The organism is Pseudoalteromonas sp. A757 (assembly GCF_004103285.1).
GTDB classification, from domain to species: domain Bacteria; phylum Pseudomonadota; class Gammaproteobacteria; order Enterobacterales; family Alteromonadaceae; genus Pseudoalteromonas; species Pseudoalteromonas galatheae.
In genome coordinates, this window is sequence record NZ_QNQN01000062.1 from 1 (window position 1) to 57671 (window position 57671).

A 57671-nucleotide genomic window follows, 5' to 3' on the forward strand; every position below is an offset into this window, starting at 1 on the left:
TTTTTTGAAACCTAAGTTTCGCGCTCATTGAATTCTGATTTTGATACCTTTCGGTATCGAATTGACTGTGCTGAATAAACTATGTTTATTCTGTTGGTCACTCAGTTCAATTGAGACTCTAAATTTGTTTGCGTCATCTAGCGAACTAGAATCTGCTGTTAGAACTCAATCTGTACGAGTGCCCACACAGATGATTGCTTCATATTTTTAAAGAACGTTTCGAAACACTTCGTTGTTTCGAGGGATGTGCATTCTAAGTACTCCCAATTTTTTGTCAACACTTAATTTTGAATTTCTTGAGAAGTTTTCAAAGCTAAGTTTTACTCGACTACCAACTCGTTGGCTTATTGCTTTTCAGCGCTGCTCCCCGTGTCGGTGGATGCGCATTATAGGGAGATCCGATTTAAGTGCAACCCTTTTTTTCGGTTTTTTCTATTTATTTTTCAAATGCTTTTTAGCCCACCGAATCCTAACAACTTATCCACATTTTCTGTGGATAACCCCCAGGAATTTCGGCTTTTGCTGTTCTTTGTGGTAGATTACCGCCCCATTATTTACTCGTTCTTAGAAAAAGGCTAAATACATGGCTGATATCTTAAACTCGATAAGTGGTCTTTTATGGGGCCATCTACTTATCTACCTCTTAATAGCTGCAGGTGTATTCTTCACCATTAGGCTTGGCTTTATTCAATTCACTCAATTCCCATATATGGTGAAGGTAATGATGCAAAGCCGCGAAGGTGCTGAAGATGGTATCTCCTCTTTTCAAGCATTCTGTACTTCACTCGCCGCACGAGTTGGTACCGGTAATATGGCAGGTGTTGGCGTTGCGCTCTATTTAGGCGGTCCTGGTGCTATATTATGGATGTGGCTCATTGCCTTGATTGGTATGGCGACCAGTTTTGCTGAAAGTTGCTTAGCGCAGCTATATAAGACAAAAGATGATGACGGAAACTTCCGTGGTGGCCCTGCTTATTATATGGAGCTAGGTTTAAAACGTAAGTGGATGGGGGTGTTGTTCTCACTTTGCCTTATCCTTGCATTTGGTTTCGTCTTTAATGCAGTACAAGCCAACTCCATTGCTGCAGCATTTAACGTTGCCTTTGATGTGCCTAAATATGTGATGGGTATTGCGTTAGTAGCAGCTTCTGGGATTATCATCTTCGGTGGTTTAAAAACCATTGCACGCTTTGCCGAGCTCGTCGTGCCTTTTATGGCCGTTGCTTATCTTATACTTGCACTTTACGTCTGTGCTGTGAACTTTGCGCAGCTGCCAGATATATTCATGTTAATAGTAAAAAGTGCAATGGGTATTGAACAAGCAGGTGCTGGTGCTATTGGCTACGCCGTAATGCAAGCGATGCTTCAAGGGATCAAGCGCGGCTTATTTTCAAATGAAGCCGGTATGGGTAGCGCTGCAAACGCCGCAGCAAGTGCAACACCAAACCCGAACCATCCTGCATCGCAGGGTTATGTGCAAATGCTAGGTGTATTTGTAGACACTATAGTGATCTGTACAGCGACAGCTTCGCTTATCCTTTTATCTGGTCAGCTTGAGCCAAATTCAGGCTTGACTGGCATTGAGTTAACACAATCTGCGTTGGTTCACCATGTAGGTGAATGGGGTGCAACTTTCGTTGCAGTCGCTATTTTATTTTTTGCTTTTACCTCTATTGTTGCCAACTATAGTTACGCAGAAACCAATCTTCTGTTTTTAGATCATCATTCAAAGAAAGGCATGATGGTATTCAGAGCTTGTGTATTAGGTATGGTAATGTTTGGTGCGGTAAGTGAACTTGGACTAGTTTGGACTCTCGCCGACATTTCAATGGGGCTAATGGCTGTAGTTAACGTGGTTGCACTCTTCATGCTTCGTAAAGTCGTGATGTGGCTTGCTACGGATTATAAAAAGCAGCTTAAAGCTGGCGTAACCCCAGAGTTTGATCCGAGTACCAACCCAGAAGTAGAAAAAACACTACCAAAGGGCATTTGGACTAAATAGACCAATACAGCGCACTAATGCTGATATTTAGTGCGCTTTTTCTTTATAAAACTCACCCGTATATGAAGAAGACCACAAAAACTTCCCCTTGAGTTCATTTAATGTCCAAACAAACCAACCACTTATTGCCTTTCAAAAAAAAATCCGTATAGTAAAGCACAAGTCGGCATATAGCGCAGCTTGGTAGCGCACTGTCATGGGGTGTCAGGGGTCGCAGGTTCAAATCCTGCTATGCCGACCAGTTTTTCCTTACCCTGTTCAATAAATCCTTTAAGTTACCTTTCTGACTTTCATATTTAGCTTACATCTTATTAGTATTTCACCTCAAACAATCCGCGCTGTTGATATTGATTGGATACGGATTGGAGGATATATAGAAAGCGCTGCTTTTCAAAAGTTTGTTATTAAGTCAATCGTCTTCTCAATATACATTAGCACCGTATATCTATTATATATGTCGTAGCCTCTCGTTTTACTCGCTACCAAACTCCTACATAGTAATTTTTAGCACTTAAGGCAATGCTAAAATCAAAGCAATTATCGAATTATATTGGCCATTGATTTCCAAGTTCGCTTTCTTAAACTAATATTAAGAGTACTGTTCAGAACAAGGAGTCACTTATGCCAGGTGCATTCGCCCATATCACGGCAGCTAATTTAGCAACTGAAAACAACGCTTTGATGGCGATGGATATACCTACTAAAGCTAAGCTTATTCTTAGCACTAAACAAAAGTACGTAGAACTTGGTTGTGTTTCGCCAGATTACCCTTATTTGGCTGTTGGCCAATCGGAGCAGAATAAGTGGGCTGACTTGATGCATTACGAGCGTACGGGAGAGATAATTAAAGCGGCTATAGCATATTGCCAAACACTGGATGGGGAAGCGCAAGAAAAATGCTTTGCTTGGCTTTGCGGTTATATGTCTCACGTTGCAGCTGACATTACTATCCACCCCGTTGTGGAATTAAAAGTTGGCCCCTATGAGCAAAACCAAACAGCCCATCGCGATTGTGAAATGCATCAAGACTCGTTTATCTGGGAGCGGCTAAATTTAGGTGAAATTGGCCATGCCGATAGAGTTAAACTCAACATCGGATCATGTACTAATGCCGACGGCACTTTTGATCGCGATATTCAAAGTATTTGGCAGCATATATTAGCACTCGTCCACACTGACTATTCAAATGATGTAGCACCAGACTTTGAAGCTTGGCATGATGGCTTTCAGTTAGTTGTCGATAGCGTCGAGGAAGGTTATCGACTTTTCCCTATCGCGCGACATGTAGCCGCAGGTAGAGGTCTTTTTTATCCACGCAAAGATGAAATAAATCAAGACTACATCGAACACCTAACTACCCCCGATACGCCAATGCATTACAATGAAATTTTCGGTAAAGCGGTTGATAATATTAGGTACTATATAACCATTATCGCTAACGCTGTGTTTGAGAGAAAAGCATACGGCGAAATCCGAAACTGGAACTTAGATACCGGTAAAGATGAGTCAGGTCATTTAACCGCATGGGAGCGATAACATGAAATATATAGCACTTGCCGCCGTTATTGTTTTGTCACTGGGATGCACCAAGACAGCATACAGCAATAACCCTGAAGATATGGCTGATCTTGCTTCTCAGCTCAAAGATATTGCTGCCGCTGTGGATGGTACTTTAAAGTTCAGCACCAAGAAATTTGACGACCCACAAGCGCTACTAATGGCAGCGATTAATAACGATGCCAGCAAAATTGCATCGTTTGAGGGTTATCAACTCAAGGTAGAAACGCAGGCAAACCACGCAGTCCTGTTGTTATGCAAAGATGAGGTGATACTGATTGAAGATGCCGGCTGCACCGCACAGTCTGACGTTCAACATTGGCAAGCGGAACAAAAGCAGGCATGCCAACTAACCATCAATACCACCGAGGTATGCAAGTCTTAACTTGGTTGTTGCTGAGCAGTAACCTGTAATTTAGCTGGTCACGCTCGGCACAGGGATCGTCTTAGGGTTCAGCACTGCGGCTCAGTCAAAAACCCAGTTTATTGCCATGTTTTTCACCAAGTACATACCACTTTCTTGTTTATCACAGCGGCTTTCGCTGGTTCGCGTTATATAAATTGTAGGCAAGTTTTGCTGAGATGCTTCCACTTTTTGGGTTTGATCTGCGCACATTTTCTGCACCACATCACGCAGTGCATTTTCCTCAAGCAGATGACTAATCAACAGCCGTTTATCTTTACCTTTTAGCGGTGGTTGGACGTTTTTTGCTACATTATACAATGCTGACATAAGGTGTTTACTGCTCGCTGGATAAAATGAGTAATAAAAACGCTGTGGAGTGAGCGCTTCAACCACAACCACACCTTTTTTACCTATTACAGAAAAGCGTCCGGTGGTCTTTTCAAGCTTTAGTGCCGTAGTTTCATCGACACCAAAGCCAAACTTTTGACCACTTTGCTGAGCAAGCACCGCAAGCCTAAAGCTTCTGCCTCGCTCGCTGAAGTGTGTATCTAAAATGCCATATGAAAAGGTCCCTAACCCACCCGCTGGATCATAAGTTAATGAGTCAGAAATTAACTTGCCACACCCTCCATGTATATCACAGTTTTGCGCAGGTGCAGCAGCATTTAGCGCCCCATTTTGCAACGCCTCAATGCTGCTACCATTGGTGATCATAGGCACATTGCCAAAGTTATTCTTTCCACCTGACTGCACCGCAGTGCCTGCGCTAGTTCCAATCACGATCGGAACTTGTTTTAATGCCACAGTCCAAGGATAGGGAGTTTGCGTATCACTGGAGTACATGACTTGTTTGGTCAGCGACTGATCACCGCCATTGAACATGATAGCATCGGCGCTCTTTATTTGTCGTGTTATTTGTTCTACACCACGCTGACACAATTTATACTCACTCAGTGTCCTATCTGGGTAAACGGCTTCTCGATTATAAACGCCATTAAGCGTATTTCGGTAAAAATCTAGATTTTTACAAGCGTTGTTGTTGATTGCAGCGGCTAGTGCAGGAGTTAATGGTAACCATTGTGCGTCGATATCGTAGTCTTGAAACAACCCTTGGTAAAAGTCTGCAGACTCGTAAGGGTCTCGAGATGACGCAGTCACAAGTAATAACTTTTTATGCTTGGTTTTAGTAATACTCGCGACGATATCTTCTAGAATTTCAGTGCTTGCGACTTCACTATTCCCTTCGGTATTGACCAACTCAGGGATCCGCTTTTGCCGATACAACAAAGGCAGCTCGAGCATATCAAAGAAAAAGTAAAACTCTTTATTGCTCCACTCTCGGTATAGTTCATCATCCAACTGTTTAACCCATTGGGTAAGATCAGTTTTAGACAGCGCCTTATTTAGCGGTAAATTTTCCAGCAGTTTTAAGGTGCGCTTAAGGTGCTTTTTATTTGCGGTAGGCCAACTACCGGCAAATCTTTTTGTTGCCATTTCATCAACAGAAAATAATAAATGTGTTTTCGCAGCAGCAGAAAACTCGACATTTTCTTCACAATTATTTGTCGCCATACTAGAGCAAGTTTTAAGTGCACCACCTATTAAATAAAGTGTTTGTGCAGAAGGGGTTAAGCTGAAAAAAAGCGTGCACACCGTGATAACTGAGCGGGTAAAAAACGCAACATTCATGATAAATTCCAAACAATTTTGTTAAAAACGACTTGTCAGCACAAAAACGCTTGTGCTATAAATTTTAATGAACATTGCAAAGAGCAAGCTAGCACAAGCCAGTTTGCATTGTCAAAAAACACGAGATGAAACTATGTTGAAGAAAGCGTTCAAATTTGTTTGCTACTTCTACTCACCTCACTACCTTTCAGAGTGGTTCGACGAGTAGACACACGGTGTAATACCGTGGTGTTGTCTATTGAATGCAACCCCACCTATTAATTTCTTATAAAAATTAAACGGCTGTGTATAGGCGCTTTATCGCGATTTTTCGCAGTGGCGTGATCCTTATTCGTGCAGCTGGTGCTGTAGGCGCTTTGCTATCACTTTAGCAAACATTCAAGTACCAGTGAGTTGATTAATCATCACAAAAAATAATACCAAATGTCTTAAGTAAATAATCAAATTGATTAAAGAGTTAATTCAATTGGTATAAATACAGAAATAACGCCACTTGCCTTTACTAAGCCCCTCATCAACAGAAAGTAGGTGAAGTAATGTACAACAGACTATTCATAGCAATTTCTGCAGCCTTGGCTGCTTCTAGTTTAACAATTCAGGCAGAAGAGCAAGATAATCAAAACACAACTTCGGTTGAGCGGATTGAAGTTACGGGCTCGCGGATCAAAGGAGTTGATCTTGAAGGGACACAGCCTATCACCATCCTGAGCGCAGAAGATATTGACCGCTCTGGCGCATCGTCCATTTACGAACTGCTGCAAGATATTCCACAATTAAAAGGAGGTTCAGGCACCTTCTCTACCAGCGAAAGCGGCAGCACATCCACCTCAACTCCGGCAGGCCAAGCCGCTGCAAGCCTAAGAGGGATGGGCCCTTCAGCCACACTAACCTTAATCAACGGTCGCCGTGTCGCCCCTAGTTCTTTTGCAGCTGGCACTCAGAACTTTGTTGATGTAAACGCCATTCCACTTGCTGCAATTGAACGTGTTGAGATTTTAGCCACTGGTGCCTCTGCAATTTACGGCGCCGATGCTGTGGCAGGCGTGATTAACTACATTCTCAAAGACAATTACGATGGTGCTGAGCTAGAAGTTAGCTATGGAAATAGCCTCGAAAGCTCCTATGAAGGGAAAATACAAGTTAACCTAATTTGGGGAACTGAGATTGGCGATGGTAACCTGATGCTATTTGCTGACTTTTATGACCGCAACCAATTCGACGCAACAGACAGGGATTATCTTACAACACCAAACCTCATAAATGGTTACTCTTACCTGCCCAAACTCGAGAATACACCAAATCTTTATTATTACAGCAGTCGTGATGGCAACGAGCTCCCAGCTCCCGGTTGTATGAGTGAGCTGGTAACCACTGAGTATGGTGAACAGATCTGCGCTTATTATGGTAATCAAGACGATGTGTTAAGAACACCATTTGAAAGCATGTCGGGTGGTGCAATGTTTAATCAACAGATTGGTGATTTAACATGGAAAACCGAGTTCTTCATCAGTAAAACCAAGTCCACCGCATACTCAACACCTGCCGCAATCAATCAGCTAGATGATGGCGAAGGCCCTTGGGTGAAAGAGGATGCCCTATTCATTTTTGACGACCAAAATGGTAATAACCCATTGCTAGAGTCACTCTATATCGACCCATTCGATACCTTACTTGGACAAGAGCAATGGGGTTTTCAGTTTGATGCCCGCTTTAATACGCCACGTACCATTGAGGTCGAAAGCCAGAATATGCGCTTGGTCTCAAGTTTAGAGGGCCAATTAGGCCAGTGGGATTGGATATCGGGGCTCATGTTTTCTGAGTCAACATCTGATCAGCTAGCCACCGAAGGCGTTTACAATCGCTATAAATTCCACGCGGCTTTGGCCGGCGAACTCTGTAACGATGGTAATATTGCAGATATCAGCAATGGCCAGTTAAGCTGTGGAAATGCTAGCATACTGGACTTTTATAACCCATTTCTAGTAGGTAATAGTGCTAACGATGCTACCTTAGCCCTGACTCAAGCACGCCCAACAAGGGAAGGAAGCAGTCAGATTTATAGCTGGGACTTTACTATCTCAGGCGAATTATTTACTTGGCAAGATATCACGGTACAGTCCTCCTTTGGTGTTGAGGCACGAAATGAAGAGCTCTCAGATACGCCTTCTCGCGATGCCGTTGCGGATGCCACCAATGATTACCTAGTCGATGTATTTGGTTATGGCTCAAGCATTGCAAATGCGCAGCGAACACAACTAGGTGCATTTGCCGAACTATATATTCCTCTTACCGACACCATAGAGATGCAACTGGCAGGCCGTTATGACCACTTTGATGACTTTGGCTCAACATTTAATCCCAAAATTGGTATTAGTTATCGTCCTACCGATGCATTAATGCTTCGTGCCGGCTGGTCAACTTCATTCAGGGCTCCATCTTTAACGCAAGCGGGAGTAAAACTAAGAACTACCACCTCGACTTTTGATTGTGGCGCTAATCAAGCCGTTGCCAATCTCTACTGTGAAGGTGATGGCACACAAGTCACCGTAAATTCTCTGGAGCTAGGTAATAGCCAGCTTAATGCCGAAGAGTCCGAGTCACTATCTTTGGGGGTTGCTTGGAGTCCAACTCGTGATACCACAGTTACCATCGACTATTGGCAGTTTGAATACACTGATGTCATCGATACTAACATGACTGCTGTACTCAACCGAGCTATCAGCGATGCTTCTTTACGCCACTGTGGACTTGTTCCTGAAGGCCAAATGGGAGTTTCATACGATGAGGATGTGTGTAGCGTTACCGACACCCAAGGTTTAAGCATCACGCAAAGTGGCGCTAATTTAGATGAAATTTTAACTGCTTATATCAATGAATTTGATCCACGCTCACAAAGCTTGCAACTGTATCGAGACCACGTTATTCAGCTAGAGAACACAGGAAGCCAAGACATTGCGGGTCTAGACATTAAATTTGACCATAGATTTAGACTCGAAAACGCAGATTTAATAGTCAAACTAGATGCCACTCATTACCTTGAATATGAGCGCAATAAACCCGGCTCAGATGAAGCTGAAGAACTCGTAGGCACATTCAGATATCCTGAAAATATTGGCAGAGTTTCATTAACTTATAACGCCGATGATTTTTATATCTCGCTAGGAGCAAACTATACTGACAGCTACGCTGATGATATTGAAGGGCTACGAGGAAGAGAAATCGAAGAACTTGCTGAGCTTGGCAAACTGGATAGTGAATCACAACGAGACGTTGACAGCTGGACAGTGGTAGATGTCAGCGCTGGTTATCAATTATCTGGCGGTCTAAGGGTGAGACTCAGCATTGATAACCTTTTCGATAAGAAACCACCTACAGTATATGGCTCTTCTCGAGGCTTCGATTCAATTAATCACAATGCGCTAGGGACTAACTATACGCTTGGATTAACTTACCAGTTCTAATGGAGAAATGGGGGCAACCCCATTTTCGTTATATTTATGCGAAAAACGATAAAAATGCCCGACGCATTTGTTATTTTGCTGGTGATTGCAGGACTCTGTTATGGGGTGTCCCACTTCATTTTGCCTGGCGCTTTTGAGCTTAAAGGCACACAAGAAGCGGTTGCGCTCTCGCAGTTTTTTCAAGCGCAAGCGCCCGCTCCTATACCTTTGTTTGCCACCCAAGGCGAAGCAGGTTTATTTAATGTGCTTTTTGAAGGGCTAGTGAGTGGTGATAGAAATAGCGCAGCGATTGGTGTGATTGCGTTCATCTTAATCACTGGCGGTGCGTTTGGTGTACTGATGCAAACTAAAGCCATCGACAATGGCATCATGGCATTGATCAACTCTACTCAACGTATAGATTGGTTATTTATCCCCTGCCTATTTATCACTTTTGCCTTGGGAGGAGCCATTTTTGGTATGGGGGAAGAGGCCATCGCGTTTTGTATTGTGCTCTATCCTATCATGCAACGCCTTGGTTATAACGCTCAGGTCACAGTTCTGGTCACTTATGTCGCAACACAAATTGGCTTTGCCACCTCCGCAATGAACCCATTTAGCATTGCCATCGCGCAAAGTATTGCACAATTACCGGTATTCTCTGGCGCCGAATTTAGGGTAGCACTTACAGCCTTATTTACGCTGGTTGGGTTGGTTTTTACCGTGCGCTACGCCGCAAAAATCAGAACAAACCATGATGCCGTTGCCGTAAGTACCGCTCCAGATAAATTAGCGCTGGTAGATAAAGCCTTATTACTAGCATTCTTACTGGTGATTGTTTGGGTGATCTATGGCGTCACGGCAAAAGGCTATTATATTCCTGAGCTAGCGACACAGTTTTTTATCCTCGGACTGGTTATTGCCGCCATCGCCAAACTTGGAGAGCGTCAATCCATCGGCCAATCCGTAGACGCATTTAAAACTGGGAGCGCAGAGCTGTTACCTGCAGCGCTGTTGGTGGGATTGGCAAAAGGGCTGGTATTATTGTTAGGTGGTACCGATCTACAAACTCCATCCACTTTAAATACCTTACTCTATTACGCTGCAACCCTAATAACCCAAGTACCCGATGCACTTGCCGCTTGGCTTATGTACGTATTTCAATCCTTATTTAACTTCTTTGTGTCATCAGGTTCCGGACAAGCTGCAATCACAATGCCCATCATGGCACCGCTTTCAGATTTAATTGGCGTGTCGCGACAAACCGCGGTACTGGCTTTTCAACTGGGAGACGGACTCACTAATATTATTATTCCCACATCAGCAAGTTTGATCGGCTGCTTAGGCGTGGTCAAGCTTTCTTGGAATGATTGGGTACAGTTTATCTGGCGCTTTATGTTACTTCTTTTCACCTTAGCAAGTGTGGTTACCCTATTTGCTCAGCTAACAAATTATCAATAAATTTATGCTAACACTTATTAAAAATGTTGAGCTTTTTACTCCAAAAAAGCTTGGAAAACGCGATGTGCTTTTTGCTGGAGGAAAAATTCTAGCAATCGAAGAAAAGATTGAATTAAACAGCAGTATAGAATTCTCTTTGATTGATGGCTCGTCATTTCTTTTAACTCCAGGGTTTGTTGATGCCTTAGTGCATTTTAGTGGCGGCGGCGGCGAGGCAGGTTTTGCAAGCCGTACTCCGCAGATGAACCTTACTGATGCCACCAAACACGGGATCACCACAGTAATAGGCGCACTTGGCACCGACGATGTAAGCAGAACCCATACTGACTTAGTTGCAAAAGCCAAAGGGCTTAAACAAGAAGGATTAAACGCATTTTGTCATACGGGCTCTTATCACTTACCTATCAAGACCTTGGGCCATAGTATTCGTCACGATATTATGTATATCGACGAAATAATCGGTGTCGGCGAAGTGGCTATTGCCGACCACCGTGGCACGCAGCCGTCAGCCAAGGCGCTAGCAAGCGTTGCCGCAGAAGCGAGAACTGCGGGGCTACTGAGTGGGAAGCGAGGCACAGTTTCCATTCACGTGGGTACGGGTGTTGAGCATTTGCAGCTACTGCACGAGGTGGCTCAGTCGACCGAAATACCACTCAATCAATTTTACCCCACGCATATGAACCGCAATGCTGAGCTGCTAACTGCAGGCATCGCATTTTGCAAAGCCGGTGGAACGATTGACTTTACTACAAGCACGACTGAGTATGATCTTGCTAATGGCGAGCTTGCCGCCGCTGAGGCACTAGCATACTGTTTAGACAAAGGCGTTAATCCGCAACAACTCACTATGAGCTCAGACGGACATGCCAGTCTACCTATATATAATGTGCAAAATGAGTTAGTTGGGTTTGAAGTCGGCTCGGAGTCGTCACTGCTTAGTTCATTTCAACAAGCGGTGCAACAGTTTGGTGTACCTATTGAGCTCGCGTTGCAATCCATCACTGCCAATCCTGCGCACATCTTGGGTTTGGACAAAGGTAAGCTTTACGTCGGAGGCGATGCCGACCTTGTACTACTTGATGCCGCAACACTCACGCCACATAGCGTCTGGTGTAACGGTAAAAAGATGCTAGAAGCGCATCAGCCACTGGAAACTGGTTTCTTCTCATAAAGTATAAGGCGGCGCGCTGCCGCCTTATACTTGGTTTATCACCTTGCCTGCAAAAAGTAATCTGAGATCGGAACAGCAACTTGTACTGGCATTAGTTACATTCAATAACATGAATATATTTTCAGTTTGTTGATTTAACACAATGAAGCTGAAGTCGGTGTTACGAAATTATGGAGTCGTGATCTTGGTCATTAAATGCGGTGTTAATATCCCGATTTTGTAAAAAATGCTTCTGAGTATAAAGTCTTAGATTTATATTTCTCCAGTCGTCAGCTACCGAGATAAATAACAATGCCAAACACAACAGGTAGGGAAATAAAGTTAAAAAAGCACAGTGTGCTGCTTTCAACCACGGATCTGGACAGTCGTATCACCTATGCTAATGAATCATTTTGCGACATTGCAGGATATAGTATGGATGAAATGTTGGGACAACCTCATAACTTGGTACGTAATCCAGATATGCCAAAGGCAGCATTCAAAAATATGTGGTCAACCATTCAACGTGGTCAGTCTTGGATGGGGCCAGTAAAAAATTCAGCTAAGAATGGCGATTACTACTGGGTTAATGCATTTGTGACACCCATCAAAGATCCTCAAGGTAAAGTCTCGGAATATCAGTCCGTTAGAACTTGCCCCTCTGCCGAGATAATCAAACGTGCAGAGAAAACCTATGCGACGCTTGACTCAGAAGCACCTATCCGTCGCTATAATAGTCATTCGCTCGCACTTGCTTTAATGTTATTGGCGACTGTATCTGTTGCAATTTTGCCTCTGTTTGATAGTTTTTGGATAATCCTCATCCCTCTAGCTTTGCTGCTTAGCGCCACAGGGCTAATGCTGCAATTTAACAAAAAATATACGCATTTATTAAACCAAGCAAAAACCATTTTTGATAACGATATCATGTCGATAATTTACGGTGGATCTCGCGATAGAATTACCGATATCAGCTTGGCATTTGAAATGCAAAAAGCCAAAATTGCGGCCGTTATTGGGCGAGTGAATGACGTTTCCTTACAAGTCAGCGAAAATGCAAAAATCACCACCCAAAGCGGTCGATCTGTCTCTGAATTACTTAAACAGCAAACCAGCGAAGCAAAAGAAATGGTTGTATACATGGAAGAGTTTTCACAAACCATTGATGAGCTGTCAGAAAATGTCAATCATGCCGCAGATACTGCCAATCACTCAGAGCAACAAACAGGGCTGGGGAAATCAGCAGTTAAAGATGTAATCGACTCTATTCATTATCTTGACGAGCACCTGATGGAGGTCAACAATGCCGTTAATCGCCTAGTCTCTGGCAATGACAAAATTCAAAATATGCTGAGTGTAATTAACTCCATTGCCGATCAAACCAACTTACTGGCACTGAACGCAGCGATTGAAGCAGCTCGTGCGGGCGATCATGGCCGCGGTTTCTCTGTGGTCGCAGATGAAGTCCGTACTTTAGCGCAACGAACGCAATCTTCAACAGAGGAAATCACCACGCTATTAAAAGAGCTCAACGACATATCTAGCTCAGCGGTCGAATCCGTCCAAAAGAGTAATAACCTGTCCAATCAGAGTGTTGACCTTGCAAAGAATAACGGTACTAGCTTAGATACCATTCAAAGCCATGTTATGCATTTGGCCGATCTAAACCGCAGCGTTGCCGCAGCGATTGAACAACAAAGCGGTGTGGTAAAGCAGATAAGCCTCAATGTGGAGAGCGTAACAAAGCTGGCAGAAAAAGGTACTGAACACGGCGAGCAATCGTTTGCTCTAAGTCAAGAGTTGCTTCATCAGATAGAGCAACAAACGCGTCTAATTCAGCAGTTTACTCATGCATAAACGAGATGATCACGCTAAGGCTAGAGCCGCAAAGCAAGCTGACGTAAATCAGAATTAAGCGCATTGTGGTGCTTATTTAGCATAAACCCACAATGCCTTAGTTGGTGATACGCATTACAGCTCAGCCTCTAATATAGCCAAAGCTTCCTTCTCGGCTTGCTTTACGTTGCCATCAGCTTCAATAACACGTACCGCTAGATCTTTCGCAAGTTTACGCATAGGCTCATCAACAATGTTATTCATACGGTGCTGCACATAAGCTTCAATATCATTATTTTTTATCGCAACAACCGACTTAGACAGGCTATCTTCGATATAATCGTCTAATGCAATTGCAGAGTTCCACTGTAAGCTCTTTGCCCACTTTCTAACCACATGTTTTTCACTTTCACTGATAACGCCATCAACACCAATGAACAATAACGCGACATCTATTAAGGCCTCTTTTTGCATCTGATCAACACAAATGCCCGTGTCAAAGTGGTTTAGTAGCTGCTCAAATTTCATAATTCTTCCTTAACCCTTTCCTGCAAATTAAGATTACAATATTTCAAGACGAAACATAAAACGCTAATATTTAAACATATGCTAACTTTTTCCGTTTGTCATATTAAAAAAGTGCAAGTTCAGTTACGCAACGGCTAGCAGACTGTATAAGACTGAAAATAAGCAAGCTTCACTTTCCACAATTAAAAAGTTTCCTTACATTTTCAAAGTTACTTTCGATATCGCCAAAGTAGATTATATCCAAAGGCCACCGGCTCTAATAAGTACGACTAAAGAAGCACCTTTAAAACAAAATATCAGTTATAAAGTTTGATTTGATAAGAAAAGATCATGACCTCCACAATTGATTCATTTTGTTGAAATAATTTGCACACTCTCAAAATCAATCGAAGAAAAATAGGAACAACAATGAAAGAGTTAAAACTAGGAATGAACTTATCATTTTTCATTTCCCTTTCTATTATTGCGCTGAGCTTGCTTATCCTAGATACCTTAATAGTGTCTGAAAAAATTAGCCTGATTTCTTTTGCCCAATTAACGCTTTCAGCTGCAATCATGTTTTACATTATTATGGGGGTATGGGCTATATTCAGTGGTCAAAGTCGAGTAATCATTTGCAATCAAGGCGTGGTTTATCACAGCCTGTTAGGTCAAAAGCACTATATTCCATCAGAAGAAGTGGAAAAGATCTCTGTGGAACGACTACTTTGGTTTAGTTATACAAAACTTTATTTGGCAACCGGAGTACTTAGGATTTGGTCTTTCAAGCCCAATCTTGCGCAGCAGCAGAGCCTTAAACTTTTAGGATATGTTTAATTCTATACATATCCGTGTGCAGTAGGTCTCATAAAGTTGCTTTTAAAAAGGGGCGTTGAGTAAGATAACCTAAATTTATAAAGAGGTTATTATGCAAAGACAATATGCAATAGGTACGCCGGGCGTACCTTGGACTTCCCAAGAAAAGACATTGTGGTTAGAAAATCAAACAATCAAACGCTCATACTCTGAAGAAGTCGTAACTCAAATAAAAGCGCTTAAGCAAGGCTTTGACGTAACCGAGTATGGTCAGCTTGACTACCCCAACCAAACTTATTCTTTATACGCACTAACGACAAAAAACTGGCAACAAAACAAACCAATCATATTAGTTACCGGAGGCGTGCATGGCTATGAAACAAGCGGTGTGCATGGTGCTCTTGCTTTTGCAAAATCAGAAGCACAACAATATGAACGGGCTTATAACTTCATTATCTTGCCTTGCTTGAGCCCTTGGGGTTATGAAACGATAAACCGCTGGAATCCAGAAGCAGTAGACCCTAACCGCTCTTTTTACGCAGATAGTCCTGCACCAGAATCTCGATTGGCAATGAACTTTGTCGACAAAAAAGCTGCGAAAACGCTATGCCATATTGATTTACACGAAACCACTGACTCTGACAATTCTGAATTCCGTCCAGCATTGGCAGCCAGAGATGGTAAAGAAAATCACAATTGGAATATACCTGATGGTTTCTATCTAGTAGGGCATACGCAGAAACCTGAAGCTGAATTTCAAAAACGTATTATCGAAGAAGTGGCTGAGGTAACCCAAATTGCAGATGCTGATGAAAATGGGCAATTAATCGGTGTTGATATAGAGCAGCACGGTGTAATTAATTACGATGGCACTGCGCTAGGTTTATGTATGGGTATGACCAATGCCGCTTTTGTAACAACAACAGAAGTTTACCCTGATGGTCAAAATGCAACTCCAGAAAACTGTATTGCGGGACAAGTAGCAGCTATTAGAGGAGCACTTAAGTACCTGCAAAAAGAAGGTCTTTGATGCTTGAGTAGATATGGTTTCGTAAACCATATCTACTGCAATAAATTACAAAACAGGTTTACGTTCTCTGACTGTTTATCAAACTTAGGCTGACGCTGAACGCCCTCTCAAATACTACTATGAGTAACATAGCTGGTCATCATAACACCTAATTCGCTAAATCTTCCTTGCCACTGACGACCCCAAAAATTTCTTTAAATGAAGTTGGCTTTTGCAAGATACTAACTGGAATATGCAATGCTCTTGCGATGTCACTCGCTGAGATCATCCCTCTCAATCCTTCAGAGTCAACCAATAAAACGTGCTGCAACCCTAAAGCCCGTAATGTTTCTAGCACATCTCCTATCGTACTTTTAGCAACTATTTCATATGGAACGGCATAAAGCTCCTCTTTACTCACCATTACATCTTCAACACATACATCCTCTCTCGACACCTGCTTCCGTTGTGCAACACTTAACGCTTTTCTACCGGTAAGATCGCGGCAGCTAACTACACCTAAAAAATTATCATCTTCGTCAACAACGAGTTTTGAGCGCACATGGCCATTTTTCATCATATATAAAGCATGATCAATATCGACATCCTTTGCTATCACCTGAGGCTGTCTGCGGGTAAAATCAGTTACCACCTTAATCGCACTGCTATCCATATTTAAAGGCTCAGAGTCGAAGTGATCACAGAGCTGAAATTTCCCTTCCAACTGAACGGTTTTTAATGCTCGATACTTGCCCATTGTGCACTCCTGCTTCTAAAGCCCTTAAACAGTATGGTTTTCATGTTGTTATAATCAATTCATAACAAAAGATAAGAAGAGCAACCAGTGTAAAGGCTGTAAACGTTTCATTAAGCTAACTGGAAAAGTAAGAGAGATTGCTAAAACGCAAAAATATGAGTTCTAGTTTCTTTTCTCTCTGATTAAAATATGGTTTATCCCGCGAATATATTCAAGTCTCACTCCCCAAAACTCCTGTAACCTCAGTGTAATGCCGTGTAATAGCTAAATTTATATAAACAACTTAGACTAAACATGTTTGCTAGGATTTATCACCCTAATATCAAACAATTGGTTTTAGCTTTGGGATTCTGCGTCAAACTAAAAAAACTGTAATTCCAAATTAAACCAAACCAGTGCCTTGGTACTGGTGAATTCTTCCCTCAACGAGACCCACATCGTGGGTCTTTATCGTTGAGCCGAAGGAAATAAAATTGTATGCTTCACCGCACTTATACATTGATATAGATGAAATTTACGCCTTGCTGAGTTGTGATATCTATTTTGTATAAGCATGTAATTTTCATCAAAGTTATACGGAACTAACTATGGCTTATTTAATCGACGAACAGAAACTCGAACGAGTTTATCTTAAAAGCTATCATACGGTAGGTCGCTACAAATATAGCGTAGACACCTTGATAGACAAGCCAGGAGTTTCAAGACATCACGCCATTATCGAACTCAATGAAAACAAATGGTTTATCCGAGATGTGAGCACAAATGGCATCTGGATAAACGACAAAAAGCTCGATAAGAATTTGCCTTATCAGCTATTCGAAAACGATAAGATTGATTTTGCAGCACCCGGGCAAAACTCGTTTGTGGCGGCGAATTTACAAACCGAGTGTCAATATTTAGTTTCTCAGTCAAACAGGCAAAAAGTAATTGAAGTAACCAACCAATTGCTTTTACCTGATGAAGACGATCCTAAACACATCATTTACTACGATAAGTTACTTAACTATTGGTTTTTAGAAGATCTTAATACTTCAGATCGTCAAGCCTTAATTGACGGTAGTATTATATCTTTGATGAATGACCAATGGATGTTTTTTTCTGCCACAACCATTGCTGTAACTAAGCACCTTGAATGCCAAAAAGCTGCCAAGCCAATAGCACTAGAGTTCAACGTAAGCCAAGACGAAGAAGATACTCAACTAACGTTAAGCGTGGACGATAAACACCTAGATTTAGGCGTCAGAAGTCATCACTACTTACTGTTACTGCTTGCAAGAACTCGGATCCAAGATAAAGATGCAGGTCTTGAATCGGATGTTCAAGGTTGGGTTTATCGCGATGACTTAGCAAAAGCACTCGGCGTACAAACAAACCATATGAATATTATGGTTCACCGCGCACGCAAGCAATTTGTTGATTCCGGTGGCGAAGATTACCCAGAAGCAACCTTTTTATTAGAAACTCGCTGTGGCCGAGTAAGATTAAACTGCCAAGATATCACCATAATAAAAGGCTCTAAATTAGAAACTCGCATGACAACTTAGACAGTCTTTATAGTTGGGCAGAAATAGCATTTCAGCCCAACTATTTGCCTATGCTTTATACTCTCCAGCATTATTCACTATTTTGTTTTCGAGCTCTTTGAATAGCCCAAATACAAATAAAAGCTCCGCAAGCACAAACAATGGTCCAATTGCTAAACCAATCAAATCATCGACGAACGCAGGTTTTTTCCCCTCGAAATAATGCCCTATAAACTGTAACATCCAGCCCACAAAGAAAACACCAGCCCAAAACAGTACGGTCATTATCCCAGCATTAGCGATAAGTGGATTTAACGTTTGAACAAGGAAATAAAAAGCCAGTATGACTGCGCTCATCATGAGTCCGAAAATGGGGGATAACATCAGGTAGTAGCAACATAAAACTGACCCTATCAGCGCGGCAAGCGTGATGGTAGCTCCTGACACATCGAATAGTGGGATAAAAGTCATGCCGACAACAGCAATCACAATTAACGGGATCCCAAAAAAGTGAGTCAGAATGTTCTTTTTGCTGCGATGATACATGGCATACTGACTTAATAGCGTCTCTAGTTTGTTCATTATTGTTCTCTCACTGATACCAATTATCCTATTGATAATTGGTCAACAAAGAAAATTTATCAATAAAAAATTCTATTAGGGCCTATATAAATAACCAAATAAACAGCATGCCGAACACGATGGTCTGCATCATGAGCACCATCAAAAGCTTAAAATTAAAGCTAGGCTTGATGGTTTTATGCCTGAGTATATACATCGCCACTGGTGTGATAATATTGAGCCCGAGTAACCCAAAAAGTAGCAAATTACGCTCAGGAATGCGCGATTGAGCAAGTGTTGAAGCTCGCTTATCCCACCAAAAAAGTGCAAATATAAATAAATTGATAACCAACAACACCACTGCAGAAATAACCGCTTGCCAAGGTAGCTTAGATACACAAAGTGCCCCTAGCCACACGCCAGTCCCCCAAAATAGGCCCATCTGCTGATGCATTAAACGAACGGCTGACATGCTAATTTTCCTGTCTTATTTTATTTATTTGAATGAAAATTTCAGCGGTAGCATAAGCATCATCCATCGCCCTGTGATGATTAACCAAAGGTACATTCATCGCTTGGCAAAATGCTCCGAGCGCATAGGAGCGCAGACCTGGTACAAACTTTCGGCCTAACTGCACAGTACATAACTTTGCACGAGTAAACTCTTGATCAACACGAGCAAACTCCTGCCGAATAAAGCCATAATCAAAATTCACATTATGCGCGACAAAAATAGCGCCTTGGCTAAACTGCTCAACTTGCTCTACGATTTCGCAAAACCTCGGAGCATCACTCACCATTGCCTGAGTGATCCCTGTCAACTCAGTGATTTTTTGTGGGATACGGCGCATCGGATTAATAAGCGATTGCCATTTAGCAACGACCTCACCGTTGACGACTTTTACCATGGCGATCTCGGTAATGCGATCAAACTCCTTGCTTCCCCCAGTGGTTTCAATATCGACAACGACATAGGGTTGCTCTTTGGAAATGTGCCATTCAACGGTTTGCAGTCGCGCGGGAATATTGCATTGCAAGAGTTTAGAAATGTTAACCAGCTGACTTCTGCTAAGACTATCGCCAGGCGCCTTGATTTCTTCAAACCTTAAGCCCGCTTTTTCATCGACTATCATCAGATCGGGAAAACCGGATTTCATCAGATGAAAGTCACTACACATTAGCCTTAAAACAGATTTAACATCCTCAATAGACACGTTAGACAACAATATTTTTATTGCGTCGAGCATCCTATCGTGCCAAATAAACAATCGATTGGGTTCTCCGTAATGTTCGCTCATCTGGCGTAGAAGCCAGTTCATCCAAGCAGAAGTATCTGTAAAACTCGCTAAGCGGCACTCAATCTCTTTCTCAAACTCGCTGTAAAAGCGATTTTCTTTTAACGCCAGCGGAGTTTTAGAAAACCCATTCGCAACGATACTTCTTGGGTGATAAAACAGTTCCTGCCAAAAGGTCAATCCAAATAAGGCCAGCCAAATTTTATTTTCAACATGGTAAGCTTTGATACCATGACGTTTGTAATAAGCAATAACACCAGCTTCGGTTTGCCCTTTAAAGGCCTCATCAATTTGGATTGCAGGTTGACTTTTTCTCAGCATATCCGTAAGTACAGAGGTACGTTTTTGGTTAAATTTACGCTGGTAAAAGTCTTCCGCGAAGATCATCAGTGTTTCATCGTTTTCGCCCTGTAATATGCGCTCTAATTGCTCACGCACCAACTCAACTTCACCTTGTTTATAATGATGTCGTATCAATATCTCACGGGCTTGTGGATGTTCACTCATACGCAATAAGGCACTATAGTGGTTTGAGTCAGGCCCCAACTTTCTAGCAAGCGTTAACAGGTACTTTGCATTCGCAGTCACTGAATATTGCCCATCGACTTTAGGCAATTGTTGCGCTATGGCTTCGCTAGCACGCTGTACTAACTCATCTTCAGGGGTGTTTTTGAGCTCACTGAGTGCATTTGCATAATAAAATGCGCTCACTGCTTCTGATCTTTGTTCAAAATGTGCGTGATACGCGGCGTTAGCGCTCCGGGTTTCCATTACACCAAGATCCCGCATCGAAAATTGCGCCAAGCTAAGGCCTACCTTACCGAAGTACAAAAATAGAAAGTAGTCAATATCAGCTTGAAATGAGAGCGTGAGATACTTGGATAGATATTCTTGTACATTCACATGTTCAACACAGATAGAATGATGCAAATGCTCTACCCAGAGCAATTTTTTTGCCGATTTACTTGGCGTCTTAGTTACGTTTTCTCGCTCAGCGAGTTCAATTAAACATGGTTTAGTTAAGCAATGTAGTAATATTTGAAAGTCGTCTTGTTGTACTTGGCGAAGGAACCCTTTTGCTTTTAGTGAAAGCGCGACTTCACAAATATTATTGATCTCTTCGTAGCGCAGTGAATTGATATCCAGAAAAGGAGTTTTGCGGGAAATAAACCGCACTAACAAACACAATTCATCTTCAGGCAAGCGGTGTAGCTCAGCCAGCAGCTCACGCTGAGCACGACTTAATAGCGGTTGACATACTTTAAGTAAATAATCGCTAAGCTCACTAAAGTGGCTTAAGTAATATTTGGCGGGTAACTCTTTTCTCAACACAAACCAAGACAACTGTTTTTATATACAGTAAAGACTACCATAGATAGAAAATATTGCCAATTTGCTTCAGTTACCCATTAAGTCGTTTTTTCTGTACCGTCTGTAGATGCATATTCGCTTTTGTATAGCCAGTATTGTAGTTTCTCACTTAATGCCGCTTCCGAAATAGGTTTTGCAAGATAATCATTCATACCTACATTTAAGCATCTTTCCCTATCACCAGACATTGCGTTGGCAGTCATGGCCAAGATTTTGACTTCTTGATAGGTCTCCCCAATAGATCCATCTCGAATTATCTCTGTTGCTCGATAACCATCCATTTCCGGCATCTGACAATCCATTAAGATCAGTTCAAAACGGCACTCATCTTGATGAGATTTGAGCAGCTCGATAGCAACAAGTCCATTCTCAGCAACTTCAACGTCTGTGATCCCCAATTTTTTGAGCATACTTAATGCAACAATTTGGTTTACCTCATTATCTTCAACTAATAGAATGCGACAAGGCTTTGGCCAAGCACATTCGGTTTCATTCGCCTTTCTTACCAGCTTCAAATAGTGACTTGTAACCAATGGCTTCGCATTAGCCAGCGCTCTGCCATCTTCAGCCAAAATGGTTAATGCATCAAAGAGGTCTTTGGTTGTCACGGGCTTTGGAAAATAACCCGAATAGCCACGTTCTGCGTAAAACTGGCCATCTCCCTTGGTCCCCATTTGCGTCATCATGATAAGCTTAATCGTTTTGAATCGTTTATCGTTTTTAAGCGCAGCACCAAGCTGCTCTCCCGACATACCTCTAAGAGTCATGTCTAATAGGGCTATATCAAACACATTTTTGTCACGCTGGTATTCAGCTTCACACATTGATAATGCTTGTATGCCTGAGCTGGCTTTACGCACCTCCGCCCCCCAGTGCTTCAATTGAGATTCTAAGCTCGTCAAGGTCGCGAGATTATCGTCAACTAAGAGTATTTTGCTCCCTTTCAGATCAACTTTTGTCGCTTCGAATTGAGTATTGTCACCGTGAACTAAGGTAACAAAGAATTCAAATTGGCTACCGTGACCAAACCGACTACTCACGGTGATATCGCCGTCCATTAACTCACAGAGTTGCCTGACAATGGCAAGCCCCAAACCAGTACCACCATATTTCCTTGTGGTAGAAGCATCTACTTGAGAAAACTTAGCAAAAAGTCCATCCGCTTTGCTCTCAGGTATACCTATCCCAGTGTCTTCAACTGAGCAGTGAAACCTCAGCTTATCGTCTACCTCACTAAACCAAGCTCGAATGATAATTTCCCCTTGCTCGGTAAACTTGATTGCATTACTAATTAAGTTGGTAATGATTTGTCGAATGCGGCTCGGATCCCCCTGCACCAATGGCTTTTCAAGTTGGGTAACATCAAGGATAAGTTCAAGTCCCTTCTTCTGCGCTTGCAAAGCAACGGATTCAATCAACTCACCAAGCAAAGCCCTAACATCGAAATCTAATGACTCAAGCTCAAGTTTGCCTGCTTCAATTTTAGAAAAGTCTAATATATCGTTGATAAGATTTAACAACGACTTGGCACTTCCCATTGCTAGACTCACTTTATGTAATTGAGTTTGAGTCAAGTGTTCATCTTCAAGCAGACTTAACATGCCTATTACACCATTCATTGGCGTGCGGATCTCATGACTCATTGACGCTAAAAACTCACTTTTAGCTTGCGCCCCCAGCTCGGCTGCTTGCTTTGCTTGCTCTAACTCTTTTTTCGCCTCGACGGCAGCGGTAATATCCTGTTGGATGCCAACAAATGCTTTTATTTGGTTTTGTTCATTAAACACAGGGGAAATCTGTAAACTATTCCAAAATGCCTTCCCAGATTTGGTGTAGTTTATCAATTCGACTTTGACGAATGTTTGGGCTTTTATTGCAGCTCTGATTTTGTCTATAGCTTGCTGTTGGCTTTGCTCTCCTTGCAAAAAGCGGCAGTTCTTACCAAGTATTTCATCTCCATATTCGGTGATCTGTTTAAAAGCTTTATTGGCAAATACGATCGGTAATTCTGGGTTTGTTGCATCAACAATTGTAATGCCAACATTTGCACATTCTATTGCTTGAGCAAGTAGGTCATTTTGCTCCTTTGCCTTTTTCAGCGCTTCTTGATGAAGCTTTTGATCGGTTATATCTGAAAGCGATCCAACTATTCGCTTCGCTTTTCCATCTTTAAGTGCTGCCGCGCCTTTGAGCCAAAAGTAGCGATAGCTGTTTTGCCTCGTTTTTATTCGGCACTCGACACCAAAAGGCTCTTCTTCCGTCATATGGAATTTTATAGAGTTTTCTAAATTGGTGAGATCTGCTGGATGAACACGATCAAATAAACTAGAAATATGTGCAGAGAATAAGGCTTGTGTCTCTTGAGAAAAGCCGAGCAAAGATTTAAATCTATCTGAATAAAACACCGTATTCCGTTCAAGATCCCAATCCCAAAGGCCATCGTCACTGCCAAATATTGCGAGTTTAAATCGCTCTTCACTTCGCGTAAGTATTGCTCTGGACTCTTCTAGTTTCTTGAACGGGTTTAACAATAGTTGTTTACCAAACAGGTAAAGCAAGCCAAAGGACAGGAGCAACCCAAAGGTTATCGCGCCTATAAGGTCCAAGACAAATATTTGCACTTCGTCAGTAACCAAGCTTTTTCGTAAACGATAGTCTAATTGAAGCCCCGTTGTTCCAATAGCTAATGACTTGATACTAAAATAATCCTCAACACGTTCAACATCGGAAAATTCAAGCCATTGCCCTTTTAACGAGATGCTATGAAGTTGAGAATCTAAAGAAGTCGCCAGTAGGGTTTCAAGGCTGGTCGAAAACTCACCAACAAGCGCTCCTTCAGCAAAGCCGTTATAGTAAATAGGTACCGCTACCGTAAAAAAATGCTGGTTGGCAACTTTAGTTAAATCTATCGCATTACTAATTTCAGCATTAATCACCTTATCCAACCAAATAGGCTGTTGCCTTAATATTTCGTTAGAGTCAAAGTTTGCATACACCACTTCACCCAGAACGTTAATTACCATCAGTTTCTCTGCTTTGCCTATAATTTGAAAACTGCGCAGAAAATCTCGTAATTGTGTTGCAGAAAAGCCTGTTCCCATTGCACCATTTACAACAATAGGGTGCGAAGATAGATCAAATAGTATTTGTTTTCGGCTCTCCAAGTACTGTGTCAAATTGTTTACCGAGAGTTGAGCTTGGGTCTCATTCGTTTCTCTTACCAAATCTTCAACTATGACATTTGCTCTTAGTCCAACGAAGAGCGCGCTGAGCAGAAGTGAAATGATAGCCGTTAACCCTAAAAAGGCATAAAAGGCGCGATTGCTCGTCAAAGTGAGTTTACTTTTCAATTTGACCCCGAGTAACTATAAACCAGTTTAATACTGCCATTGGATTGATATTGTCCCATACACAGGTCTTGCACTGTCAGTGCTTCATGAGCGGAATCATTTTCTTCACTCCACTCCCGAAATGGTCGTTGATAGGTTTTTATGAGGCCGCTGACCGGCGACTGCAAATCCTCCAATGCACTTTTAAACAAGGCTCTATTAGTAGCAACCGAATCTGTCAGCTTTATTTGCTTTGCCGCCGCAATAAGAAGCTTGGCAATATCATACCCATGGATAAATCCAGGTGCAGCTTGAACGAACCCATGCGTTGCAAACTGAGTTGGAAAAAGCCGTCTTGCCCGATTAAATACTCGTGCTGAAAACTCACCTAACGGTTTATTCTCGAAAGAAAAGCAGCTTTGTAGTACCGCCAATGAGACATCTGCAGATAGCTTATCCCCAATAACACCAAAAAAGTTACCCGCTGTCACTCCCCAATGACTTATAATCGGCAGGCGCTCCGCCTCATCAATACTCGCCATGGCTCTTACAAACTCAACTCCTTCAATCGCATTGCCAACAAAAATGATGCATTGTGGTTCACTTTCAATAATATTATGGATAATCATCCGCGCCTCATTTTTCTTAGTGGCCCAGTTAAACCAGGATACGGGTAACGCATTGTTGGGCTTGGCCTTTTTATACTCTCCTAACAATGTGTCGTAATTGGAGCGTCCCCATGCAGTATCCTCAAGGAGTAAATGAGGCGCAACACAACCTTGTTGATTTGCATAATTGATGAGTACTTTACCCGCTTTGGTGTCATCTACCGAAAGCCTAAACACCCAATTGTCCTTACTCGGGTATCTTGTAATAGGTCCACCAGCGGCCCAAGGAACCAACAGCAGCGCTTTATTCTCGTTGATAAACTGACGAAATTTAATATAGGGGGGAGAATGCACGCCTCCAAGTACTAACAAAGCATTGGGATCTTTTAAAAATTGCTTAAAATGGAGCAAACTACGATTACTATTACCGCGATGATCTTTGCTCACTAATTCAATATTAAAACCCTGTATTTGATTATCAACTTCATCGAATGCGGTCAAAAATCCCATTTTTATCGCTTCGGCTGACTCATTTAAATTAGAATAATCAGCGTCATGATAAATACGAAACACTTGCTTGGAGTTTGCTGCGAGACAAACCGAGCTAAACAGGTAGAAAAACAGTAATAATATTTTCATTGTATTACTAATTACTCAACACATAACTAAACTTTAGTTCAAATCATTGTGATTGCTTAATTTTATAGCGAATACCTTGCACGTTATAGCTCAACAGAACATCGCATGGCGCATAAAGAAACCGCACCTTCAGGCAGGTGCGGTGGTTGGGTCATTCAGGACTACTTGCAAGTTGACTCTGAATGTAATTTGGTAGACCTATTAATTTGATCAAGTTAATGTGTTGCTCAAGCCAATAAATATGATCCATTTCAGTATCATCTAACAGAGTTTCAAGCATTTCTCGCGTGACATAATCTTGCGCTTGCTCGCACGCTGCTATCACCTTTTTCAAATGATCTTTTACCAAAACTTCAGCTGCCAAGTCATTTTCTAGCATTTCTTTCACGTCAGCACCGACGTGAATTGGCGCACGAGAAGCGGTATCCGGTGTGCCTTCCAAAAACAAAATACGCTCGGTGATCCGTTTTGCATGGTCAAGCTCTTCTTCGTATTCGTGAGATAACTTGTGATGTAGCTTCTCAAGCCCCCAATCTTCATACATTTTGGCATGAGCCAAGTATTGATCCATAGAAGAAAGCTCGAGAGTAAGTTGCTTGTTGAGTAAGTCGATGATGGTAGAATTGCCTTGCATAACTTACCCCTCAATCTGCGATTGCAGATAGTTTTCAATGCCAGTATTTTTGATTAAGAAGTGCTGCGTTTCGAGCCAATCCACATAACCTTCTTCATACTCAAGAATATCTTCTAGTAGCTCTCGACTAACATAATCCTGTTCGTGTTCACACAACGCAATCGCATCGCGTAGTGTCGGTAGCTGATCGAGTTCAAACGCTAAATCGCACGCCATCATTTCTTCGGTATGCTCACCTATTCGCAGCTTTTCTAAATGCTGGAGATTTGGTAACCCTTCAAGAAACAAAATACGCTCGATTAGGTCATCCGCTTGCTTCATATCCTTGATAGATTTTTTGTAAGCTTTCTCGTTTAGCTCTTCAAGCCCCCAATTTTTGTACATTCTTGCATGTAAAAAAAACTGGTTTATCGATGTTAACTCTAACGTAAGCACTTGATTTAGCGCTGTTATAACTTGCTTATTACCCTGCATAGGGCCCCCTAATAATGTCGAGTGACGCCCTATAACCCTAGTTCAATATTTATTCTTCGCAAGATTAAATAAAAATAACAGTTTTCTTAATATACCCTTTTAAAATAAACAACTTATAAGAGTATTAATAACAATTTTCATTACATTTCGGGTTTCATTTTTTGAATAGCTTGAATTCAATCTGAACTCAGAATAAGAAACAGGCTAAGTTATTGAAACTCACAAAAGCAGCTCAGGTTACTCAGCTCATCTGCTTTTTAACATCTAGCCCTAAACGCTTAGCTAGTCGAACTAAATTTGCTCTATCCATTTCCAACTCTCTCGCAGCTGCCGACCAATTTAACCCATTACGTTCCATCGCGTTAACGATCATATCTTTTTGTAGTAGTTCTACGGCGAGTTTCATGGTAACAGGATCTGCTTTCTCTTCCTTAATAAGGCGATCAGCTTGCCGTTTTTGTTGATTGTGTTTTGGCTCAATATCTATGTCATGGATCTCGATGATATTAGCCTGCCACTGTTGGTGCTTAGCTTTTAACGCTGCACGACTGACACAATGCTCAAGCTCTCTGACATTACCCGGCCAATCGTAATGCATTAACCGGCTGAGTGCTTGCCTATCCATCACCACTTGTTTTGCATTGAGTGTGCCTCTAAGCTGCTCTAAAAAGAACCCAACCAGCAACGGTATATCATCCAGTCTTTCGGTCAGTGGAGGAACAAATAAAGGGTACACACTCAAGCGATGATAAAGATCCGCCCTAAATTTTCCGCGTTTCACCTCTTCTTTTAGGTCGCGATTAGTGGCAGCAACTACTCTAACATCGACAATATGAATACGGTCAGCACCTACCGCTTGCACCTCGCCGCTTTGCAGCACACGTAAGAGTTTACTCTGTAAAGTCAGGCTCAGTTCGCCAACTTCATCCAAAAACAGTGTGCCTCCATCTGCGGCTGCAAACTTGCCTAATCGGTCTTTATCGGCACCAGTAAACGCCCCTTTTTTGTGACCAAAGAGTTCACTTTCTGCTATCGAGTCAGGAAGCGCCGCACAGTTAATTTGTACAAACGGTTTGTCATTTCGCTGGGAATTAAAGTGTACATGTTTTGCTACCAACTCTTTACCCGTTCCCGTATCACCTTGAATAAGGACATTAAACTCAGAGCCAGCTACCAGTTCAATTTCTGATTTAAGCGAGTGCATCACCGCACTCTCTCCTACCAAGATTTGCTTTTTAACGGACTTTTGGGATTGGGTATGTGTAAATGAACGTGCTTGCTCATAGAGACGCTCAGCCTCAAACATACGTAATGCACTACTTGAGACAATTGTTTGTAGGGTTTTCATATAAACGTCAGACAAGTGCTCAAAGCTATCAGGTTTAAGGCAGTCGAACGTTACCAATAAGACACTACTTTGCAGTGCGACTTTGAATCCCATGCAGGCATGCACTGGCAAGCGACTTTCTTCAGCTAGTAGCAGTCCATCGTAGGGGTCCGGTAAGTTGCTATTGGCAGGAAAACTAACTAGCTCGTCAGACTCGAAAATAGACATCAATCTAGGTTGTTCTGAGAGCAAAAACTGCCGCCCAACAGCGTCCGCACTCAACCCATTGCAAGCTAGAATCGTTAATGCATGCTGATCGCCATAGAGAATGGCGATGGCATCAGCGGTAACAGATTGACTCAATGCTGATAGCAAGGACTTAGCGTATTGCTTAACCTCGCGCCCCTCTTGTGCTAACGAAAGTCGTGACAACGACATACTAAGCTCAAGTAACTTGGAGAGTTCTAACGAATTCATGTCAAAAAGACTCAATTTATTCAGATAAACACTACTTAAGGTAGGTCAATTTGACTCAAACATCAACAAGGTAAATCTAAAATATTGATTTATATGAAATTTTAAAGTTGGCGTAACACCTGCAATAGATAGTCTATATATCAACATTCGCAGAGTTAACGATGAGCCGCGCATACCAGCTTTTAAGATTTAGCAACATCGCCATTTTCACATCTCTCGCAGCGTTTATGCTGTCACTGCAAGTGAGTTTTTTTAGCGTTGAAAGCTTCAGCCTTTTCTCACAAATTGCAGCGCATATTAGTACTATCGTATTGGCCGCCTTGATTAAGCTTGCCTACGTCATCCGCCTTGTTTGTCTATACCACCTAGGTTTGGAGGTTAAATAAATGAGTTTAATCCAATTAGAAGAGCCCAGCCCAAAAGCAGTGTGTTGGTATACACCATCTACTTGGCCCGTGTTGATGCTCGGCTTTAGAGCACTATTTTTACTCGCGGGCCTATTCGCTGTCGTGAGTATTTCTGTGTGGGCTTTATTGCTCAATGGCAGTGTTGTTTGGCGTAATAATTACCCAGCGACCTATTGGCACGCCCACGAGATGCTATTTGGCTTTGGCGGTGCTGTCGTCGCCGGTTTTTTGCTAACCGCGGCAAAAAATTGGACGCAAAGACAGACATTACATGGTGGCGCACTGCTGTCACTCTGTATTATCTGGTGTGCTGCTAGGCTGAGCTTTTTTGTGGCAAATTCATCAATCATCATCACCTTGCTACTACAACTGGGTTTTTGGCTCATTGTTCTAATCAATTTAACGACCGTAATTGTTGATGCAAAATCCAAAAACAATCGTGTTTTTATTTTTGCTGTAAGTATGTTGTGTGGCTGCAACATCATATTTTTGATTTTACTTCACAACCAGCACTTCTTATTGCTGAGCGCTATAAGCCAAGCAACGCTAGTTGCTTACATGCTGTTGATTGGTGTAGTGGGTGGCCGCGTTATTCCATTTTTTATTGCCCGAGGATTACAGCAAGCACAAAAACCACATACTCCAAGGTTAGACAGGACGATTTTCTACCTCGCCATCATCTGCGTTTTCACCTATATCCTGCAGTTTGCGATACCAAATACTCACTATTTAAGTGTTGCACTCCTGCTCCTTGGGCTACTGCACTCGATAAGAGCAACCTATTGGTTTAACTGTAAATTATTTAACGTACCACTGCTTTGGTCATTATATCTTTCATACTGTGCAATCGCAGTGGGTTTAATACTTAGCGCATACAACAACACCTTTGCACCAGAGCATTTGCGCAGCCATCTTCACTTAGTGGCAATTAATGGCATGGGATTAATGATCTTAGCCATGATGACTCGCGTTACCTTGGGCCACACTGGTCGACTATTACAGGTAGGCACGACAACTATACTGGCGTTTATCTGTATCGCGGCATCAGGTCTTATCCGCGCATTCCTTATTCACTTTATAAACCCGCACAATGCATGGCTGTTAAGTGCCGTGGCTTGGGTTTTTGGTTTTATGCTTTTTTTCATTACCTTCGCGCCCATGCTGGTACAAAAACGCGTCGATGGGCGAATGGGTTAACTCTACTCTCAAATTGGAGATATTAATGCTTACAAACAACACGATTGAGTTGGTAAAACAAAGTGCACCGTTATTGGCTCAGGTCGGTCCCGAGATCACCGCCAAGTTTTATCATAATATGTTCAATCAACACCCTGAGCTGAAAGGGGTATTCAACCAATCGCATCAGGCTTCGGGAAAACAGCCGTTGGCACTATTTGCGGCATTAGCAGCCTATGCCAATTATATTGATCAACCAGAAGTACTCAGTGACGCCATTTTACGTATCAACCATAAACACGTTAGCCTTGGGATCTTACCTGAGCAATACGCTATTGTTGGCCGGCATTTAATTGCAACACTCAAAGCCGAGTTCAGCGAACAATTCACAGACGAAATAGAGCAAGCTTGGCTTAGTGCCTACCAGTTTTTAGCAGATTTATTTATCACCGCAGAGCATGGTCTGTATCAAACCGCACTTGATCAGCAAGGTGGGTGGCAAGGAACGCGTGAATTTACGATTGAAAAGGTAATAAGCAATACTGAAAATATTAAGAGCTTTTATCTCAAACCAGTCGACGGTAAAGCCGTACCTCATTACCAAGCTGGGCAATTTATTTCTGTTTTTATACCAAAAGAAGTGGCAGGGTTTCAGCAGATCCGCCAATACTCTTTGTCTGTTGCCCCCAATGGTTCGTATCTTAGAATTTCGACTAAACACGACGGTGCCGTATCGCAATATCTTCATACGCTTAAAGTGGGCGACGTCCTCAAGCTCACTCCACCAGCTGGAGACTTCGTCAGACAACACACAGCCAGTCCAAAGGTATACATTAGCGCTGGGGTTGGAATTACTCCTATGCTCTGCATGCTTGGTGTTCATAGCCAACATTCACCTGAAGTCGAAGCACACTTTTTACACGCTAATAAAGCCTTCAGTGACTTAGGTTTCAATCAAGAAATCAATGAGCTTGGTAGCAATATCCGAGATTTTAATGTGGTTACATGGTTGGAGTCAGAAGCCGATGGTGCATATTCTGGGCTGATGGATATCAACGTAATCAAAAATACTTTGCCGCTCACAGACGGAGAGTTCTACCTATGCGGCCCGGTTGCCTTTATGCGCTTTATCAAAACCCAACTGATTAATGCCGGTGTACAAGCCGAGCAAATCTTCTATGAGGTATTTGGTCCTCACGAAAACCTTCCAAACTAACAAGTTAAATTTGGCGCCCTAATACTGTTGGTATTAGTCGGCGCCTTATATTTTGCTCTGAATTAAAAAGTCGGTAGACTTGGAGAATGAATACTATTGGTATAAAAGCGTACTTGAAGGACAACAATATGAGCGCAATTTCTAGTATCTTAGTCGTCTGCATGGGCAATATCTGCCGCTCTCCAACTATGGAGGCGGTATTAAAGCACAAACTCGAAGCAACAGAGTTAACAATCCGTATCGATTCTGCTGGTACCATTGGCTATCATCAAGGTAACCCTCCAGATCCACGAAGTGTCGCAGCAGGCAGCGCAAGAGGGTATGACTTTTCAGGCATATCAGCGCAGCAAGTAAAACCCAGTGATTTTGAAGATTACGACTTAGTTTTGTGTGCAGACAACGCTAATTACCGCGATCTACTCTCCATTTGTCCTAACGACTTAGCGCATAAAGTTCAGCTGTTTTTAGCGTTTGGTGACATGGCTGAGCGTGAAGTACCTGATCCTTATTATGGCGGTGAACATGGCTTTGAACATGTGCTTGATTTAATCGAAGCCGCCAGTGAAAACATCATTAACAAAATTCGCTTATCGACAAGGTGAAATTAACTCGCTGGATCGGTACCAAACAAAGCGGTAAAAAGACCTTTTTTAGAGGCGCCGCTATTGTTAGATTTAGACTTAGAATTTCCGTTCGAGAAATTAGCTCAGGACTTACAAACCACAGGTATTAGTATTTTGCCAAATTTCGTCAGTCCCGACATTTTATCCAAGTTGGAATTGAGAATAGCAGAGCTAAGCAATGATGATTTTAAGCAAGCTGGCATTGGTCGTTTAGCCTCTCACGAGCAAAATAAGAAAATTCGCAGAGATAAAATTCACTGGCTAGATAGCAGCAATGAGTTGGAATCTGTTTGGCTCAACTACATGGGCGAGCTAAAAGCCTATTTAAACAGACGGCTGTTTATGGGACTTTTTAGCTATGAAAGCCACTTTGCCATTTATCCACCAGGGGCGTTTTACAAAAAGCATATTGACGCCTTTAAGGGAAGAACCAACCGTATTTTGACCACGGTATTGTACTTAAATCAGTCATGGGCGTCAGACAATGGCGGCGAGCTAGTTGTTTATAATCCCGATAATCACGAGGAGATACTCACAACGGTACTGCCAAGTTATGGCACACTAGTTACCTTTTTAAGTGATGAATTTCCTCATGAAGTACTAGTTGCCAACGAAAAGCGCTATTCAATTGCAGGATGGTTTAGGGTTAATGCCAGCATTAACCATTCGATTGATCCACCAAAATAATTGATGAGCTCAGTCTTAAGTTAATTATCCTGAGTTAAACTCAGGATAATTTGTTCGGTAACCGAATTTCGACGCACAAGCCTTTACCTTCGCGATTATAGAGGCTGATCTGGCCGTTGTGTGCTTCAACAATTTCTCTGCACAGCGCTAAACCAAGCCCTGTTCCTGACGCTTTAGTAGAGTAAAATGGAATTAAGGCGCTTGCCATCACAGAGTCACTCATGCCTTCACCTCTATCGAGCACCCAAATATAAACCTCGTCGTTGCGCTGCTCTGATTGGACGCAGATTTCATCACTCTGTGAGCCAGACTCGATTGCATTCTTAATCAAATTAATGAGTAACTGCTCTAACTGTGTCGTGTCCGCCTGTAATTGCTTTTGATTAAGCTGATACTGGAATGACCAATGGCTTTGCAGCCGCTCACACAAAACCTGCAAATCCACAGGTTCAATGTTTGGCAGCGGAAGTTTAGCAAACTTACCATAGCCCTGAACAAACTCGCTAAGATGCACAATACGCTCTTCTATCGTCGCAAAGACTCGACTTAGTCTAGGCTCATCCGCGCGTTCAGCCAAGATCTGCCCGCTGTGCAGCATAGATGAAATAGGCCCTAACGAGTTGTTTAACTCATGGCTAATGATGCGGATCACTTTCTTCCAAACCTGCACTTCTTGGCGGCTCAACTCTCGTGTGAACTGTTTAAAAATATATAATTTGTGAAAGTGGTTGTTGAGCAAGAGCTCCCCATTGGCGAGATGCCACATTTGCGACTCACCACTGCTGTTTTGTATCGAGAACAAGCCATCAAGTTGGTTGCTTACAGCTTGCTGAAGTTCATCGGGGACTTCAGATATTAACTTACTAAAACACTCACCTTCCAAGCGATACTCACAGTTAAAAAAAGTTTTAGCACTATTGTTGGCAAATACCACCACACCCTGTGAGTTGACGAGTAAAAGTACCTGAGGTGAAGACTCAAGCACTTTATCTAGCATCAACTCACGCTGATAAATCCATTGTTTCTTATCTCGCAACTGCTTTGCTGTTTCATTGAATAGCTGACACAGTCGACCGAGTTCATTATTAGCGTTATAGGTAATGGACGTAGAAAACTCCCCATCCTTAAAGTTCATCAAGCCGACTTCTAATGCCTCCCATCCCGCTTTGTTTTCACGCATAAATAGTTTATACAGCACAAGCGCAACACTGACGGAACCCAATACTATTACAATGAAACCGCTGCGATCATCGAGTAAGAACCATAAAGGAATAAGGCCAATAATAATACTGATGGCAATGATCAATGCATGTTGCTGCGAGGTCGTCATTATTGTCCTTAATATTCAATGCCAAACTTTTGCAAGCGACGATAAAGCGCTTGTCTACTCATGTTGAAATGTCGTGCTACTTTCGCAATCACGCCCAGATGAGTCTTTAGCGCCTGCTCCAATTCTTCTTTACTGGGTTCTCGTATGGTTTGTGATACGCTAACTTGTGCTGTATTTGCCTGCACATCAAGACCAAAATCCTTCGCACTGAGTTCGCCATCAGGATTCAATACCGCCGCCCGTTTACAGGCATTTTCGAGCTCCCGTACATTGCCAGGCCAAAGGTGTTGAGATAATGCTTGCTGAGCATCCGATGTAAGTACTCTTGCAGGTAAAAAATGTGCAACCAAAGGTAAAATATCATCCACTCGCTGTGACAACGCGGGTAAGTTTAGCTCGATAACATTTAAGCGATAATATAGATCCTCACGGAATTTCCCCCCTCGAATATCCGCTAGCAGATCCGCGTTCGTTGCTGAGATGACACGAACCGAGACTTTTTTTGTCTCGACTGACCCCAACCGCTCAAACTCGCCACTTTGCAAAACACGTAGCAACTTCGTTTGCTCAGGGAGAGGTAAATTGCCAATCTCATCCAAAAATAACGTGCCGTTATCAGCGGCTTCAAAGCGGCCAATCCGCTGCTTATTCGCACCGGTATAAGCACCGCTCTCAGCACCAAATAACTCAGCTTCGATTAAGTCACTTGGGAGCGCGCCTGCATTCACTTTGACAAAGGGTTGGTTTTTTAGTGGTGAGTTCGCCTGAATGATCTCCGCGATTTTTTCTTTACCGCTACCATTTGGACCGGTTATTAATACTGACACATCAGATTTGGCAACTTGCAGCGCCATATCTATGACTCGCTGCATAGCCACAGATTTATACACAACCCCGCATAAATCCGCCCCTTGATTAAACTGTTGGCGTTCTTGTTCAGCCCGTTCAAAGTTTGCCACTTGCTTATGTGCCTCGCCAAGCGCAACGAGATTTGCAATCGTCGTGAGTAACTTTTGGTCGTCCCAAGGCTTAGCTAGATAGTCTGCCGCTCCGGCTTTTACCAGTTCAACCGCCGTGGTGAGCTCAGTCCAAGCCGTTAATAAGATAATAGGGAGTTTTGCATTTAGTGCTTTCAATTGGTGAAATAGCGCAGCTCCCTCCTCTCCTGAGGTGGTGTCTGCACTAAAGTTCATATCTTGGATAACAAGTGCTATTTGCTGAAACGACACCACTTTAATTGCTTCTAACGGTGAGCTCGCGGTAACTACTTGATAATCATGCAGCTCTAGTAACAATGACAGTGCATCAAGCACTGCAGGGTTATCATCCACAATTAAGATTTTATCCATATGATTTTATTCTTGTTATTACATGTTGCCCATACTAGCACAACTTAAACAACGCAAGTTAAAGTAATGCCAACTAGGTTGCTTACTGGCATAAGGGTCATACACTTCTTGTTGCGATACTCGGTGAAATGTTCGCCGCCTTCTTAGCAGGAAAAATAACTGACGCGATACAGAGCATGATAAGCCCAAGCGCCGTTATTAAAATATAGCTTACTTCTAGTGGCGGCACTGAGTACAAAGACATCAGCTTTTGTCCTAAGAAAATCGTAGCCACCGTACCAAGTACTAAGCCAATTGCACAAACAATGAGGTTTTCAACCACAAAGTAACGAACAATTGCTGATTTACGCGCGCCTAGGGCTCTACGAGTACCAATCTGCTTGGTACGTTTACTGATATTAAACTGAGTAAGACCAAATATTCCCAGCGCAGTTACTGCTATCAGTGCACTAATGAGTACAAGCAACATTCTCAACATCAGTATATCTTTCGAATTGTACCTTTCCTTAACTTCATCAAGCCCTTTAATGCCAGTGATCACACGACTAGGGTTTTCTTGAAGCAGCGCCGCCTCTATTTTTTTCATTACTTCGTCACGCAGACTAGGATCAGTACGAACTAAGAAATCTTGAAATCCATTCGCATTCACCATGGGAAAAATAATTAAGCGATCAGCATTGTTAAAACGCGGCCAAGCATTAGTCATACGCTCAACAATCCCAACAACTTTTAACGGACCGCCACCATAATAAATCGTTTCGCCCAGTCCTTTCCCCTCACCAAATATCTCGTCCGCAAAAGCCTTACTGGCGATAACAACATCGGGTTGCTTAGCATATTCGCTTGAGATCAAGACATCACCAGATGTGAAATCACGGCCTTCTATCAATTTTACGCCCAAGGTGCGGATCACTTGCTCATTAGCGTATAAATGGCCCGCATTGGTATGTTTACTATCGTCTTCAGGGGTTAAACTGAATCCAGAATTGCTACCTCCTCCTGAAAGGGGAACCGAGCTCACTCCCACAGCTTCTATAACACCAGGGATACTGTTTAGTATTCTCTCATCAACGATAAGCTGCTGATTTGCATCTATCTTGTCGTCAAACGACATGACACTGAAGGTAATTATCGACTCTTCTGGATAGCCTGTTGGCTTATTGAGATAGGTGACGCGCTCACTAATAATGGACAGCGAATTACTGACAATTGCCAACGTCAAGGCAAGTTGTAGGATGGCAAGTATGGCACCAACTTTAGAGCGCAATAGCGCATTGATAATGGGTTTTAATTCCAACATGGGACTCTCCTTATTGCACCTTTAAGTAAGTTGCTGGTGATGTTTTACACACTATCCAAGCTGGGTAAAGCCCTGCAAGAATACAAGTCACAATAGCAATGCTCGGCGCAGCTAACAGCATAGCGACATCCATCGTTGCAAGGCTTTCGTAGACATGGCTAGTTTTACGGATCCCCCATAAGCCAAACTGAGCAAAAACTATCCCTATCGCTCCCCCCATAAAACCAAGCAACGCCACTTCAACCAAGTGTTGGTAAAACACTTGCGTTTTACTTGCGCCAAGTGCTCTTCTTACGCCGACATCAGGGGCACGTTTAAGAAATTTCGCAAGTAACAATCCAAGAATATTGGCTAAGCAAACAGCAAGGAACATAAAACTTAAACCAATCATGACTTTGTTATCTTCACTAACTACATTATTGTACTCAAGCCATTCAGTGACATTTCGAAGTGAAAATTCTCGTGTTTGACGGTTAAATCTTCCCAAATCTTGTTGGGTTTGGATGTAATTATCCAGTTGTGTTGCTAACGCTTGTTGCTCTTTTTCATTCTCTAATTCAACCCAAAACTGAGTCCAAAGCATTTCTGAATTCATTTTGTCTGTGAAGTTGTTAATCTCTTCGCGCTTCCAACCGTTTGTATTTCCCCAAGTATCAATCTCATAAGCTGCCGCATGACTGAAGGGAATGAAGATACGCTCGGCATCAGCAAACGCGCCATTGTTTAAGTCATACATTTTAACGTTTGGCTGCCACTCTCTAGTTACCCCTACGACTTGATATCTTCGCTGCGCTAAATAAATACTTTCTCCCACCACATCACTGCGGCCAAATAACTTTTGTGCGATAGTTTCGTCAATAACAGTCACTGGTGCAGCATTGTCTGCTTGGCTTTGGCTCCACACTCCACCATACAAAAAATTCAGCTCAAACATGGCGAAAAACTCTCGAGTGATTAGCCGTGTCGTTTGCAACATGGGGCTCACTTCGGGGTTGTTTACATGAACCGCAAAACCAGATTTAAACATCGCGACTTTTTTGTCGATGGTTAGCGTTTGATACAGGTTTTTCGCATCTAAAAATGTCAGCTGAAAGGGAATATCATCAGCTGAATGATAGGTTTGTCCCTCATCCATCGCTTGTAGCTGTACAGCATAGAGTTTGCTACTTTTGCTTGGAATTGGATCGGCGGACATCATGTGATACACAGACAAACTCACCATAGTGACGCCAATGCCAATGGCAATAGCCAGCGCCATTAGGCTAGTCGCAAGTGGCGTGGCTTTTAGGCTACGCCAAGCTAAATCAAGGTAATGGGCAAACATAACTTACGCTCCTACCTGAGATTTCAACGCTTGTGAAGCCGCACCTTTACCTTGATACAAAGTAAAATCTGCAACCTGTCCATCTACAATTTGGATATTTCTTGGTGTACGCCTTGCAAGCTCCGGATCATGGGTAACCATGACTATGGTTGCGCCATCACGGTTAATTTGTTCTAGTAATTCCATCACCTGACGCGCCATTAAACTGTCTAAATTCCCCGTTGGTTCATCGGCGAGTAAGAATCGTGGCTCACCAGCAAGTGCTCTTGCAATAGCCACACGCTGCTGCTGTCCGCCGGACAACTGTTGTGGCAAATGTTTTGCGCGGCCAGCAAGGCCAACTTGTTCGAGGCAGTTTTCAATTCTGCGCTTGCGCTCAGCCGCCTTGATACCACGATAGCGTAGTGGCACTTCAACATTTTCGTACAAGTTTAAATCTGGGATAAGGTTAAAGCCTTGGAAAATAAAACCGATTTTCTGATTTCGCAGATCAGCTCTTTGATTGTCGTTAAGCTTACCAACATCGATTCCATCTAGCATATATTGACCACTAGAGTACCCTTCTAGCATCCCTGCGATATTTAAGAAGGTCGTTTTACCTGAGCCTGAAGGGCCTGTTACCGCGATAAACTCTCCTTCATTTACTTGCAGGTTAAAGTCTCTGAGCGCGTGCGTTTGCACCATATCAGTTTGGTATACCTTGCCGATATTATTCATAACTAACATTATTATTTTCCTTCTTATCTTAATAAGATACTGGGCGCACGTTCGAATGCGTCGTAACTACTGATGATGATTTGATCGCCTTGCTTTAAACCATTAAGCACTTCAACTTCACTGATGCTTGCGGTACCGGTAGTGATCTCAATTCGCTCAGCGATATCACCACTTATTTTGTAAGCAATGTGTCCACCTTCACTCATAAAAGCGCCACGTTTGACCATTAAGGTGTTTTCTTTGTGCTCTAGTAAAATCCGAGCAGACAAACGTTGGTTTTGTCTAATGCCATCAATGTTTTCGTCCGAAAAGCGTACTCGAGTGGTGACTTCACGGTTATTTACTTCTGGAGAAATCGCAGATAACACGCCAGAAATATTTTGGTTGCCAATCCTAAGCTCGACAGCCATCCCGAGCCCAAGCTCTGCCGCATAACTTTCAGGAACCTGCAGCTCGGCTTCATAAGCACTTAAGTCAACGAGTTTCATCAACCCTTGGTTAGCATTGACAAGCGCATTTTGATCAACTAATAAATTACCGACTATGCCTGAAACTGGCGCAATCACATCTAAACTTGCAACTTTACGTTTTAATTCCTCGACAATTAAACGTTGCCGCTCAAGCTGATTCTCAACAGATTTAAGTTCAAACGCCAAAGTATCTTTGCCTAGCGCAACTTCTTGCTCTGCATGATTGAAGTTTAATTTTGCCCGCGCTAGGTCGTCTTGCGCTTCTTCTAAATCAATTTGGCTGATGAGGTTTTTTTGAATAGACAACTGAGCTCGCCTGTCTTCTCTATCTGCCGCTAATAGTTCGACGCGAGCAAGATCTAAGGAACGATTTAACGCCAAGTTTTGACGTCTAACATCCAACTTCTTCCCTTCAAGCGCACCACTCAGTCTTTGCAGCTCAGCTTCTTCTTGTTGGAGCCGGTTGGTTAAAGTTGGACTTTTGACCGTTGCTAGCACTTCACCTTGAGTCACGCTATCACCCGCTTTAACCTGTAAAGAGACATAACCCTGCTCCGGACTGTAAATTTGTGGTGCATTTGCAGCAACCACAAAACCTGTGGCGGCAATATCGCGGGTAAACTCGCCGAAAGTCACAGCTGCAATTTGCACTCTATCTTTGGCCACGGAGCTACTAGCATTGGGTCCACCCAACACGACTTGTGCGCTAAGCGCTGCAATAATGACAACACCCGCTATTACAAGACCAAGCTTCTTTTTGGATTTACCAGTTTGGAGCACTTCGTCTTGTCCGCTTGTGTCTTTAATCATAATGATTCTCCTCGAATTAACGAGTCAAATACCGCTACGACCGTTGCTACAGCCAACATCATCAAGGGTGAAATTAAAAAAGCAGTACTTAACCACATAACGTATCTTCTTTATTAGTTTGTATGCAGAAAGAGAGGCGAACTTTATGCCAAAACATAAACTTTTGATATTATTGATTTATTTCATTTTATAAGAGGATAAAATGTGTCCGCGGACGGAAAAAGTGTCCGGTTCGGACACATAAGAATGTCGGAAACTGGTACGAAGGAATATTCCCTTATTTATGGACAACAGCTCCGCAACTGTTTAAATTAACAGGAAATAATAATTAAAAGGTAAGTTAATGAACGTTAAACCACTTGCTCTTGCTATCACGGCAAGTTTGTTCACTCTTTCAGGATGTTCTACTTCTAATCTCCAAAAACAAGATATTACAGTTCAGCCAGCAACCGAAGTCCCTGAGCATGCCAACTCGTCTTTTCACGTGGATTTTGAGAAGTTCACTTTAGATAATGGCTTAGATGTTGTTTTTCATATTGATAAGTCCGATCCGGTCGTTGCGGTCACACTCGCGGCACATGTTGGCTCAGCACGTGAAAAGGTAGGCAAAACTGGATTTGCTCACTTATTCGAGCATTTATTATTTTTAGAGTCTGAAAATTTAGGTAAAGGTGGGCTAGACAAGTTAAGTGCTCGAGTGGGTGGCTCTGGTGCAAACGGCTCAACTAACCGAGATATCACGAATTACATGCAAACGGTACCCAATGATGCACTGGAGAAGATGATTTGGGCAGAGGCCGATAAACTAGGCTATTTCATCAACACCGTAACCCCCCCTGTTCTACAACAAGAAAAAGAAGTAGTAAAGAACGAAAAACGCCAGCGCGTCACTAACCAACCTTACGGTCATGTATTTGATGTAATTACAAAAAACTTGTATCCAGCCGATCATCCCTACAACTGGCTACCACTAGGCTCTCTTGAGGATCTAGCTAGCGCTTCTGTCGAAGACGTCAAAGACTTCTATAAACGGTGGTATGGACCGAATAATGTTACGTTAGTGATTTCTGGAGACTTTGATAGTACTCAGGCAAAAGCTTGGGTCGAAAAATATTTTAACGATATTCCAAGAGGACCGGAAGTTTCACCCCAACCGAAGCAACCTATCGTGTTGACGAGCAGCAAAAAACGCTATCATGAAGATAGTTTTGCGCAAGTTCCTCAATTAACACAAGCATGGCCTTCTATGCCGCGTTTTCATCCAGATAGCTATGCAATGGATGTGCTAATTAAGCTGTTAACTGATGGCAACCAAGCGCCTGTAACCAATGAGCTCGTTGAGAAGCAGAAATTAAGCTCCGGCTTAATGCTGCTTGATATCCGCTCTGAATTAGCTGGCGAGTTGATCATGATGATTACCGCCTACGACGGTGTCGATTTAGATCAAGTTGAGCAAGCGGTTGAAATAGGGCTAAAGCGCTTCGAAACAGAAGCATTTTCACAAGACGATCTTCATCGGGTAAAAGTCGGTATAGAAACTGAGTATTATCGGAATCTATCAAGTGTTGTAAATAAAGGCGTCGCGCTTGCCGATTACAATTTGCTGCTAAATGATCCTGGATACATTAATAAAGAAATTGACTTGATGCGTGCAGTCAGCGCAGACGATATCTGGCGTGTTTATAATACATACCTAAAGAACAAGCCTTTTGTTTCAACTAGTTTTGTACCTAAAGGAAGTAAACAACTCGCTGTTGACACCGCCCAAAAGGCAGTGATTAAAGAAGAGCAGATCAACCTTGAAGATATCAGCAAACTCGATACAGTCAAACCTCTCCAAATTAGCAAAACGCCATCTAGCTTTGATCGTTCCATAGAACCCGAGTTTGGAAAAACTCCGATAATACCAACGCCAGATGTAAAAATAGCCCAGTTAAAAAATGGACTAGAAGTCTTTTCGTTATACAGTGACGAAGTGCCATTGGTTGAAATAAAACTTACTATCGATGGTGCATTGTTACTAGAGTCGCCAGATAAAAATGGCACAGCTAACTTAGTTGCAAATATGTTGACCAGAGGGACAGCAACAAAATCAGCTGAAGAGTTAAACAATGAGATTAGACAGCTAGGCTCAACTATCACAGTAACAGCAGAGCGCGAGCAAATAGTGCTAAAAGCAAGTACTCTGGCACGTAATTATGATGCCACAATGGCATTAATTGGTGAAATACTGACACAACCGAGGTGGGATTTAACTGAATTTGAACTCGCTAAACAAACAGTTACCGGACAACTACAACAATCATCAGCAGATCCCGAAGCCATTGCCCAAAAAGAGCTATACAAGCTTACGTATCCAAAACATCACCCGTTAGCAAATAATACTCTGGGCACAGAGGAAAGTATCTCGAAGATAACCATTGATGACCTAAAAACCTACCACCAAAAAAATATCGCCCCACAATTGGCAAAATTATATGTAGCAGGTGCTGTCAGACATGCTGATATTCAAAAGTCTCTTGAACAACTAATTGAAAACTGGCCCGCATCAAAAGCAACAGTTCCTCTTTTACCTGAGCCAAACGCACTTAATTCTGCAGCAGTATATTTTTATGATATTCCGCAGGCAAAGCAATCGACATTACTCATTGCTCATCCGTCACTTAAAGCAGACCACACCGACTACTTTAATGCGACAGCGATGAATTATATCCTTGGCGGCGGCGGGTTTTCTTCTCGCCTTGTTCAGGATGTAAGAGCAGACAAAGGTTATACCTATCATATACGCTCAAAATTTGACGCTACACCATACTCTTCAATGTTTGAAATAAAATCTAACGTGCGAAGCAATGTCACTTTGGAGTCTCTGGAGTTAGTAAAACAGATCGTTGAAGAGTACGGAAACACATACACTTCAGCCGATTTAACAACGACAAAAAATTACTATTTAAAAAGTAATGCCAGACGCTTTGAAACCTTAACGGCAAAAGTTAAAGTACTTGAACAAATTGGGGCTCTGAATTTGGCAAACAACTTTATGCAGCAACGCAACGAACAAATCGAAAGACTGGGAGTTGAAGACATGAAGGGACTTGCCAAGCAGTATATTCATCCGAATAAACTAATATACATCGTGGTTGGAGATGCAAAAACCCAAGCTAATCGCCTAACGGCGCTAGGACTTGGCGAAGTAATAAGGCTCAATTAACCTCGGTATATATTTAAGTAAAAGAACAAAGTAATAAAGTATGATAAGTGTGAGCTCAGAGTAAGCCCTGATAGCACTTATCATGCTAACTTTAGCATCAAGGTAAAGTAGAGAGAGTGCACTAGCAATTAGATTAAGGGTAAAGTGATGGTTGCTTTGGTGCCGTTACCAATCACTGACGTTAAAGATAATTCTCCACCGTGAGACTTAATAATGTTAGATGCAATTGTCAGCCCAAGTCCCACGTGTTTTTCTGAGGCTTTAGTGGTATAAAAAGGGTCGAATACTTTATGTACCAGCCTGTCCGCAATCCCTTCACCATAATCAAAGATATCAATCGCGAGCGTTTGATCTTCAACTTTCGTGGTGATTTTAATCGCCTTACGCACCCTACCCGAACTTTCTAACGCATTCTTTATAAGGCAATAAATACTGTGTTCTAAAAGTGCTGGGGCACAATGAATTTCAAATCGCTCTCCTTTTTCAAATTCAATAAGGCTCAAATTTGTACCATCTAACTCCAAATTAATCATTACCGAGTCCATAATTTGAGAATAAAACTCCACTTGCTGAAACTGGGTTTGATTACTTTCAAAAAACACACTCAGCTCTTTAACAATCAATTGAATTCTGTCGAGTCCCGAGTGCATTTCAGCCATCACATCATCACTTTCACTCAGAGCCCAATTCAGTTGATACTCTTTTTCCAATTCACTCAGTGATTTTGCACATTCCAAAGAAAGCTGCGAATTATTTACCAAAAACTGCCAAGCTCGATACGACTTAACTAGAGAGCTTTGTACAAACTCTAAGTTACTTTTTAAGTACGCTAGTGGGTTATTAATTTCATGCGCAACACCTGCTGCAAACTGCCCTACCGACGCGAGTTTTTCTGATTGGATTAAGGCTTGCTGCTGCTCAGCAATACGGTTGTATGCGTCTCGTAAAGCTTCATTAGACAATTCAAGTTCGCGGGTACGCTGCTTGACCTTTTCTTCTAACCCCTCATTGAGATTAGTTAATTCGTTGGTTAGCAGTTCAAGCCGATTTAAATCTCGGTAAGAGCGAAGAGAGCTGGTTAGCATGGAGAATAGGCGGGATTTAGTGAGTTCCGTTTTATTTTTATAATCATTAATATCATACCTAAGCATGACCTCATGCTCTGGCACACTGCCTGGCTGGCCTGTGCGAAGTACGATTCTCACCTTATGATTTCCAAGTTCTTCACGTACGTATTGGGCACACTCTAAACCCGCTTCTTCGCTTTCCATAATGACGTCGAGCAAGATTAGTGCAACATCATTTCGATGGTTTAGAATATCAATCGCTTCTTTTTTGCTATAGGCATGAACTAGTTCGAGCGGTTTTAATTCAAACCGATAAGCTGATAACACAAGTTTAGTCACCTCGTGCACTTCTGGCTCATCATCTACAATTAATACTACCCACGGAGATGTAGACTCGTCTAGGTTTTGCTCATCTGGCTCTGAAACGTTCAAAAATGATAGTGGCTGCTGGCTCATGAAAATTGTACCTTCAATCCTATGCTTTAAGAATGGTACATATCCTCTAATTTACCAAGTTATTCGCATCGAAAAGGATCTGGGTTTAGCACTATGATAAGACAAGAAAGCTGAGTGTTATTGGAAACAATGTGTACTGTAGAGAGATCGCTCTTAACAGCACACTAGGTTTGAATTCGCTTAAGCGTTTAGCGCATCTTTATAGTGTTTTCTACAAAGAGAAACATATCTATCGTTACCACCGATCACAACCTGATCACCGTCTGCGATAGCTTTACCGTGCTCATCGGTGCGAAGTACTCGGTTTGCTTTACGACCACAGTGACAGATAGTTTTTAGCTCAATCAATTTATCTGCCCAAGCCAGTAAATATTGCGAGCCTTCAAACAGCTCACCACGAAAATCGGTTCTAAGACCATAGCATAATACCGGGATCCGCAGCTCATCGACGATATCCGTCAGCTCTGCGACTTGAGCTTTTGTTAGAAACTGGCACTCATCCACCAATACACAATCAATTTTATTCTCGGTATGAGCAGACATCAGTAATGCTTTCACATCGGTTTGGCTTTCAAAAACTTGCGCCTCAGCTTCTAAGCCGATACGAGACGCTACTTTGCCCACACCAGCACGGTTATCAATTGCAGCGGTGATAATAAACGGGCGCATGCCTCGCTCTCGGTAGTTAAATGCCGACTGCAATAAAGTCGTAGATTTACCGGCATTCATTGCCGAATAGTAAAAATAAAGCTGGGCCATAATAGATATTTCGAAATAAAAATTCGCGCTAGTTTACTGGCTAACGATTAAAAGATCTATTGCTTATCCATTTGGCTAGGTTGTGAACGCAAATACTCACTATATAAGGTGTCGAGGCTAATAAGCTGACTTGCACGCCACACTTTCCAGCTTAACTCAGGGTGCTGCTGATAAAACTGTTCTGAAAATGCCATAAAACCAAACGACGTTTCCAACGGAGGAAAAACCGCTTCTAAGTGGTTAAAGGGGGGCGATAATGTGATTGGCATATTACCAATTTGGCAAAGGCCAATAGTTGCATCAAGTAATTCATTTTCAACCAGTGCAATAGCATGCTCTAACGAGTCAGTTTCGAATATGGAAAAATGCTCGGGCATACTTTCGCGAATAGCATAGCCACGAGGGACTGCGAGTTCTATTTCTGTGTTCAGGTTTAATGTTGCTTTACTCGTTTTACTTTTGAGCAAACAAGTGCTGATCCGATTAATTGCATATTGCTGCGCGATAGTGCCATCAGAGTTTTTTGGGTATGCCATCAGCGACTCTCTAGATTCACGATGGCTTGCAACTACAGCATCCACTTTGCCATTTTCCAACTCATGTAAACAACGACTCCATGGCTTTCGGGTGTATGTGAAGTTCACCTCTTTCACATGCAGATCTAGCTGTTGTACGATTTGGATCGTAACACCTGGATTTTCCAATGGCACAGTTTGTCCTGCCCCATGGATAAAGGGTGGAGCATGTTTATCTTCATAACAAAAGCGAATCTCTGCCGCCATACTGGCCCACGAAGCAAAAACGTAAAAGGCGATAAATAGCAGTCTCAACTCTCACTCCAAACATCAAACCATCGAAAGAACAACGATTGACTACTAAAACTCGTTGTTCTTTCAAGTATACTCTATTTTTTGAAGCTCACTCCCTCGTGTTGCAACAACCACTCTTTCGCTTCAAGTCCACCAGCATATCCTGTTAGCTTTCCATTTGCACCAATAATGCGATGACAAGGCACGATGATACTAATTGGATTTTTGCCGTTCGCAGCGCCAACAGCACGGACGGCATTTTTGTTACCTAAGCGCTCAGCTATCCAGCCATAGCTATGCGTTTCACCAAATGGTACTTGTGCCAACACCTGCCAGACTTGCTTTTGAAAGTGTGTACCATCGACATCGAGCGCCACATCAAAGCATTGACGTTTACCAGCAAAATATTCAGTTAACTGTTTTTTTGCCATTTCTGTATGGAGATTTTCCCCTTGCCCGTAGCGTGTTTTTGGAAAGAATCCGACATATCGTAAACCATCATTGGAGGCTTGTATTATCCACTCTCCAGTGGGGGAGGCTAATGTAGTTTCAATCATAATTGTTGCCATAGTTGAAAAGTTAAATAAGAACGGAATGGGGCACATTTTTCGATATTTATTGCTGTTAAGGATTTTTCCATTGCTTTTTTGACCCCTAGATCCCCCCCCAAGTAAATGTCTGGATGACTCAATCCGCGCATTTTTGCATAATCGACAGTCCACGGACCTATACCTTTAATATTCAGCCAACTATCAAGCTCAACATGTTCCGAACCAACGTATTGCTCAGCAAAAGCTTTAATAGCCGCTTTCCGCCGCGCCGGCATTTTGAAAAAGGCAAGATCACTATCAAATACGGCTTTGGGTTTGGGGAAGTAACGCATACCATTTTCGGCTGCCTCACCAAGTGTTTCAACCAATAAAGCAAGTAAGTTTCTCGCTGCTTGAACACTGATTTGTTGGCCCAAAATAGCTCTCATTCCCGCTTCAAACTCACTCCAGATCCCGGGTAATCTAAGCCCTTCTTGTAGCGGCAAGCCAGGCGCGGCTTCACGAAGATGGGACTCAATAAAGCAGGTGTCCGCATCTAAATCTAACACACGTCTTATCTGTGCAATCATCGGAACTAACAAAGATAAATCGCAGAGCACGATATCCACTTTAAAGCGATGGTTTTCAGGCTCGATAGTCGCGCTGAAGCGCCCTGTTTCACCTTGTATCATCACGGTTCGCCCATAGCTATATTCTGTTAACCACTCGATACCTGGCACAATTCTCAGCGCCAAAAACTGCTGCATTTTTCCCCAGTTGTACGGCGGTCGATAGGACAAGTAAATCGCAATGGCTGAGCCATTACCCTCATTTTTTCTGAGTTGACTTGGTGATAACTGATACAGCTTCTGGAATGCATCATTAAAGCGTCGCAATGAGTTAAACCCGGCGGCAAACGCAATTTGTGTGACAGCAAGATCACTTTGCTGTAATAGTTGCTTAGCTAAGTCACATTGCTTATAAAGTGCATATTGTTTGGGGCTCGTACCAAAATATTGATTGAATACTTTATTTAAGTAACGGACCGAAATACCTAACCTATCGGCTAAGTCTTCTGTCGAGTGCTGTATTAAAGCACCCTCATCGATTAACTTTTTGGCTCTGACTGCGGTTGTTTCCGTGCCAAGCCATGCATAACTGCCCGGTGCGCTGTCAGGGCGACAGCGAATACAAGGCCTAAAGCCTGCTTGCGCAGCATTGTGGGCAAATTGAAAATACTCTACATTCTCTTCTTTTGCAGCAGGTGCTGGGCATATTGGCCGACAATAGATGCCGGTGCTCTTGACTGCAACAAAAAACAACCCATCAAATCTAGCATCACGACTATTTCTAGCTTGAGAACAAATTTCTGGTGTGTACATGACTTTCGCTCGTACTTCGTTTTCACTCAGTCTAATCGCTATCACTATAGCAAACTAGCCATTTTTGGTACTCAACCATGTTTGCGGTATTAATGAAAAAAGCCCACTAAGGGGCTTAACTAACTGAGGAAATAAGAAAAGTACTAACCTATTGCTTGATTATATCTTCGCTCGACTTCAGACCAATTGATGACATTGTAAAAAGCGGCGATGTATTCTGGTCGACGATTCTGATACTTGAGGTAATAGGCATGTTCCCACACATCTAAACCTATTATTGGGGTGTGCTGATCCATATAGGGGCTGTCTTGGTTGAGACTACTCGTCACCGCTAACTTGCCATTTTCATCCACAACTAACCATGCCCAACCACTGCCAAATCGACTGACGGCAGCGTTTGTAAATTCAGTTTTAAAGCTATCAAAACCACCGAGCTCACTTTCTATCGCTTGTTTTAACGGCCCATCACATAAAGGCGCATAATTTGGAGTCATAATTTGCCAGAACAAACTATGGTTATTGTGCCCGCCGACATGTTCTTGCACTGCTTTTTGTAAATTTTCAGGTAACGTTTTAATGTTTCTCAGCAACGTTTCGGTGTCTTTACCTGCGAACTCCGTCCCCTCTAACGCTGCGTTTGCTTTATTTATATATGTCTGATGATGCAAAGTATGATGGATCTCCATCGTCTTCGCGTCGATATGCGGTTCTAATGCATCATATGCGTACGGTAACTCAGGTAAGGTATAAGCCATTCGACCTCCAAATGTTAATGTAAAACGCGAGAATGCAGATGTGTTACCTGCATCGCTTCGTTAATTTGATGAATAAGCTCGGGTAAATGAGGATAACGTGTTGCAAAATGAATCAACTCTTGTCGAGTTTTATGCAAATGATGTAAGACGATAGGTGCAAGTTCGTTGTTATATTCAAGGTAGGTTGCATGTATTTTAAGATGGATTGCGATAAGTTGCTGGCACGCCCTATTTGGTTGGTCAAGCGCAATAAAGGTGTCGGCTAGATTATGCGCGGATACGACGACGGCAGGTAAACTGTGCTCTATGGCATTCATCACGACACTGTCTTTTTGGCATAATAAAAACTCATCTAAAATACCTGTCGCGAGTGTCAATGCAACCTGATATTCGTCACGTGCACGCAGAAATATTTGCGCTTGATATGCTTGATTACCTGAGAGTATTTTAGCTTGCCAAGGTGACAACACTGAAGATAACGTGCAAACTCCACTTGCTAAGTGGTTTGCACTAAGGTCCATGCGATTTTTCATATTTTACCCTCTTACCGAACTGGCTTACTTATGCAAGCAAACCAGTATGAGCTATTAAGGCACTATACGATCACAAAAACATTAATGCAAACCATTTTCATTTGTATTTAGTTAATTTCTACACACTGGTGGGTTACCAAAGATTCCTCGGTTAATTCAAGTGTGGTATGCGACAATCCAAACCGCGACTGTAAACCCGCTTTTAACCGCGCGAGCGTGCTTTGGTCGCTCAAAGACATAATGACAACTTGCGCCTCTAAAATATGTTCATGTTCATTGAGCTGCCATACATGAATATGACTTACCGTCTTAACATTCTCTTGAGTCTCAAGGTATTCCTTAATCTCTTGAATATTGACATTATCTGGCGTTGCCTGCATGAGAATTCTAATACTACTTTTACTCAGTTCGACGCCATGGAAAATCACGTACGCGGAGATCAACACGGTAGCAATAAGATCCACCACATACCATTGATATAAGATGATTAATGTTCCAGCCACGATCACCGCAACGGAAGCCGCAGCATCGGAAACATTGTGAATAAACGCCGCACGAATATTTAGGCTGGTTTTTGCACCAGCAGAATAAGTAATAAGCGCTGTGATAACGTCGATAACTAACGCCAAGGCTGCGAGCCACACCACTATCCAACCATCAATTGGTTCGGGGTTTAAAAATCGAGAAATCGCCTCAAATAGCAGATAAATCCCAACTACAATGAGTGTCGCGCTATTAATTAACGCCCCGACTATTTCAGCACGTTGGTAGCCATAAGTGAGTTCGAGTGAGGCCGGCTTTCTTGCAATTTTTTGCGCAACTAACGCGATAATAAGCGCACCTGCGTCACTTAAATTATGTAACGCATCAGCAACCAAAGAGAGACTGCCTGAGAGAATGCCACCAACGACCTGTGCGACACTCAGTAGAATATTAACAAATACGGCCCAACCGAGCTTGTTTCCATGATGGTGATGATGTGCGTGAGACATACTCACTCCTATTTACTGACTCGAATAAGGGACCACTTTCAGTGGCCCCGACGCGTTACAAATTTTTAATTTGCTTTGAGAATAGTGGATAAAGTGCTGGCAATACAAACAAAGTCAGCAAGGTTGACGTTAATAATCCACCAACAATTACACTGGCAAGCGGCCTTTGAATTTCAGCGCCCACTCCTGTCGACAACAACATAGGAATAAGGCCAAGGGCTGAGGTGATCGCAGTCATAAGCACGGGTCTAAGCCTTGAAATTGCTCCCTCAAAGACACCTGAATGAAGCGATTCTCCCGCAGCCAATCGCTGGTTTATGCTCTCAACCATGACCACACCATTGAGTACCGCGACACCGAATAAGGTGATAAACCCAACCGAGCTTGGGACCGATAGATATTGTCCTGAGATATATAAAGAAAATACTCCACCAATGACCGCCAGCGGCACATTCACTAAAATAAGCGCAGCCTGAGCCAGTGAACCAAATGCGAAGTAAAGCAAAAGTGCTATTAGCGCCAAGGATAGCGGTACCACGATTGCCAAGCGTTTTTGTGCTCGTTGCTGGTTTTCAAATTGACCACCGATTTCAACACCATAACCTGTTGGTAAGTCAACTTTACTATCAATAGCCGCGCGAATATCACTTACTACACTGCCCATATCTCGACCTTGCACATTCGCTTGGATCACCACTCGACGTTGAACGTCATCTCGTCTTACTTGCGGTGGACCAGATTGATATTCAACATTCGCAACATCAGCCAACCGGATCCACGCCCCTGAACTTGATTGTAAGCGTATTTCTTCAATGGTTTGCTTGCTTTGACGGTACTTAGGTGCCAAGCGGACATAAATATCATAGCGTTCGTTACCGTTGATGACCTGCCCCGCTTTACTGCCACCAATGCCATCTTGCACTAATGCCATAACGTCGCCGACAGCTAAACCGTAGCGAGATAACGCTTGACGTTTTGGGGTGATGATCAGCTGCGATTCACCTGCTATTTGTTCAAGTTGTACGCCCTCTGTCCCTTCAACTTGCGCCACGGCAGCCTCAATTTCCTTGCCTTTTTTTGCAAGCACAGCTAAATCCGGGCCAAACAGCTTAATCGCCAACTGCGCTTTAACGCCTGAGAGTAATTCATCGACACGCGTCGCAATAGGCTGTGAAAAATTAAACAGTAAGCCGGGATAAGCCGATAGCTTTTGTTCCATCAAAGCTTGTAATTCGTAGCGATTATTTGCGCTTTGCCACTGTGCTACTGGTGCAAGACCAATATAGATTTCAATGTTATTTACCGGTTCAGGATCGCCACCTATCTCCGCTCGACCAATTCTGCTTAGCGCGTAGTTTACCTCAGGAAAAGTGAGCAGCATTTTTTCCAGCTCAGGCGCAACATTCAGCGCGGTTTCAAGACTGGCGGAAGGTGCCAGCGTTACCCTTAGGTTGATGGTGCCTTCTTCAAGTTCAGGGACAAACTCGGTACCAATTTTAGTGAACGTAAAACCGGCTGCTGCCATCAATAATATGACGATAGCCATCAACAACTTTTGCCTATGCAACACTCGATTTAACGTCCAGCGGTAGCCTTTTTCTAGCGCGACGAGAATAATACTCTCTCGCGCTTTAACACCGTGTTTAAATAAGTAGGTCGCAAGCGCTGGGACAATGATAAGGGCAACAAATATCGCCGCAATAACAGCCAAAATAATACTAATTGCCATAGGTTGAAATAGTTTAGCTTCAACCCCTTCAAAACTAAATAACGGGGTGAACACCACTAAGATGATACTGGCAGCAAAAAAGATTGGTCTTGCCACTTCCTTTCCTGCGAGCTCAACAATGAGTCCTACAGAGAAGTCATCACTTTTCTTTTGCCTTGTTAGGTGTTTAAAGATGTTTTCTACCATCACCACTGAGCCGTCAACTAACATCCCTATCGCGACTGCGATACCGCCTAGCGACATTAAGTTGGCCGAGACGCCAAGCCACGCCATAACCACAAGTGCAATAGCAATTGAAATAGGAATTGAAATAAGCACCAAAAAAGTCGCTCTCAGGTTCATTAAAAACAGCGCGAGCACCACAACGATAAAAATAAATGCTAGTGCCAAGGCTTCAACGACAGTTTGTACTGCTTTGCTGATTAAATCAGACTGATCGTAAAACGGCTCAAACCTTACCCCTTCAGGTAGTGCTTTATTAATCAGTTCCACGCGGTTGTTAATGCTATCAATGGTTGCTTTGGTGTTTGCTCCCATTCGCTTGAGCACTATGCCTGTTACGACTTCACCGAGCTGTTCCACTTCACCAGAGGCGCTTTTTCTAGACATCGTCACAGCGCCTTGACGGATTTCTCCACCAATCGATACAGTGGCAACCTGAGCCACAGTCACGACCGTGCCATCTATGGTTTTGACGGGCACGTTGGCAATCTCCTCGATCCCCTTTTCCCCACTTTGAAACCAGCCAGCTGCGCGGATCACCAACTGCTCTTGACCACGCTCTAAATACCAGCCGCCGACATTTTGGTTATTACGCTCAATGGCTCTCACCACATCTTGCTGAGTGAGCGCATAAGCCAATAGCTTATTTGGGTCGATATTGACTTGATACTGACGCACATCGCCGCCAAAGGCCAATACATCGGTTACCCCGTCAATTGGCATAATTAACAGCTTAACTACCCAGTCATTGAGACTACGTAAGGCCATTGCATCATATTCAGAGTTCGTCTCGCTTATCAGCATATATTGAAATACTTGACCAAGCCCTGAGGTATTTGGCCCCATTTCTGGCGTACCCACACCGCTTGGGATCAACTCCTTTGCAGCTTGGAGGCGCTCAAATACCAACTGTCTGGCAAAATAGATATCTGTGCCTTCCTTAAATACCACCGTAACGCCAGAAAGACCTGTTTTAGAAATTGAACGCACTTGCTGCACATCAGGCAAGGCATACATCACAGCCTCAATTGGATAGGTGATTAACTGCTCAACTTCTTCCGCTGCTAGTCCCGGCGCTTCAGTATTCACCGCAACCTGCACATTCGTTACATCGGGAAACGCATCTAAGTTAAGTTTTGGAATAGTCACGCTAGCAGTTGCCGTGATAACGAGTAAAAAAAGCATGATTAGAAGCCGATTGTTTACAGACCAATCGATAATTCGATTAAACATGATGAGGCTCCTCTTAATGATTATGTGGATCGAAGCCTGCTTTGGCTTGCTCTGACGCAATAAAGAACGCTCCAGTTACGGCCACGCGCTCACCCACAGCTAAACCGATAACTTCAACCTGAGCGCCAAAGTCTTCACCTAAAGTCACTTCTTTGGGATGGAACTCGCCGGGTGCTTCTTCGATGTACACCACCCAATCACCGTCAGGACCGCGACTTAACGCGTCTGCAGGTAGCGCAATGATTGACTCCTTTGACGGTATGATAAAGTTGACGTTTACAAACATCCCTGCATGCAGCTTGTCGTCACTATTTTCAACCAATAGGCGGATCTGCCTGGTTCGAGTAATGGGATCGATAGTATGCGCTGCTTGGATAACACGAGCCGCGTATTGCTGATCTTCTATGCCAATCAATGCTTTAGAGTTAACCGCTAACGGAAGTTGAGAGTTGGGCTGTAAACGGGCTTCTACCCATAACTCGCTTTCATCAGTAATTGCCATTAAAGTTGTGCCAGAGGCAACATGCTGGCCCTGAGTAAAGGCATCTTGAGTTACCACCCCCTCGCGCTCAGCAACGAGCGTATATTGGCCAAGTTCACTGGCAGGCTTAGTGGCTATTTCTTTAATCTCTTTTTCTGTTACTCCAAGTGCCAACAACTTTGAATAAGCTGAACTAAAATCGGCACTTGCTTGAACGCGCTCACGCTCACTGATGGTTTCTTTACTTAAACGTTTGACTCTATCCCACTCTGTTGAAGCGACCAAATACTGCGCTTGGGCCTGCGCCATTGCCTCAGAGAATAAGGTGATAAGTGGGTCGTTAACATTAACCATAGAGCCAAGCGTAGCGTGTCGCTTTAACACGATTGAATCGGCTCTTGGCGATACTAAATAGCTGGTATAGCCATTAGCTTTAACTTCCCCTGGTGCAAAATAAAAGCGCTCATGGCTTTCCAGTTTGACTTCTTTGGTCTGAATTCCGGCAAAACGCATTTGTTGCTGCGTTAGTACGATAGCATTTTCTTCCTCTTCATGTTCTTCATGGCCATCACCTGCATATGCCAGCGAATTAAAAAGTGCGTTCACCGCGAAGTAGATGGAGAAAATTTTAAAATTTGTCATTCGATACTCTTTTTACTCAAGAACGTAGGTTGACGTTCAAAACCGTTAACTTGTTTAGCGAATTGCACCAAGCTGTACTTTTACGGTGTCAATTCACGAACAAGAATGCGCTTCTCAGGCCAACGTGAGTTATCTGTAATCAACGTCAATAACTGAGAAGGAGTAATACCAATTGATGTTAAAGTAGCTCAATTACCTAATACAATCGGTATAAACGGAGTAGGCAGTATCACTGAAAGCAAAACAGATAAGCATAGAAAACAGGCCTAGTTGTTTACTCACAAGCACGAATTTGCGCTAAGTTGGGTTTATCAATTTACTCATTAACCTAACTCAGGTTAAGTTAAATTGAGGTCACGCCTTCAATGATAACCGCTACTTAAGCGATCGGTGGACGGTGTGCTTGCTCTACAAAAGCGCGCACTTTAGTATCTGATTGAGGATAAATTTCACTATTGGGTCGCATTTCAAAGGGGATCAAAGATCTCAAAATGACTAAATTCAAATGCGTACCGCTACAATGGCCACAGTGGTGGCAGTCTTTTGTATGATGTCCGCTGGAGTCTGCTTGCACATCTTCAGCATGGTCGTGAGTATGTTGGAGGTGAGACACTTCGATTTGATGGAAGCTAGATTCAGACGCGAATACGCTCACGGATTGCACCGCAAGTAGAAGCGTCACAAAAATCAGGATTAGCTTATTCAAATCAATATTTCTCTTTAAAACAAAAGATCGTTGCCAATTTATCACCTGCACGTACCCTGTCAATAGTCGCACTAAGCTTTAAGTCTTATTTTTTACTGGCATTACTGATCCTACTCAAAATGAAATAACAATAATTTGTATTGTCAGGCCAAAACACCAACTTAAATGCGAATTATAATCAATATATAACACACTGTTTTATAAAGATTTTTCATTGACACATCAAAGAAATCCGTTAGACTAGCCGCATATTCACAGTTTGAGGTAACAGCATGCAAGGTAAACAAAAAGTCATCGACGCGTTCAATAAGCTATTAGCCAATGAGCTTGCAGCTATCGATCAATATTTCATCCATTCACGTATGTACGAAGATTGGGGTTTGAGCAAACTATACCAACGCCTTGAGCACGAACGTGAAGAAGAAACAACACATGCAGATTGGTTGATTAAGCGCATTCTTTTCTTGGAAGGGGTACCTAACATGACGAAACGTCGTGATCTACTCATCGGCCAAGATGTTAAGTCTATGATGGAAAACGACTTAAAACTAGAGCTTGAAGTCGTCGAATGCGTCAAAGAAGCAATCAAAATCTGTGAAGAAGAGCAAGATTACCAATCTCGAGAAACACTTGAAAAGCTGTTGTTTGATACAGAAGAAGATCATGTTTACTGGTTAGAGCAGCAAATTCGACTGATAGATCTTATCGGCGCTCCAAATTATATCCAATCTCAGCTTTAATAAGGACTCTACAAATGCAAGGTGATAAAGAAGTAATTGTCGCGCTTAATAAAGTATTGGCCAATGAGCTAGTGGGCATTAATCAGTACTTTTTACATGCACGTATGTTTAAAGACTTTGGCTTTAGTCAATTAGATAAAGCGGATTATAAAGTTTCAATACAAAAAATGAAAAATGCTGATCGTCTTATCGAACGAATTTTGTTCTTAGAAGGCCTTCCTAATTTACAAGATTTAGGTCGTTTAAAGATTGGTGAAAACAGCGCAGAGATGATTGATTGCAATATGGCATTTGAGCAAGCGTCTTTGGTCGACCTGCAAGCAGCAATTAAATTGTGTGAAGAAAAGCAAGATTACATTAGTCGTGAAGCGTTAGATAAAATCCAAAATGAGCAAGAAGAGCAGATTGATTGGCTTGAAACTCAGCAGCACCTAATTAAAGTGATGGGAATAGAAAACTACTTACAGTCTCAACTATAAGTATCTAATTGAGGTTGCGTGATGATGTATTGTTACGCAACCTGCTCAGTGACATCAACAATCTCAATCAGCTTTTCATTTAAAATTTTCTTCGCACAGTTACAACACTTTCCACACTGTTTACCAACAGATAATGTCTGGCTAAGATCACGCATTGAACGAGCACCATCGTCTATCGTCTCTGCAATCTTTTTATCTGTAACACCATGACAAATGCATACGTACATAAATGATAACCAATCTCAAACTCATTAACTACAAACAAGTTTAATCTAAACGATAACAATTATCAACACATACCTTAGCTATAAATGCGAATTATTTTCCTTTGTAAGCTGCCGCAACAACTTAGTTATTTACGCTTCGTAAAACGTCGTGCTCAAGCCAACGTTTATTTTTATAAAATTAAGAAAAACCCAATAAAACTGCTACGCTTAAATTAACTTGATAAGCGTTACTTTAACCATCAGAGTGTAGGTGTTTTTGCATCCAAGTAGATTGTTTTATTTGCTACAAATGACAAACCTTAAACATGTATAAATTGTTAAATAAACTGCATAAAAACCAAGGTTTAAGTTGATTTCAATCTAGTATTTCCGCTAGACTGCGCGTCATCGCTAACAGTTTTATTAGCGCAGATCAGCTTAGTTTGATTTGGTAACATGTTGTTA

At 42.5% G+C, this 57671-nt stretch carries 46 protein-coding genes and 1 tRNA gene; 18 read left to right on the forward strand and 29 right to left on the reverse strand.

Annotation, left to right across the window (positions count from 1 at the left end):
* The first annotated feature begins 583 nt into the window (after positions 1-583).
* From DRB05_RS06220 to DRB05_RS06235, 4 genes are all read left to right on the forward strand, one after another.
* Positions 584-2002, forward strand: coding sequence for a sodium:alanine symporter family protein (locus DRB05_RS06220; RefSeq protein ID WP_128726161.1), 1419 nt, complete (start codon positions 584-586; stop codon positions 2000-2002).
* A gap of 164 nt (positions 2003-2166) precedes the next feature.
* Positions 2167-2243, forward strand: a tRNA-Pro gene (locus tag DRB05_RS06225).
* A gap of 380 nt (positions 2244-2623) precedes the next feature.
* Complete coding sequence (locus DRB05_RS06230) at positions 2624-3538, forward strand: zinc dependent phospholipase C family protein (RefSeq protein ID WP_128726162.1); 915 nt, start codon at positions 2624-2626, stop codon at positions 3536-3538.
* A 1-nt stretch (position 3539) separates the two neighbouring features.
* Positions 3540-3944, forward strand: coding sequence for a hypothetical protein (locus tag DRB05_RS06235; protein ID WP_128726163.1), 405 nt, complete (start codon positions 3540-3542; stop codon positions 3942-3944).
* Between the two features lie 81 nt (positions 3945-4025).
* Here DRB05_RS06235 and DRB05_RS06240 read toward each other — a convergent pair whose 3' ends face one another.
* Positions 4026-5654 carry a cyanophycinase gene (locus DRB05_RS06240; RefSeq protein WP_128726164.1) on the reverse strand — a complete coding sequence of 543 codons (1629 nt, stop codon included), beginning with the start codon at positions 5652-5654 and terminating at the stop codon, positions 4026-4028.
* A gap of 536 nt (positions 5655-6190) precedes the next feature.
* Here DRB05_RS06240 and DRB05_RS06245 point away from each other — a divergent pair.
* The 4 genes from DRB05_RS06245 (at position 6191) to DRB05_RS06260 (ending at position 13562) form a co-directional block, all read left to right on the forward strand.
* Positions 6191-9115, forward strand: coding sequence for a TonB-dependent receptor (locus tag DRB05_RS06245; RefSeq protein WP_128726165.1), 2925 nt, complete (start codon positions 6191-6193; stop codon positions 9113-9115).
* 36 nt (positions 9116-9151) lie between these two features.
* A complete protein-coding gene (gene yfcC / locus DRB05_RS06250) occupies positions 9152-10555 on the forward strand; it encodes a putative basic amino acid antiporter YfcC (RefSeq protein WP_170178624.1) in 1404 nt (467 codons plus the stop codon).
* 4 nt (positions 10556-10559) lie between these two features.
* Positions 10560-11726, forward strand: coding sequence for a beta-aspartyl-peptidase (gene iadA / locus DRB05_RS06255; RefSeq protein WP_128726167.1), 1167 nt, complete (start codon positions 10560-10562; stop codon positions 11724-11726).
* 291 nt (positions 11727-12017) lie between these two features.
* A complete protein-coding gene (locus DRB05_RS06260) occupies positions 12018-13562 on the forward strand; it encodes a PAS domain-containing methyl-accepting chemotaxis protein (protein WP_128726168.1) in 1545 nt (514 codons plus the stop codon).
* Positions 13563-13676: 114 nt separating this feature from the next.
* On the opposite strand, the gene DRB05_RS06265 is transcribed toward DRB05_RS06260, so the two are convergent.
* Entirely contained in the window at positions 13677-14069 is a 393-nt protein-coding gene (locus DRB05_RS06265) for a hypothetical protein (protein ID WP_128726169.1), read from the reverse strand.
* A 408-nt stretch (positions 14070-14477) separates the two neighbouring features.
* On the opposite strand from DRB05_RS06265, the gene DRB05_RS06270 reads away from it, so the two are divergent.
* Complete coding sequence (locus DRB05_RS06270) at positions 14478-14885, forward strand: hypothetical protein (protein WP_128726170.1); 408 nt, start codon at positions 14478-14480, stop codon at positions 14883-14885.
* Between the two features lie 91 nt (positions 14886-14976).
* On the forward strand, positions 14977-15894 hold the full coding sequence (locus tag DRB05_RS06275) for a M14 family metallocarboxypeptidase (protein ID WP_128726171.1): 918 nt from the start codon (positions 14977-14979) through the stop codon (positions 15892-15894).
* 148 nt (positions 15895-16042) lie between these two features.
* Here DRB05_RS06275 and DRB05_RS06280 read toward each other — a convergent pair whose 3' ends face one another.
* The gene (locus DRB05_RS06280; protein ID WP_128726172.1) at positions 16043-16630 is read right to left on the reverse strand and encodes a CBS domain-containing protein; all 588 of its coding nucleotides are present in this window, start codon (positions 16628-16630) and stop codon (positions 16043-16045) included.
* 587 nt (positions 16631-17217) lie between these two features.
* Between DRB05_RS06280 and DRB05_RS06285 the strand changes: the two genes are divergently transcribed.
* Positions 17218-18174: an FHA domain-containing protein gene (locus DRB05_RS06285; RefSeq protein WP_128726173.1), complete on the forward strand. Its 957-nt coding sequence runs from the start codon at positions 17218-17220 to the stop codon at positions 18172-18174.
* A 48-nt stretch (positions 18175-18222) separates the two neighbouring features.
* Here DRB05_RS06285 and DRB05_RS06290 read toward each other — a convergent pair whose 3' ends face one another.
* The 8 genes from DRB05_RS06290 to norR form a co-directional block, all read right to left on the reverse strand.
* Positions 18223-18735 (reverse strand): Mpo1-like protein, encoded by a 513-nt coding sequence (locus DRB05_RS06290; RefSeq protein WP_128726174.1) that lies wholly within the window; start codon positions 18733-18735, stop codon positions 18223-18225.
* Between the two features lie 82 nt (positions 18736-18817).
* Positions 18818-19186 carry a DUF1294 domain-containing protein gene (locus DRB05_RS06295; RefSeq protein ID WP_128726175.1) on the reverse strand — a complete coding sequence of 123 codons (369 nt, stop codon included), beginning with the start codon at positions 19184-19186 and terminating at the stop codon, positions 18818-18820.
* 1 nt (position 19187) lies between these two features.
* On the reverse strand, positions 19188-21341 hold the full coding sequence (locus tag DRB05_RS06300; RefSeq protein ID WP_128726176.1) for an exonuclease domain-containing protein: 2154 nt from the start codon (positions 21339-21341) through the stop codon (positions 19188-19190).
* A 77-nt stretch (positions 21342-21418) separates the two neighbouring features.
* Complete coding sequence (locus tag DRB05_RS06305; protein ID WP_128726177.1) at positions 21419-24730, reverse strand: PAS domain-containing hybrid sensor histidine kinase/response regulator; 3312 nt, start codon at positions 24728-24730, stop codon at positions 21419-21421.
* On the reverse strand, positions 24727-25956 hold the full coding sequence (locus DRB05_RS06310; RefSeq protein WP_128726178.1) for an ABC transporter substrate-binding protein: 1230 nt from the start codon (positions 25954-25956) through the stop codon (positions 24727-24729). The genes DRB05_RS06305 and DRB05_RS06310 overlap by 4 nt, the downstream gene beginning before the upstream one ends.
* 151 nt (positions 25957-26107) lie before the next feature.
* On the reverse strand, positions 26108-26590 hold the full coding sequence (gene bfr, locus DRB05_RS06315; protein ID WP_128726179.1) for a bacterioferritin: 483 nt from the start codon (positions 26588-26590) through the stop codon (positions 26108-26110).
* Between the two features lie 3 nt (positions 26591-26593).
* Positions 26594-27064 carry a bacterioferritin gene (gene bfr / locus DRB05_RS06320; RefSeq protein WP_095729185.1) on the reverse strand — a complete coding sequence of 157 codons (471 nt, stop codon included), beginning with the start codon at positions 27062-27064 and terminating at the stop codon, positions 26594-26596.
* 241 nt (positions 27065-27305) lie between these two features.
* Positions 27306-28868, reverse strand: coding sequence for a nitric oxide reductase transcriptional regulator NorR (gene norR, locus DRB05_RS06325; protein WP_128726180.1), 1563 nt, complete (start codon positions 28866-28868; stop codon positions 27306-27308).
* Positions 28869-29254: 386 nt separating this feature from the next.
* Here norR and DRB05_RS06335 point away from each other — a divergent pair, with 386 nt between their 5' ends.
* From DRB05_RS06335 to DRB05_RS06350, 4 genes are all read left to right on the forward strand, one after another.
* On the forward strand, positions 29255-30472 hold the full coding sequence (locus tag DRB05_RS06335) for an NnrS family protein (protein ID WP_128726181.1): 1218 nt from the start codon (positions 29255-29257) through the stop codon (positions 30470-30472).
* Positions 30473-30497: 25 nt separating this feature from the next.
* Positions 30498-31667, forward strand: coding sequence for an NO-inducible flavohemoprotein (gene hmpA, locus DRB05_RS06340; RefSeq protein WP_128726182.1), 1170 nt, complete (start codon positions 30498-30500; stop codon positions 31665-31667).
* Between the two features lie 128 nt (positions 31668-31795).
* Positions 31796-32269, forward strand: a complete 474-nt coding sequence (locus DRB05_RS06345) for a low molecular weight protein-tyrosine-phosphatase (RefSeq protein ID WP_128726183.1) — start codon at positions 31796-31798, stop codon at positions 32267-32269.
* A gap of 63 nt (positions 32270-32332) precedes the next feature.
* A complete protein-coding gene (locus tag DRB05_RS06350; RefSeq protein WP_128726184.1) occupies positions 32333-32977 on the forward strand; it encodes a 2OG-Fe(II) oxygenase in 645 nt (214 codons plus the stop codon).
* 40 nt (positions 32978-33017) lie between these two features.
* Here the strand turns inward: DRB05_RS06350 and DRB05_RS06355 are convergent, their stop codons facing one another.
* From DRB05_RS06355 to DRB05_RS06380, 6 genes are all read right to left on the reverse strand, one after another.
* Positions 33018-34307, reverse strand: coding sequence for an ATP-binding protein (locus tag DRB05_RS06355; RefSeq protein WP_128726185.1), 1290 nt, complete (start codon positions 34305-34307; stop codon positions 33018-33020).
* Between the two features lie 8 nt (positions 34308-34315).
* Entirely contained in the window at positions 34316-35656 is a 1341-nt protein-coding gene (locus tag DRB05_RS06360; RefSeq protein WP_128726186.1) for a sigma-54 dependent transcriptional regulator, read from the reverse strand.
* 97 nt (positions 35657-35753) lie between these two features.
* Complete coding sequence (locus DRB05_RS06365; protein WP_128726187.1) at positions 35754-36956, reverse strand: FtsX-like permease family protein; 1203 nt, start codon at positions 36954-36956, stop codon at positions 35754-35756.
* 10 nt (positions 36957-36966) lie between these two features.
* Positions 36967-38280: an ABC transporter permease gene (locus DRB05_RS06370; RefSeq protein ID WP_128726188.1), complete on the reverse strand. Its 1314-nt coding sequence runs from the start codon at positions 38278-38280 to the stop codon at positions 36967-36969.
* A gap of 3 nt (positions 38281-38283) precedes the next feature.
* The gene (locus DRB05_RS06375) at positions 38284-39006 is read right to left on the reverse strand and encodes an ABC transporter ATP-binding protein (protein WP_099030642.1); all 723 of its coding nucleotides are present in this window, start codon (positions 39004-39006) and stop codon (positions 38284-38286) included.
* A 14-nt stretch (positions 39007-39020) separates the two neighbouring features.
* Positions 39021-40277 carry an HlyD family efflux transporter periplasmic adaptor subunit gene (locus DRB05_RS06380; RefSeq protein ID WP_128726189.1) on the reverse strand — a complete coding sequence of 419 codons (1257 nt, stop codon included), beginning with the start codon at positions 40275-40277 and terminating at the stop codon, positions 39021-39023.
* Positions 40278-40620: 343 nt separating this feature from the next.
* Between DRB05_RS06380 and DRB05_RS06385 the strand changes: the two genes are divergently transcribed.
* Positions 40621-43485 carry a pitrilysin family protein gene (locus DRB05_RS06385; protein WP_128726190.1) on the forward strand — a complete coding sequence of 955 codons (2865 nt, stop codon included), beginning with the start codon at positions 40621-40623 and terminating at the stop codon, positions 43483-43485.
* 128 nt (positions 43486-43613) lie between these two features.
* On the opposite strand, the gene DRB05_RS06390 is transcribed toward DRB05_RS06385, so the two are convergent.
* From DRB05_RS06390 to DRB05_RS06440, 11 genes are all read right to left on the reverse strand, one after another.
* Positions 43614-45008 carry an ATP-binding protein gene (locus tag DRB05_RS06390; RefSeq protein WP_128726191.1) on the reverse strand — a complete coding sequence of 465 codons (1395 nt, stop codon included), beginning with the start codon at positions 45006-45008 and terminating at the stop codon, positions 43614-43616.
* A 180-nt stretch (positions 45009-45188) separates the two neighbouring features.
* On the reverse strand, positions 45189-45767 hold the full coding sequence (locus DRB05_RS06395; RefSeq protein WP_128726192.1) for a thymidine kinase: 579 nt from the start codon (positions 45765-45767) through the stop codon (positions 45189-45191).
* Between the two features lie 56 nt (positions 45768-45823).
* Positions 45824-46549: an amino acid ABC transporter substrate-binding protein gene (locus DRB05_RS06400; RefSeq protein WP_128726193.1), complete on the reverse strand. Its 726-nt coding sequence runs from the start codon at positions 46547-46549 to the stop codon at positions 45824-45826.
* Between the two features lie 122 nt (positions 46550-46671).
* Positions 46672-47133, reverse strand: a complete 462-nt coding sequence (locus DRB05_RS06405; protein WP_128726194.1) for a methylated-DNA--[protein]-cysteine S-methyltransferase — start codon at positions 47131-47133, stop codon at positions 46672-46674.
* Positions 47130-48488 (reverse strand): AlkA N-terminal domain-containing protein, encoded by a 1359-nt coding sequence (locus DRB05_RS06410; RefSeq protein ID WP_128726257.1) that lies wholly within the window; start codon positions 48486-48488, stop codon positions 47130-47132. Before DRB05_RS06410 ends, DRB05_RS06405 begins: the two co-directional genes overlap by 4 nt.
* A gap of 143 nt (positions 48489-48631) precedes the next feature.
* Positions 48632-49243 (reverse strand): superoxide dismutase, encoded by a 612-nt coding sequence (locus DRB05_RS06415; RefSeq protein ID WP_128726195.1) that lies wholly within the window; start codon positions 49241-49243, stop codon positions 48632-48634.
* Between the two features lie 14 nt (positions 49244-49257).
* The gene (locus tag DRB05_RS06420; RefSeq protein WP_128726196.1) at positions 49258-49776 is read right to left on the reverse strand and encodes a hypothetical protein; all 519 of its coding nucleotides are present in this window, start codon (positions 49774-49776) and stop codon (positions 49258-49260) included.
* Between the two features lie 107 nt (positions 49777-49883).
* Positions 49884-50768: a cation diffusion facilitator family transporter gene (locus tag DRB05_RS06425; RefSeq protein WP_128726197.1), complete on the reverse strand. Its 885-nt coding sequence runs from the start codon at positions 50766-50768 to the stop codon at positions 49884-49886.
* A gap of 55 nt (positions 50769-50823) precedes the next feature.
* Complete coding sequence (locus DRB05_RS06430; RefSeq protein WP_128726198.1) at positions 50824-53952, reverse strand: CusA/CzcA family heavy metal efflux RND transporter; 3129 nt, start codon at positions 53950-53952, stop codon at positions 50824-50826.
* A gap of 13 nt (positions 53953-53965) precedes the next feature.
* Positions 53966-55075, reverse strand: a complete 1110-nt coding sequence (locus DRB05_RS06435) for an efflux RND transporter periplasmic adaptor subunit (RefSeq protein ID WP_128726199.1) — start codon at positions 55073-55075, stop codon at positions 53966-53968.
* A gap of 379 nt (positions 55076-55454) precedes the next feature.
* Positions 55455-55781 carry a hypothetical protein gene (locus DRB05_RS06440; RefSeq protein WP_128726200.1) on the reverse strand — a complete coding sequence of 109 codons (327 nt, stop codon included), beginning with the start codon at positions 55779-55781 and terminating at the stop codon, positions 55455-55457.
* A gap of 272 nt (positions 55782-56053) precedes the next feature.
* Between DRB05_RS06440 and bfr (DRB05_RS06445) the strand changes: the two genes are divergently transcribed.
* Positions 56054-56521, forward strand: coding sequence for a bacterioferritin (gene bfr / locus DRB05_RS06445; protein ID WP_010607507.1), 468 nt, complete (start codon positions 56054-56056; stop codon positions 56519-56521).
* 14 nt (positions 56522-56535) lie between these two features.
* Entirely contained in the window at positions 56536-57000 is a 465-nt protein-coding gene (gene bfr, locus DRB05_RS06450; RefSeq protein WP_128726201.1) for a bacterioferritin, read from the forward strand.
* A 32-nt stretch (positions 57001-57032) separates the two neighbouring features.
* On the opposite strand, the gene DRB05_RS06455 is transcribed toward bfr (DRB05_RS06450), so the two are convergent.
* The gene (locus tag DRB05_RS06455; protein ID WP_099642469.1) at positions 57033-57227 is read right to left on the reverse strand and encodes a (2Fe-2S)-binding protein; all 195 of its coding nucleotides are present in this window, start codon (positions 57225-57227) and stop codon (positions 57033-57035) included.
* Positions 57228-57671: the final 444 nt, after the last annotated feature.

Bases quoted from the DNA above. Each gene is read 5' to 3' on its own strand.
- DRB05_RS06360 (WP_128726186.1), bottom strand. From the start codon at position 35,656: ATGGATAAAATCTTAATTGTGGATGATAACCCTGCAGTGCTTGATGCA.
- DRB05_RS06410 (WP_128726257.1), bottom strand. From the start codon at position 48,488: ATGTACACACCAGAAATTTGTTCTCAAGCTAGAAATAGTCGTGATGCT.
- DRB05_RS06380 (WP_128726189.1), bottom strand. From the start codon at position 40,277: ATGATTAAAGACACAAGCGGACAAGACGAAGTGCTCCAAACTGGTAAA.
- DRB05_RS06425 (WP_128726197.1), bottom strand. From the start codon at position 50,768: ATGTCTCACGCACATCATCACCATCATGGAAACAAGCTCGGTTGGGCC.
- DRB05_RS06280 (WP_128726172.1), bottom strand. From the start codon at position 16,630: ATGGGCAAGTATCGAGCATTAAAAACCGTTCAGTTGGAAGGGAAATTT.
- bfr (WP_010607507.1), top strand. From the start codon at position 56,054: ATGCAAGGTAAACAAAAAGTCATCGACGCGTTCAATAAGCTATTAGCC.
- bfr (WP_128726201.1), top strand. From the start codon at position 56,536: ATGCAAGGTGATAAAGAAGTAATTGTCGCGCTTAATAAAGTATTGGCC.
- bfr (WP_128726179.1), bottom strand. From the start codon at position 26,590: ATGCAAGGCAATTCTACCATCATCGACTTACTCAACAAGCAACTTACT.
- DRB05_RS06395 (WP_128726192.1), bottom strand. From the start codon at position 45,767: ATGGCCCAGCTTTATTTTTACTATTCGGCAATGAATGCCGGTAAATCT.
- DRB05_RS06220 (WP_128726161.1), top strand. From the start codon at position 584: ATGGCTGATATCTTAAACTCGATAAGTGGTCTTTTATGGGGCCATCTA.
- DRB05_RS06230 (WP_128726162.1), top strand. From the start codon at position 2,624: ATGCCAGGTGCATTCGCCCATATCACGGCAGCTAATTTAGCAACTGAA.
- DRB05_RS06400 (WP_128726193.1), bottom strand. From the start codon at position 46,549: ATGGCGGCAGAGATTCGCTTTTGTTATGAAGATAAACATGCTCCACCC.
- bfr (WP_095729185.1), bottom strand. From the start codon at position 27,064: ATGCAGGGTAATAAGCAAGTTATAACAGCGCTAAATCAAGTGCTTACG.
- DRB05_RS06435 (WP_128726199.1), bottom strand. From the start codon at position 55,075: ATGACAAATTTTAAAATTTTCTCCATCTACTTCGCGGTGAACGCACTT.
- DRB05_RS06415 (WP_128726195.1), bottom strand. From the start codon at position 49,243: ATGGCTTATACCTTACCTGAGTTACCGTACGCATATGATGCATTAGAA.
- DRB05_RS06405 (WP_128726194.1), bottom strand. From the start codon at position 47,133: ATGATTGAAACTACATTAGCCTCCCCCACTGGAGAGTGGATAATACAA.
- DRB05_RS06430 (WP_128726198.1), bottom strand. From the start codon at position 53,952: ATGTTTAATCGAATTATCGATTGGTCTGTAAACAATCGGCTTCTAATC.
- DRB05_RS06375 (WP_099030642.1), bottom strand. From the start codon at position 39,006: ATGTTAGTTATGAATAATATCGGCAAGGTATACCAAACTGATATGGTG.
- DRB05_RS06390 (WP_128726191.1), bottom strand. From the start codon at position 45,008: ATGAGCCAGCAGCCACTATCATTTTTGAACGTTTCAGAGCCAGATGAG.
- DRB05_RS06345 (WP_128726183.1), top strand. From the start codon at position 31,796: ATGAGCGCAATTTCTAGTATCTTAGTCGTCTGCATGGGCAATATCTGC.
- DRB05_RS06245 (WP_128726165.1), top strand. From the start codon at position 6,191: ATGTACAACAGACTATTCATAGCAATTTCTGCAGCCTTGGCTGCTTCT.
- DRB05_RS06335 (WP_128726181.1), top strand. From the start codon at position 29,255: ATGAGTTTAATCCAATTAGAAGAGCCCAGCCCAAAAGCAGTGTGTTGG.
- DRB05_RS06240 (WP_128726164.1), bottom strand. From the start codon at position 5,654: ATGAATGTTGCGTTTTTTACCCGCTCAGTTATCACGGTGTGCACGCTT.
- DRB05_RS06355 (WP_128726185.1), bottom strand. From the start codon at position 34,307: ATGACGACCTCGCAGCAACATGCATTGATCATTGCCATCAGTATTATT.
- iadA (WP_128726167.1), top strand. From the start codon at position 10,560: ATGCTAACACTTATTAAAAATGTTGAGCTTTTTACTCCAAAAAAGCTT.
- DRB05_RS06285 (WP_128726173.1), top strand. From the start codon at position 17,218: ATGGCTTATTTAATCGACGAACAGAAACTCGAACGAGTTTATCTTAAA.
- DRB05_RS06310 (WP_128726178.1), bottom strand. From the start codon at position 25,956: ATGAAAATATTATTACTGTTTTTCTACCTGTTTAGCTCGGTTTGTCTC.
- DRB05_RS06365 (WP_128726187.1), bottom strand. From the start codon at position 36,956: ATGTTGGAATTAAAACCCATTATCAATGCGCTATTGCGCTCTAAAGTT.
- DRB05_RS06420 (WP_128726196.1), bottom strand. From the start codon at position 49,776: ATGAAAAATCGCATGGACCTTAGTGCAAACCACTTAGCAAGTGGAGTT.
- DRB05_RS06455 (WP_099642469.1), bottom strand. From the start codon at position 57,227: ATGTACGTATGCATTTGTCATGGTGTTACAGATAAAAAGATTGCAGAG.
- DRB05_RS06370 (WP_128726188.1), bottom strand. From the start codon at position 38,280: ATGTTTGCCCATTACCTTGATTTAGCTTGGCGTAGCCTAAAAGCCACG.
- DRB05_RS06385 (WP_128726190.1), top strand. From the start codon at position 40,621: ATGAACGTTAAACCACTTGCTCTTGCTATCACGGCAAGTTTGTTCACT.
- norR (WP_128726180.1), bottom strand. From the start codon at position 28,868: ATGAATTCGTTAGAACTCTCCAAGTTACTTGAGCTTAGTATGTCGTTG.
- DRB05_RS06290 (WP_128726174.1), bottom strand. From the start codon at position 18,735: ATGAACAAACTAGAGACGCTATTAAGTCAGTATGCCATGTATCATCGC.
- DRB05_RS06275 (WP_128726171.1), top strand. From the start codon at position 14,977: ATGCAAAGACAATATGCAATAGGTACGCCGGGCGTACCTTGGACTTCC.
- DRB05_RS06270 (WP_128726170.1), top strand. From the start codon at position 14,478: ATGAAAGAGTTAAAACTAGGAATGAACTTATCATTTTTCATTTCCCTT.
- yfcC (WP_170178624.1), top strand. From the start codon at position 9,152: ATGCGAAAAACGATAAAAATGCCCGACGCATTTGTTATTTTGCTGGTG.
- hmpA (WP_128726182.1), top strand. From the start codon at position 30,498: ATGCTTACAAACAACACGATTGAGTTGGTAAAACAAAGTGCACCGTTA.
- DRB05_RS06235 (WP_128726163.1), top strand. From the start codon at position 3,540: ATGAAATATATAGCACTTGCCGCCGTTATTGTTTTGTCACTGGGATGC.
- DRB05_RS06265 (WP_128726169.1), bottom strand. From the start codon at position 14,069: ATGAAATTTGAGCAGCTACTAAACCACTTTGACACGGGCATTTGTGTT.
- DRB05_RS06260 (WP_128726168.1), top strand. From the start codon at position 12,018: ATGCCAAACACAACAGGTAGGGAAATAAAGTTAAAAAAGCACAGTGTG.
- DRB05_RS06295 (WP_128726175.1), bottom strand. From the start codon at position 19,186: ATGTCAGCCGTTCGTTTAATGCATCAGCAGATGGGCCTATTTTGGGGG.